The following is a 57,671-nucleotide window of genomic DNA, read 5'->3' on the forward strand; positions in this document are numbered from 1 at the left end:
GCATACGAGATTTGGCCTGTGCAACGGAAGAAACGTAAGTTAGAAGGTGCGGATTGCGAGAGTTGGGCTGTGCAACGGAAGAAACGTAAGTTAGTGGGGGCGGCTGGCGGCACTTTGGCTGAACGACGGAAGCATCGTATGTTAGAGATACGAGAGTCCCAGTAGGCCGCGAAAAAAAAAACGCCCCCGCCGTCCGAAGACGACGAGGGCGTTGCCGTTGGCTGTCCCTTATCCGGTTAAGAGTTAAAACCGTTAATTGACCTTGGCGATGCGGTTCTCGACTTTGGCCGAGATCGGACTGTCTCCGAATTTAGCTTTGAGATACTCGATCGTGGCGTCCAGGTCGACCGGACCGGCTTCGCGGTTCGTGCCCTTGGTCAGCACGGTGTAGCCGTCGCCGCCGGTGGCCATGAAGTCGTTCACGACGATCGTGTACGTCGCGGCGTCGTCCAGCTTCGTGCCGTCCGCCTTCTTGATCTCGACGATCCGCTCGCCCAGCGGCTTGCTGTCGTCGTAGCTGTACGTGAAGCCGGACACTTGGCCGATCTTGGTCGAAGCCGCTCCCCATTGCTGGTTGAGCAGCTCCTTCATCTGCGCGCCGGTCAGCGTCATCTTCACCAGCACGTTGCCGAACGGCTGGATGCTGAACATGCTGCCGTAGGTGACGCTGCCCTCCGGCAGGTCGTTGCGGATGCCGCCGGAGTTCATGAACGCGAAGTCCGTCTTCATCGCCTCGCGCATGCCGTCGGCGATCAGGTTGCCGAGCGCCGACTCGCCGGCGGCGTTCGCCGTGCGGGTGATGGCGGCGTCGGTCTTGCCGACCGGCTTGTTCATCGTCGGAGCGTTGAGCTCCTGGTAGTCCTTGATCATCTTCGCGATCTCGGCGTCCGGCGTAATGCCTTCTCGCTTCACGTCGACGATCTCCGCCTTGGAGGAGACGATGTCGCCCGTGGCGCGGTCGATCGTCAGGTCGGTGTCGGAGAAGGCGGTGCCGTACGAATAAGCCTCGGTGACGAGCTTGCCGTCGATCACCTTGTTCAAGCCGCCATGGTTATGCCCGGCGAAAATCACATCGACCTCGTCGTCCACTCCGTTCGCCAGATCGACGACTTCGCCCGTCGGGGCGTCGGCTTTGCCCTCGAACGGATCGTGGGCCAGAATGACGATCGCTTCGACTCCCTGCTCCTTCAGCTCCGCTACGGCCTTGTTCGCCGCCTCGACTTGGTTCGTGAAGGTGATGCCTTCGATGCTGGAAGCCCGGACGATCGTAGGCGTAATATTCGTGACGAGTCCGATAAAACCGATCTTGACGCCGCCGACTTCCTTGACGACGTAGGCGTCCAGCAGCGGCTTGCCGTCCTTGCCGAGCACGTTGGCGGCGACGTACGGGAAGCTCGCTCCCGCGAAGTCCTTGCCGCTGACCGGGTTCTTGCCGCCGTGGATGAGCCGGAGCGCTTCTTCGGCCCCGCGGTCGAATTCATGGTTGCCCAGCGTGCCGACGTCGAAGCCGAGCCGGTTCAGGAAGTCGATCGTCGGCTCGTCCTGAAGCAGGGCGGAGACCGGAGCGCTCGCACCGACGGCGTCGCCGGCGTGGACGAGCAGCGTGTTCGGGTTCGTCGCTTCCCGCTGCTTCAGGTAGGCGGCCAAGTAATCGGCGCCGCCGAGCGTGGAGACGACCTTGCCTTCGGCGTCCTTCACGTCCTTCTTGTAATCCAGCTGGCCGTGGAAGTCGTTGATCCCGAGCAGTTGAACCGAGACCGGCGTTATGAGCGTGAAAATGACCTGAGCCGCTTCCGCGCGAGTAGCCGTCGCTTGAGGGCTGAACTTGCCGCCGCTGCCGGCCATAAGGCCGCGTCCGGCGACCGCGTTCACGCTCGGCTTCGCCCAAGCGCTGATGGCGGCGGCGTCCGAGAACCCGGCGTCGCCGGCCGAGGCGATCGTGCCGCCTTTGAGCTGGATGGCATTGCCGAGCATGACGGCCATCTGCTCGCGGGTGATGGCGAGGTTCGGGGCGAACTCGTCCTTGCTCACGCCGCCGACGAGTCCCGCTTCGGAGGCGGCCGCCACTTCGTCCGCGTACCAGGCCGAAGCGGGAACGTCCGAGAACGTCGGCGCGCCCTTCGCGGTCAGGTTCAGCGCCTTGACGAGCAGGGTAGCGAACTGCGCGCGCGTCAGCTGAGCGCCCGGATCGAACGTCGTCGCGCTCGTGCCCGTGACGATGCCCTTGGCGCTCAAGCCGCCGATCGCCTCGTATGCCCAGTGGGAGGCGGGAACGTCCGCGAACGCGGTACCGGATGCCGGCGTCTCGGATCCCGCGCCGGGCTCGCTGCCGGAGCCTGTGCCCGGAGCCGTCGCCGTGCCGCTAAGGTCGATCGTGTAGATGCCGAAGCCCTTGTCGTCCGTTTTGCCGGTATAGCGGATATTCGGCGTCGCGGCCGCGTAGTCGGCCGCCTTCGGGGACGACGTAAACGTCACCTTCACGTCGCCGGACACCGGAGCGATCGACCAGTTGTTGTCGGCGGTCGGGTTGACCGAGCCTTGGGCGCGGATGTAATCCATCAGAATCTGGCGATTCTCGTCCGGGGAGTCGATGATGATCTTGCTGCTCTTGACGCCCGGGAAGTTGCCGCCGCCGCCCGCGCGGTAGTTGTTGGTGGCGACGATGAAATCCTGGTTCGGATCGATCGGCTTGCCGTTGTACTGCAGATTGACGATCCGGCTCGACGATTCGTCGTTTATCGTGCCGTCCGGCTTGTACTTGGCCGGCTTCGTCACGTCGACCTGGTACGTCACGCCGTCGATGACGTCGAAGTTGTAAACCGCGAAGGAAGGGTTGAGCAGTTCTTGCTCTTCCTTCTTGTTCGGGTCGATCTGATTAAACTTGCCCGCCGTCATCTCCAGCCATTCCTTGACGACGGAGCCTTTGACCAGCATCGCCTTCAGCGTATTGTCGTAGAGATAAAGGTCGCCCGCGCTCTTGATGGCGAGCGGGCCCGTCTTGATCTCGGTGAATTCCTCCGGTCCGTTGCGCCCGGCCTTGAACGGCGCGCCGACGGAGAGAACCGGGACGTTCTTGTATTCGGGCAGGTTGGCCTTCACGTACTCTTCCACGTATTTCTTCTGCGCGTTGGTGACGATCTGGACGGACGGGTCGTCCTGCACCAGCGCGAAGAAGCTGTGGATCGGCGCGGTCGTCGAGCCGATCGGGCTGTTCGCGTACGCGATCGTCGCCTCGTGATCGGCCTTCACCGCTTCGACGATCGCGGGATCCGCTTCGACGAGCGGTTTCTTGGCGGCCGCGTCGTAGATCGCCTTGGTGGAAGATTGGGAGCTTGCGACCTTCCACTTGCCGTCCTGCTTTTCCAAGGTCAGATCGATGATGCCGAGATTGTTGCCGCCATAGCCGGCTTGGACGGCGGGGACCCCGTTGATCGTGCCCTTCGCGTTGTCGACGCCCGGCAGCGGCTTGCCGTCCGCCCCCTTGAATAGAGCGTCGAGGGACTTCTCGTCCGCCGTCGGGAACACCTTGTGGGTGTGCGAGAAGGTAATCGCGTCGATCCCCGGCACTTTGCTAAGAGGGAGGACGGCGTCCTCGGCGTTGACATTCGGAGCCGCGTTGCCGTTGAATCCGGAGTGGGCCATTGCGATGACAAGATCCGCTCCCTTGGCCCTGATCTCGGGAATGAACTTCTCGGCCGTCGCGACAATGTCCTTCGCGATGACTTTGCCTTCCAGAGCGGACTTGTCCCACTGGGTAATCTGCGGGGGCACGAAGCCGATCACGCCGATCTTCAGCGTCTGCTCCTGGCCGGCTTCGTCGGTGAATTTTTTGTCGATGATCCTGTAGGGCTCGAAGCGGTTCACGTCGTTGTTCGGGTTGCCGTCCTTGTCGTCGATGTAGACGTTCGCGTTCACATAAGGGAAGTTCGCGCCCTTGACGGCCCGGTCCAGGAAGTCGAGCCCGTAGTTGAATTCGTGATTGCCGAGGGTGGCGGCGTCGTAGCCGATCAGGTTCATCGCTTTGTACACCGTGTGGACTTCGCCGTCCTTCAGCGGGGAGACGATCGCCTTGTACGTGCCGAGGGGAGTGCCCTGGATCAAGTCGCCGTTGTCGACCAGGAACGTGTTCTTCGCTTCCTGGCGGGCGGCCTTGATCAGGTTCGCCGTGCGGGCCAGGCCGACGGTGTCGGAGGGGGCGTCCTTGTAGTAATCGTAGGACAAGAGGTTGGTATGAACGTCCGTCGTCTCCAGAATTCTCAGCTTAAGCGTCGAACCGGCGTCCGCCGCGGCGGCCAGAGCGCCTTGAAGAGGCAGCGCCAGAAGGCTGGCCGTCAACGACGATACGATCAACTTGCCGAACTTGGAACGAGATCGGTGTCGCACGTATAACATCATCCTCCCAATATATGTATGATTACATTACTAATATAATAGGAAGATAGGTTCGTGACTATCACTCCTCGCATTTTTGTTAGAAGATAATCAGGAATGCCTATCTCGTTATGGCGAAATTACCCATAGGGAAACACAGATCGACAGCTTTCGTGTGAGACTATCTTACTCCCTGATTCGTAATGCCTACCTCATCGCATTCCTCTTAACCCCCGGCGATATCCGTGTTATCATAGTTGAAAGCTTATGTGAAGCACTCGGAATCTCCTATTTCTACTTATAAAAAGATCGGATGATCTCGTCAGATGATAGACAAATCGATCCTGTCCGAGCTCAAGCGGAATCTTCGCGAGCGCGGAGTGAACCCGGACCTGCTGCCCGGGTACAAGGACCGGTATACGCCGGAGCAATTGGAAGCGCGGCTCGAGACGTATAGGGAAGACTTGGAAGTCATTCGCTACTTCGTCGATAAATTTCTATCCTCCGTATCCGGGAGCCCGATTCTGATCGGGGTGTCGGACAACGAGGGCTACCTTCTTGCGTTCCAGGGCGACGCGGCGATCATGGGTACCGTGCGCCAGCTCGGATTCGAGGAGGGAATCCGGTTCGACGACGAGTACGATCTCAATGCCGTCACGCTCTGCCTTCGGTTCGGGGAGCCCGTGCAATTGATCGGAGAGGATCACTACCATACCGTGCTCCACCGGTTGGTATGCTGCACGGTTCCCTGGAGGGAGGCCAACGGTTCCATCGTCGGAACCCTCTCGTTCATGACCGATATCGAAGTGGCGCATCCGCACCTGCTCGCGATCCTGTCGACGGTGGCGGATTCCGTGGAGCGGGAGCTCAAGCTGCGGGACCAGAACGACCGGCTGCTGCTCGCGAACCAGCTCGCGGTCGGCATCGCCCACGAGATCCGCAATCCGCTGACGACGGTGAAGGGCATGCTCCAGATGTCCAGCGCGGACTCCAAGCCCCGCCACTTCGGGCTTATCCTGTCGGAGCTCGAGCGGATGAACCTGATCGTCGGCGAGCTGCTCCTTATGGGCAAGCCGCAGGCCGCCGTTCTGCGCGACGAGTCCTGCCAGACGATTCTGGAAGAGGTTCTGAGCGTCTTCGAGTTCCAGGCCGCCGCCGCGAACGTCGAGATTCGCCGGGAGTTCGTCCGGGACCTCGCGATCCGGTGCGACCGCAACCAGATCAAGCAGGTGTTCCTCAACCTGCTTCGGAACGCCTTGGAGGCTCTGCCGGACGGAGGCGTCATCGAAGTGAAGCTGGATGCCGCCGGACCCTTCCAGAGAATCCGGTTCAAGGACGACGGGGAAGGCATGTCGGAAGAGGTACTGGGGCGCATCGGGGAACCGTACCATACGACCCGGCCGAACGGGCACGGACTGGGAATGATGATCGTAAGCAAGCTGGTCTCTTCCCACCGCGGAAGAATGTCGATCTCCAGCAATCCGGGCCAGGGGACTTGCGTCGATGTGTACTTGCCGGCTTCGCGGGGGGAGCGATAAGACGCCCGGAATGGCGCCTGCCGATTGTGGACATACCAATGGAGGTGTAAACCACTTGCAGAGGAGTGTCCGCCCGGATATGGCGAACGTCAAACTAGCGATCATCTATTACAGCTCGACCGGAACGAACTATCAATTGGCCCAATGGGCCGCGGAAGGGGCCAAGGAAGCGGGCGCCGAGGTGAAGGTGGCCAAGGTGCAGGAGCTGGCTCCGCAAGCGGCGATCGACAGCAATCCGGCCTGGAAGGCTCACGCCGAGGCGACGAAGGACGTGCCGGTGGCGACTCCGGCCGACCTCGAGTGGGCGGACGCCCTGATCTTCAGCGTGCCGACCCGCTTCGGCAACATTCCCGGCCAGATGAAGCAATTCATCGACACGCTGGGCGGCTTGTGGGCGCAAGGCAAGCTCGCCGACAAGGTCGTCAGCGCGATGGCGAGCGCGAGCAACCCGCACGGCGGCCACGAAGCGACGGTTCTGGCGCTGCATACGACGTTCTGCCATTGGGGAGCGATTATCGCGGCTCCGGGGTACACCGATCCATCGGCGTTCACGTCGGGCGGCAACCCGTACGGAACGAGCGTCACCCAGAAGCAGGACGGCTCGATGCTCGAGGACGTGCAGACGGCGGTCAAGCATCAGGCGAAGCGCACCGTCACGGTTGCGGGCTGGGTCAAGGCCGGGCTGGGCGGCTGACACGTTTTTTTGGATCGAGAAGCGAAGGAACCGGGTCCCGTGGGCTCGGTTCTTTTTGTTGGGCGGAAGCGGCGTTTAGGAAAGTCGCTTCCGCATCGTGCGGAAATCCGGCAAATGGGAGAAAAGCAGCTCAGTGGCTGAGGCAAATTAGTGGAAAAGCCGGGAAAAGGACAAAAGTAGCTCAATGGCTGAGTCAAATTGGCGGGAAATCGAGGGAATGAGTAAAAGTAGCGCAGTGGCTAAGGCACATATCGAAAACCTCCTGCGGTCATCTGCACCTGTACGGGACGCTACTGTTCGACCTCGAGCGGGACCCCTAGCAGAAGGAGCCGATTCGGGATCCCGCGATCGAAGCGAGGATGATTGGGCTGCTCAAGAAAGTGTTGACGGACGACGACGCCCCTCTAGAGCGTTCAAGCGGCCTCTGAGGGAGGAGGTTTTTCAAGAATCGTTGAGTAAATTTCCGTCTTGATCATAGTACTTATAATCTCGAAATTCATAATCGCTTCTATCCGTTTCCGGTAAGCGAACCCAGGCAACGTTTGATTGATAAGGCGTAAACGGCTGCTCAAGCTGCTGTCCGTTTATATTTACCTGCATTTTGGCCACTTTGTTTTCGTTATTGGTAACGATCATAAACCTTTGAAAACCAGGAATGATGAAAATGCTGAACGATTCATTGTTCCTAACCTCTATATGTTTCCACAAGTAGTTCCCGTTTTTGTTTTTTTGAAATTGAATAAAACCCGGATTATGGTCGGACAGAAATCCTACCATTCTTTGATCGTCTAAATCTTCGATCTCCAAGATTTCGATCGACTTATCTTCGTATCCCTTGATGGAGTTAATTACAGTCGCAATGGACTCCTCATCGTTGCCGAATACTGGATCAGGTTGATTGAAATAATAAGCTAAAAAACCGATGAAGAGCAAAAAGGCAACGATAATCAGCACGACGAACGCCCGATTTCTCAACCATTTCCCTCCTTAGACGCACAATGTGGTATTTTTATCCATTATACCGCCAGTCGTTACAGGATGGAAAAGCCAAGTTCAAAGGCGCCCGCAATAAAACCCCGGCGCCTGCCGCCCGGGGCCGATGCTCGTTCCGCTTCGTTTTCGCCCTTCGTTCCGTTCTACATTCGCCGTCCTTCGTTCCGCCCTACGTTCGTTCCTACTGTCGTTCTCAGGCTTCTTAACGCCTTAGCGCTTTATTGCCGTAGCCCTTAGCGCGCCCGCTCTCCGATCCAATCCGCGATATCGTCGATCACCCGCTCATCGACGTTGGCCGGGCGGAGATAGCTCTGGATGCCGTCCTCAAGCTTGCCTTCCGTGAACAGGTGCGTCAGCTTCGGATACGAGCGGTACTCCACGTTCGCGCGTCCCGCGTAAACTTCCTTCCAGCCTTGCAGGCTCACAGCCGGCACCTGGAAGTCCTCTTCTCCCTGCAGCACGAGCATGTCGACGTCGCGCTTCTTCGCTTCCTCCGCCGGCTCGTAGCCGGCGATGTCGGCCCACCAGTACGCGTTGGGCGGCAATTGGAACGTCTGCGGCGGGTTCGCCGGATCGAAGCCCGGCTCCTTCACGAGCTTCAGCTGCTCGCGGTAGAAGGTCAGCTCCTCCGCCGAGATCATGCCTCCCAGCTCGGGATGATCGTACGACTCGATCTCCGAATAGCGCGGGTCGGCGCCGGCGAGCACGATCGCTCCGGCGAACCGCTTCTTCGCGTCGTCGCCCAGAATGCGCGGGATCATCCAGCCTCCCCGGCTGTGGCCGGCCGCGTAGACGCGCTTCGGATCGATGGCCGGGTTGCGCGCGAGCAGCTCCGCGGCCAGCAGAGCGTTGTCCGCGAACTCGTCGTCGATCGTATAACGGTCCGACAACTGCACGAAGTGTTCGCGAGTCGTCTTCGGCATGCGCAGGACGGCGATCCCTTGGCCGGCGAGTCCGACGGCCAGGTCGCGGAACGGCTTCTGCGCGTAGACGGTGCTGTCCGCATCCAGCTCGCCGTCGCCTTGAACGAGCACGACGGCCGGGAACGGTCCTTCGCCCGCGGGCAGCGTCAGAGTGCCTTGCACCGCATGATCCCCTTCGCCGACGACGAGGGGCTGCTCCTTATAGGCTTCGGGACGGTCGTACGCCGGAGAACGGTAGCCGTCCACCCGCACCGTCGCGTACAGGTCGTCCACCTGGCCGTCGCCGTTCAGGCGGATCTCGACGTCGAAGGGCGCCGCCGGCCCTTGGAACGAGATGGTGACGGTCGTATGCACGGCGTCTGCGGCGACCGTTCCCCACGTCCTCGGGAAGGCGGCCAGCTGCCCGATCCATTGCCGCATCCACGCAGGAATCGCCGACTCCCGGAATCGCGCGTCGGCGAACGAATAGGCCGATTCCATGTCCCCGTTCTGAAGCCGGGTCAGGAACGCGTTCGCCCGGGTGACCGCGTCCGCGGCAGAGAGCTCCGGCTTGCCGTCCGGCGACCACGAAGCCTCGATGCCCAGCGTCCGACGCAGCGCCTCCTGCGTGATATACACGGTACTTTCGCGAGAGGAGATGCCCTCATCCGTCAGGCGGTAACGGATCGTCTCGGCCCCCTTGTCCACTTCGATCGTCCGTTCCTTCGAGTCCCAGCGGACCGGCATTCCGATCCACTCGCCCAGCTTGCGCAGCAGAATCTCCTTCGCGACGGAGGCGGCCTGGGCGTCGCCGGCCGCCCGAACGGCGGGCGCGGCAACGGCCAGGGTGCCGGTCGCGGCGATCGCGGCGGCCAGAGATATCGCGAGCATGCGATTGATTTTCATAGAATAGCGTTCCCCTCTCGGCTTGATGGACCCTTCCATTCGAACGTCCGGATAGAATCATAGCGCGCCGAGTTTAAGGGCGAGGGGAGATGGCGGTTAAAATCGGTTTAAAAAAACGGAGTCGGAAGCGCCGTTCAGCGAGTCTTCCCCAGCGAGGCGTACCATTCGTTCACCTCGTCGGTCATCTTGTCGCCGCCCAGCTCGTGCCACCGGGCGACGACGCGGTCGAAGCCGGACAGCGGCTCCTGCCCGTAGACGATCTTGAGCATCGCGTCGTGGAGCAGCTCGTCGAGGGCGTCGCCGATTCGCTCCATCGTCGGCGTCGGCGCGCCGGTGAAGGCGTCCGTCTTGTAGACGGAGGGGTTGCTCTCGACGATCTTCCAGCCCTTCAGCTCCTGCGGCGTGCGCAGCAGCTTGTTCTTGACGTCGTACGGCGTCTGGCCGGACGCGCCGCGGTTGATGCGGGCGATCGACTCGCTGAGCAGGTTCGGGACCGAGGGCAGAGACAGGCTCAGCAGATACTTCTGGGGGTCCGCCAGACCGCCCGGCGCCTCGCTGTCCCGGAACGTCAGCTTGCCGTTCACGTTGGCGTAGTCGTAGCCCTCGGCGATGCCCCAGCGATACGGCGAGCCGGGAGGCGGATCGACGAAGTTGTCGTAGACGAAGTTCATATAGTCGAAGAAAATCTCGGGATTCGCCATCTCCGCGTTGATGGCGATCGCGCCGAATTCCGGGGGCGTGCCGCGCGTCCCGGACAGGCCGCTCGGGCCGACGGGGATCGGGTACGCGTCGAACCTGGCGTCCGGCACGTTCAAGGTCACGTCCCCGAGCGGCCAGCCGGCGGCCCACAGCGGCGCCACGATCATGCCGGCCTTGCCCTGCTTCCAGGCTTCCGTCGCCTGGACCTCGTCAAGAATCTCGGCATCCTTCGGCACGTAGCCGCGCTCCATCCAGCGCTTGAGCGTCTCCAGTCCCTGCCGGACGCTCGGCTGGACCGAGCCGTACGACAGCTTCCCGTCCGCGCCTTCGTTCCAGATGTCCGGCATCTCCCCGTAGGCTCCGAACACGAAGCCGGCATCCGACATCCAGGAGAAAAACGAGTTTTTGAGACTGACGCTAATCCCGTAGGTGTCGTCTATGCCGTTGCCGTCCGGGTCCCCACGGACGAAGGCGTCCATGACGGACTCCATTTCCTCGAGGGTGGACGGCGCCTTCAGGCCGAGCTTGTCGAGCCAGTCCTGACGGATGTACAGCACCTCGTTCGAATTCATCTTGCCGTCGAGGATCGGCACGGCCATCTTCTTGCCGTTGATCGTATACGGCTCCCATGCCTCGGGCGCCTGCGCCATGGCCGCCTTCCACTTCGGCGAGGCATACCGCTCGAAGAGGGGGCCGACGTCGCGGAAGGCGCCGGAGCGCAGCAGAGGATACAAATTTTGCCCGCCCTTGAACGAGACGATGTCGGGAAGCGGCTGACCGGTGGCGATCGAGGTGTTCAGCTTGTTGATGTAGACGTCCTCGTCCCCGGTCGTCGTCCACAGATAGTTCACCCGGATGCCGAGCTGGTCCTCGAACAGCCGGTTCAACACGTTGTTTTCCAGATCCTCGCCGTTCTTGAACTTGATGTCCGGGTACAGATGCCCGACGGTCGTCAGGACGGCGGGAGGTACGTATTTGCCCCCGACGAACGAGGGGGGCCGTCCCGCGGATTCGGGCTCCGCCTCCGGCCGGTCGGGGCTTCCCGTCTGATTCTCCCAATAGAGGAAGGAGAACGTCATGACGACGACGAACAGGACGATCGCGAGGCCGAACAGCCCCGTCTGCTTCAGCCATCTCCAGCCCCTCATGACCCCGTTCCCTCCCGTTCCCGGACGATTCGCCATCTCAGCGTGACCTTCAGTCCGCCCAGCTCCCCGTTCTTCAGCTCCATATGGGCGTCCGGGCCGAGCAGCGAGTTCAGTCGCTCGTACACATTGTGCAGGGCCCAGGCGGTGTTCTCGTCCGTGCCGTAGTAGATGGCGTTGCGGAGCGCGCCGAGCCGTCCGGGCTCGACGCCGCGGCCGTTGTCCGCCACGCTTAGCTCGCAGGAATCCCCGTCGGCGCGGCCCGCGATCCGAATGTCTCCGACCTTGCGCAGCGGCTCGATGCCGTGCAGGATGGCGTTCTCCGCGAGCGGCTGCAGCAGCAGCCGAGGCACCTGAAGATCGAGCAGCCGCTCCTCGACGTCGATGGAGAAGACGAAGCGGTCCATCTGCAGGCTCTGGATCGTCAGGTACAGCCGGACGAGCTCGAGCTCCTCCCGCAGCGTCGTGAACGTATTCTCGAACTTGATGGATTGGCGGAAGTAGCGGCTTAAGCTCATGGACATGTCAATGACGGCCTGCTTCTCGTCGAGCTCGGCCATGCTCTTGATGAACGCGAGCGAGTTGTACAGGAAGTGCGGCTGGATCTGGGAGTGGAGCTGCCGCAGCTTCGCCTCCTTGGAGCGGATTTGCTCCATGTACACCTTTTCGATCAACTCTTTAATCTCTCGGGACATCTCGTTGAAGCGGTCGAACAGGTAGACGAACTCGTCGTTGCTCTCCTGGCGCAGCGTAATCGTATATTGGCCGGACGTGATCTTCTTGACGCCCCAGATCAGCTTGCGGATCGGAATCTGCACGTCCCGGTAGAGAAGCAGGGCGAGCAGGATGCTGAACAGAAGCAAGAAGACGCTGGAAAAGTAGTAGAGTCGCTGATTGGCGTAGATCGGGTCCAGCACCTCGCCTATCGGGGTGTAGTCCGCGACGTACCAGTCTTTGAAGTTGCCCAGCGCGGAGAAGTTGACGAGGTAGTGCTCGCCGCCCAGCCGAATAAGCCGGTTGCCGCTTTTCTCCTCCCCGACTTGAAGCCGCCGGGTCAGCTCGCGGATGAACGGGAGCTTCTCCGCGTCGCCAGCCAGCACGTCTCCGGCCGCCGAGAACAGCACCGGACCGTTGTCGTTCGTCCCCTTGGCCCGGTCCAGGTAGTCGAGCACGTTCTTCGTATCGATCCGGGCTTTGACGACATAGGACACCTCGTTCGGGTCGAAGCGGAACGTGTACGGATGCGCCAGATAATACGTCAAGTACGCGCCGCCGTCCGTCCGTTCGTACTGCCAATACGGGCGGAAGTGCGTCTCCAGGTACAGATCGCTCGGCTTGTCCGACGAGGGCGAAGAGGACGAAGAGGACGAAGAGGACGGCGAGGAGAAGGCGGAGCTGTCCTCCGCATAGAGAACCGTGAATTCGGCGTTCCAATTGTTCAGCGCGTGCAGCAGGTTCAGCTTGTCCGACACCCGCAGCTTCAGCTTGTTCAGCTCGAAGTCCCCTTCCAGGAAGGAAGGGGTCGCGAGCAGCCTCAAGTCCTTGTCGAGCACGAGAAAATCGCTGAAGGACGATATTTTGGACAAATTGTTGTCGATGTCGCCGGCCAGGAAGGTGAGCTCGTTCAGCTTCACGCGCTGGATCTCCTGCTTGATGAGCCGCACGCTGGAGCGGTTCGTCAAGTAGTACAACAGCAGCGTGGAGACGAGCAGCAGGCAGATGACGAGCACAATTTTGGTGAAAATCGTAAGCTTCATGCGAGTGTCCCCGTTCGGTCAGGAGGATTGGTGGCGGAAGTCTTGGGGCGTCAGTCCGTAATGCTCCTTGAACAGCTTGATGAAGTATTGCGGCTTGTGGTAGCCGATCGCCGACGCGACGTCGCTGACCTTGAGCTCCGGCCGCTCGATCAGCATCTCCCTCGCGCGCTGCATGCGCGCCTTGTACAGATATTCGCTGATGTTCTCGCCCGTCTTGCTCTTGAACAGGGAAGACAGATACGCCGGATGCAGGCCGACGTGGTCCGCCGCCGTCTGCAGCGTGGCGTCCGCCAGCCGATCGGCGATGAACTGCCGGACCTTCCGAATAAGCGCCGCCTGCTCGTTGTTCCATTCGCTCTTGGTCATCTCCCGCAGCCGCTCGAGCGAGTGCGCGACCCAGTCCTGCAGCTGGCGCATATGGCGGAAGCGGCTCGCGTCGCCGGCCTTGTCCGGGTCCGCCGGGAGAATGTCGTGCAGGCTGAACCCGTTCTTGTGGGCGAAGAAGCTGAAGGCGCCCATCGCGTGATAATACAGCTCGAGCAGCGTCTCCCGCGACTCCATCCGCTTGTCCGTCACCTCCTGGAAGATGACGTCCCACTTGGCGGAGATCGCCTCCCACCGGCCGATCTCGAACAGCTGGATGAGCGAGGGCGACTCGTACAGGCTGTGGATGCGATAAGGCATCTCGGGCGCGGCGGCGTCCCGCAGGCGGATGAACAGATCCGTCTCGCCGCCGAGATGGCGGGCGAATACGGCCAGAGAGTCCCGGTACGTCCCGCGCAGGCCGCTCGCCATCGCCTGCCACGGGCTCACGACGATCGAGATGCCGAGTTTGAGAAAATGCCTTACGTGATGCTGGAGCCTGGAAGCCAGATGCTCGAGCGACTGCTGCCGGGCGCGCTCCGGGTCGGGCTCCTGCGCCAGCCAGGACTCCTCCCGCGGCTTGAGGACGAACACTTCATGCTCGTACGCGTCGCGGCCGTGCCAGACGTGGAACGAATCCGCGAACGTCTCCTCCGCGATGTTGACGACGGCCGAGGCGAGCAGCGACTGGTCCTGCCAGTTCAGCTCCTCCGCGGACGAATCGATGCGAAGGAGGCACATCGCCGTCCGGTCCCCCGGACGGAACGGAAGCTGGTAATAGGCCAGCTTCTCCTCGAGCTGCCCGGGCGGCAGCCTTCGCCCCTGCAGCAGATCCATCAGCAGCTTCTCGCGGAACAGCGGCATGTGCTCGCGCACCAAGCTCATCGCCTTCTGCTGCTTGCCCCGCTCGTCCCACTCGAGGCGGAGAGCTTCCGTCAGCCGGCGCACCATGCCGGCCAGCTCCTCATGGTCGACCGGCTTGAGCAGATAGCCGTCGACCTGCTGCCGGATCGCCTCCTGCGCGTAATCCCACTCGCCGTAGCCCGACAGCAGAATGCTCTTGAAGTGCTTGTCGAATTTCTTGATCTGCCCGATCAGCTCGAGGCCGGAGATGCCGGGCATGCGAATATCGGTGAGGAGGATATCGACGGGGTAGCTCTTGCAGAACTCGAGCGCCTCTTCGCCGGACAACGCCTTGTGGACCTTGCCGATGCCGAGCGCCTCCCAGGGCATATTGCGTTCGAGACTGTCCACGAGGTGCGAATGGTCGTCGACGATTAGCAGATCATACATGCAATATTCCCCCGATCCGTCTTCGACTCGTTGCAAGATCGGCGCATCCCCGCTTCGGGAGATGCGCCTTCGTTCTTCTCATTATCCGATGAATCCGGGGCTTGTCAATCGCTTGCCGCGTCCGCCAGAAGCGCGGCCTTGTATTCGCGCATGTCGACGACGGCGCCTTGGCTAAGCCGCGACGTCTCGGCGGCGAAGGCCATCAGGTGGCTCTCCAGCGAAGCCTGGGCGGAGGTGAGGGTGCCGCTGTAATTGCCCTCCCGAAGATCGGACAGGAACCGGCGCATGATTCCCTCGTCGCCGCCCTGATGTCCGACCGCGCCCGTGAACGTGCTTATGACGCTGCGCTCGCCGTTCGCGAATTCGAACAGATCGATCTCCTCCTTCAGGAGATCGCCGCGAATCTCTCCCTTGGTCCCCATAATCTGCACGATGCGGTTGATGTCGCGCGTGAACCCGCACATGCTGAACATCGCCGTCGCCCCGCCGGCGAACTCCATGTTCACGACCTGGTGATCGACGACGTTGTTGTCCGTCCGGTAGACGCAGCGCCCGTAGGGGCCGCGCCGAATGGCGTCCATCCGGTTCTCCTCCGTCGGCGGGGTGGCGATGAGCGCGGCGAAAGGATTGTCCTCGACCGGCTGCATGTAGAAGCGGGGCGCCGAGTAGGGGCAGGCCGCTTCGACGGCGCAGCCGTCCGTGCACCGCTCGGTCGAGCCGGCCGGAGCCTCGCCGGTCCGGAAGTGCTTCAGCGAGCCGAACGAGCTGATCCGCTCGCACTCGGCGTCGACCAGCCAGCGGATCAGGTCCATGTCGTGGCAGGACTTGGCGAGAATCATCGGGCTGGACAACCGGTCGTTGCGCCAGTTGCCCCGGACGAAGCTGTGCGCGTAGTGCAGGTAGCCGACGTTCTCGTTGTGCTGGATCGACACGACCTCCCCGATCGCGCCTTCGGCCAGCAAGCTCTTGAGCCGCTGCCAGAAGGGAGCGTAGCGGGAGACGTGGCAGATGGAGAGCAGCAGACCCGCCCGGACGGCCGCTTCCGCCATCCGCACGCATTCGAGCGGATCGTTCGACATCGGCTTCTCCAGCAGCACGTGGTATCCGCGCTCCAGCGCCGCCATCGTCGGCTCGAAGTGCATCCGGTCCTGGGTGCAGATCAGAACGGCGTCGCACAGCCGCGGCTGCCCGAGCAGCTTCTCCCAGGAGTCGTACAGCTGCGACTCGGCCAGGCCGAACTGCGCCGCGGCTTCGGCCCGCCGCGCCGCGTCCGGCTCGGCGACCGCGACGAGCTCGGCCTCTTCCGGATGGAGGCGCACGTAGGGCGCGTAGCTGAGCAGCCCGCGGGCGCCGGCGCCGATCAGGGCCAGCTTTATTTTTTTCATAGAGTTCGCTCCCTCTATCCGATTTTGCGATACCACGGAAGACGCGAGAGAGGGGCCTCGACTTCCCGCTCGACCGGGCCTTCCACGACGCTCCCGTCCTCGCCCTGCCAGCGGCCCTCGGGGAAGACGACGCGCCTCGACGTCTGCCCCTTGACGACGACCGGCGCGACGAGCAGCCCGGACCCGAGCAGGAATTGGTCCTGCACGAGCGCGTAGCCGCGATCCGGGTATTCGAACTCCAGGCTGCGCAGCATCGGCAGGCCGTCGGCCGCGGCTTGGCGGGCGAGCGCCAGCAGCTCGGGCCCCAGCTCGGAGCGGAGCCGCACGGCGTCCAGGCACCAGGCGAGCTCGTCGCCGCTCAGCACGCGCCAGGGGGCCATGGAGAACTGCATGACCGGGAACAGCGCGGCGCACTGGGCGTACCGGACGAACAGCTCGCTGTCGAAGCGGAAGTCGGGGGAGTTGATGTCGCCGTCCATGCCGCCGCCGATCATGTCGGGACAGTTGAACGCGTACCCGAGAAGTCCCTGCGCGATGGCGTTCGGAATGAGGCCGCCGAGCCCGCCGGCGTCCCACGCGTGCGTCTTGTCCCGCTGGCGCTGGATGAGCGCCTGCCCGCCGAGCTTCCAGCACATGCGGAGCTCGATCAGCGAATAGCCGACGCCGAGGGACGCGTAAGCCTCGCAGTCTTCAAGCAGGCGCAGCGGGCGCGACCAGGCGACGGGCCGCGTCGTGTCCGTCCCGCCCGGCAGGATCGGCTCGCCCGCGTCGAGCTTGAAGCCGTCGACGCCGTAGTCCGCCGTCAGCCGGTCCATCTGCCGCCTGAACCAGGCGGCGCCCTCCGCCTTCGTATAGTCGACGACGGCGCTGTAGCCGTTCCACCATTGGCGGAGCACCGGAGCGCCGTCCTCGCCCTTCATGAGAAGATCGCCGTCCCGCAGCTCCTTGAAGATCGTGCTGTCCGCGCTCACGTAGGGGCACATCCACAGCATGACCTTGAAGCCCATGCCGTGCAGCCGGTCGACCATCGCCTTGGGATCGGGGAACCGATGCTTGTCGAAGTCCCACATGCCGTAGTCCTTCATCCAGTTGTCGTCGACGATGAGGATGCCCGGCGGCAGCCCGTTCGCGAGGATCGACTCGGCGTAGCGGACGATCTTGTCCTGCGCAGGCTCGTAGAACATCTCGACCCACGTGCAGTATTGCGGCGCCGTGAAGGCGAGCGGGTCGGGGATGAGGCCGGACGGCGGGAAGTGAGTGCGGGCGGCATGGAGATAGGCGCCCTGCAGCGAGCCGTGCCCTTCCTCGACGACGACTTCGCCGGCGGCCTCGTAGACGGACAGCCCGTTCTCGTCCGCGCGGAAGGCGAACGGATCCTCGCTCCATATATACCGGCCTTTGTTCGAGAGCAGCAGCGGCGAGGCCTGGTTGTCGTCCGTCACGCGCAGGTCCCTCGTATGCGCCGTCCGGCCGAACGGCATGGCGGCGCCTTCGTTGATCGCGCCGCCCCACCAATATTCGCCGGGCAGCCGGGCGATCGAGATATCGGTCATGGCTGAATTCTCCTTGTCGATAGCGGGCCTGACCCTTGCGGAATTCGGGCCCGGAATCGGGTGATATGGGATCCGGTTTTATTATGCAGACAACGTCCGCGGCTTGGGAAGCGGATCTTAAGAATGAGGCTTCAATCTTAAAATCGGGGCATTTAAACCCGGATTTGCCGTGATTTATGATGAGAGCGTCAAGAGCTTGCGACGACCGAACGGCGGAAAAATCTCGCGAATTTTTCCGTGCTCCGCGCTCCGGTCGGCGGAATATGCCGGCGGAACGCTAGGACAGGGCTGTCACTTAATCAGGAACCATCAAGGGGGATATTCGAATGAACATGAGACAAAAATCGGCGGCGGCGGTCGCCGGCGCGCTGCTCGTCTCCTCGCTGGCGCTGGCCGGCTGCGGCAATTCGAACGACGGAGGCGAAGCTGCGGGCAGCCCGTCCGCCGGCGGCGCGTCTGCCGGGGGCGGCTCCCAGAAGAGCGTGACGATCTCCTACACGATCTGGGACAAGAACCAGCAGCCGGCGATGGAAGCGATCGCCGAAGCCTTCACCAAGCAGAACCCGAACATCAAGGTGAAGGTCGACGTCATCCCGTGGGGCGAATATTGGACGAAGATGTCCGCCGCCGCGCCGGCGGGCACGCTGCCCGACGTCTTCTGGATGCACGGCGGCCAGTTCATCAAGTACGCGACCGGCCAGTTCCTCGAGCCGATCACCGACAAGGTGCAGGCGGGCGAGATCGACCTGAACAACTACGCGTCCAACCTCGGCTCGATCTATACGCTGGACGGGCAGAACTACGGCATTCCGAAGGACTTCGACACGATCGGCCTGGCCTACAACAAGGAGCTGTTCGATCAGGCGGGCATCCCGTATCCGGACGATACGTGGGATTACGCCAAGCTGGCCGAAGTCGCGAAGAAGCTCAGCCAGCCGGACAAGGGCATCTACGGCTTCGGCGCCAAGATGGACACCCAGGCCGGCTACTGGAACGACATGCTGGCGAACGGCGGGCACATCATCAGCGCCGACATGACCAAATCCGGCTACGACGAGCCGGCCTCGATCGAGGCGCTTAAGGCCCGTTACCAGATGATTCTCGACAAGGCTTCGCCGACGCACCAGCAGATGACCGACACGGATACGGTCGAGATGTTCAAGTCGGGCAAGCTCGCGATGATCTTCGACGGCTCCTGGGACAACGGCAACCTGGCCAGCAGCGACATCATCAAGGGCAAGTACGATTGGGCACCTCTGCCGAAGGGCAAGGTCGCGCGCGGCAACATCATCAACGGCCTCGGCAACGTCATGTCCGCGAAGGGCAAGCACAAGGAGGAGTCGTGGCAGTTCCTGAAGTTCCTCGGCTCGAAGGAAGCGGCCGAGATCACGGCCCGCATGGGAGCGGCGATCCCGGCGTACAAGGACACGCAGGACGAATGGGTGAAGTCCAAGCCGGACCTGAACCTGCAGGTGTTCATCGACCAGGCGGCGGACGCGACGCCGTACCCGAGCGGCTCGAAGTCGTACCCGATCTGGTTCGCGAAGGAGTCCGAGATCATGTCCCAGGCATGGGGCGGCGCGATCTCGATCGAGGAAGGCGCCAAGCAAGTGGCGGAGATGATGAATCAGGCGATCGCGGACGAGAAGTAAGCGCCGCGCGCCAGGCCAAATCGTCGGAGGCGATCCCGAAGCCGGGTCGCCTTCGGCAGTTATGAGGTGAACGCAATGAATTCGAAGAGCCGATACGCATGGGCCTATCTGATGATCGCTCCGACCTTGATCGGGACGCTGGCGTTCTGGTTCTGGCCGGCCGTCTACTCGATTTATCTGGGCTTCCTGAAGTCCGAGAACTTCGGCCTCGTCAACCATTGGGTCGGCTGGGCCAACTACGAGCGATTGTTCAAGGACGACGAGTTCTGGCGCAATCTTCGCAATACGATGCAGTACGTCGTGCTGTTCGTGCCCGCGACGATCGTGCTGTCCACGCTGTTCGCCGTGCTGCTGAACGCCAAGATCAAGGGCCGCTCGGTCTATCGGGTCATCTATTATTTGCCGCAGGTCACCATGGCGGCCGCGGCCGCTATGGTGTGGGTCATTATCTTCGCGCAGGATTACGGGCTGCTGAATTCGGCGCTCGGCACCCATATCGCGTGGATCTCGGACAAGCGGTTCGCCATGTACGCCCTTGTCATCGTCGGCGTATGGGGCGCGATCGGCTTCAACATGCTGCTGATTCTCGCCGGGCTGCAAGGAATTCCTCGCCCTCTGTACGAGGCGGCCGAGATCGACGGAGCCGTCGGCTTCCGCCGGTTCCGGTCCATTACGCTGCCTCTGCTCACGCCTACGCTTTTTTTCACGTCTATCGTGCTCGTGATCGGCGCCACGCAAATTTTCGACAGCATCTACCTGATCATCGGCAAGACGAACGTCGCGCTGCCCGCCGTGCGTTCGCTCGTCTACGCTTATTACCAGAACGCGTTCATCTACTACGATCAGAACTACGGGGCGGTTATCGTCAACGTCCTGCTGGTCATCAACCTGATTCTGACGGGGATCCAGTTCCTGCTGCAAAAAAAATGGGTCGTATACGACTAAGTCGTATGCATTCCATTCGATAACCCCAACATCCGCCTTCGGAGAGGAGGTACGCCAATGGGCAGCTCTGCCATCGCCAAGCGCAGAAGCAACCTTGTCATTCATCTGATTCTGATCGCGGGCGCCGTCATCATGGTGCTCCCGTTCGTCTGGATGATCCTGACGTCGTTCAAGACGACGACGGAGGCGACCCAGATTCCGATTCAACTGTTCCCGTCCAAGCCGAGCCTGCGGGCGTATACGGACGCGATCAAGCAGTCGTCCTTCCTGCATTACTACGCGAACACGCTGACATCGGCGTTCATGAAGACGCTGTTCCCCGTCATCTTCAGCTCGATGGCGGCCTTCGCGTTCGCCCGCATCCGGTTCCCGGGGAGAGGCCTGTGCTTCTTCCTGATCATCTCGGTCATGATGGTCCCGAACCCGGTCTTCTACACTCCGCAATACTTGATGATGAGCAAGCTGGGACTCGTCAATTCGGTGACCGCGCTCTGGATCGCATCGCTCGTGAGTCCGTTCGCCACCTTCCTGCTGAGGCAATTTTTCCTCGGCATCTCCAAGGAGCTGGAGGAGGCGGCCGTGCTGGACGGGTGCAATCCGTTCCAGATCTTCCGCCACATCATGCTGCCGCTCGTCAAGTCGGCGCTGGTCGCGGTCGTCATCATCCAGCTGCAATGGTCGTGGAACGATCTGCAGTGGCCGCTTATCATCAACAGCTCGCCGGAGAAGCTGACGCTGTCGGCCGGCCTCGCGACGCTCGTCTCCATGTTCGGCACCGACTATCCGGTCCTGATGGCCGGCGCGTTCATGGCCGTCGTTCCGATGCTCGTCCTGTTCTTCGTCTTCCAGCGGCGGTTCATCGAGGGCGTCGCCTTCAGCGCCAGCAAAGGCTGAGCGGGCGGTCACGCGGGCTCGCGCCGGAGAGGGGGTGAGGAGCAGGGCGGCGAGCGGACTCGCCGATTGCGTTGGCAGTCAATCCCATGCGAACAGGAGTGAACGATGTGATGTCGAACGCAAGACTCGCAAGACCCGGATGGATTCTAGCCGTTGTTGTTCTGCTCGGCTCGATGCTGCTCATGAACTTCAAGCTGCCGACTGCCGCCGCCTCCGGCGAGTGGCAGGCCCAGACGTACGACCCGAACAAGCCGGGGCTGGAGCTGAACCCGCTGAAGGGCTTCCTGCCCTTCTCCAAGCAGCCCTCGGACACGGTCGATCCGAACGGCGGCTTCCCGCACAGCATGGAATGGTTCTACGTCTCGCTCCGCGACCTGATGACCGGCTGGAACACGTACAACTGGGCGCCGCTGGACGCCTATCTGAACGATATCGCGAGCCGGGGCAACCAGGCGGCCTTCCGCGTCTACGTCGACTATCCGGGACGCTCGACCGGCATTCCGCAATTCCTGCTCGACGGCGGGCTCCTGACCCGCGATTACGATCAGAACGGCAACCACGACACGGCGACGCACAGCCTGGCCCCCGACTGGAACGACGCCAATCTGAATCTGGCGCTGCGCCAGTTCGTCTCCGCGCTCGGCGCGCGCTACGACGGCGATCCCCGGATCGGCTTCGTGACGGCCGGATTGTACGGCTTCTGGGGAGAGTGGCATACGTGGCCCTACAATACCGACCCGACGAACTGGGAGATGAACCAGACGAACCGGGACGCGCTGCTGACCGCGTTCAAGGACGCGTTCCGCACGACCCATGTGCTGGCCCGTTACCCTTATTCCGCGAGCACGGCCTCATTGAAGAACGCCTTCGGCTACCACGACGATTCCTTCTCGTACGAGACGCTGTTCCAGCATGATTGGGACTTCTGGAATCTGGTCACGCAGAACGGCCTGCAGAACATCTGGCAGACCCATCCGATCGGCGGCGAGTTCTATCCGCCGCTCCAGCAGGATCCGACCTTCTGGCAGCACTGGCCGAACCAGAACGGGCAGAGCTTCCAGACCTCGGTCGAGACGACGCACGCTTCCTGGCTCATGTACGATCGGGTGTTCAAGTCTCCTCTGCCGGACGAGACCGCTTCGCGCAACGCGCTGCGGGCGCATAAGATGCTCGGCTACACGCTGTACAACTCCGCCGTGCAGCTGCCCGACTCCCCGAAGTCTTCGCTGCAGGTCAACGTCAAGCTGCAGAACAAGGGAGCGGCCCCGTTCTACTACAACTGGCCGGTCGAGTTCGGCGTGCTGAACGCCTCTAACGTCTGGGTCAAGTCGCTCGGCACCGCCGCCTGGAATCTGAAGAGCATTCAGCCCGGCGGCACGGATTACTCGTTCTCGTACAGCGCGAATCACAATCTGGCTCCCGGCGACTACAAGCTGGTCATGCGGGTCGTCAACCCGCTCGCCGGCGGCAAGACGCTGCGCTTCGCGAACACGCGGCAGGACGCGAACAAGGACGGCTGGCTGACGCTGACGGGCTTCCGCGTGTCGGCGAGCGCCACGACCTCCACGGTATTGCCCGATCCGCCCGTGACGCCGGGCACGCAGGCGCCGACGCCGCTCGTATTCGATAACTTCAATGACGCCTATCAGTACAGCACGCTTCGCAAGAACGACATGGGAGGCGGCTATTGGGGAGACGGCAGCTCCTCGGTCGACGGGACGAGCGTGACGCTTAACGGCGTCAGTTGGTGGGACGCCACGTTCAGCGCCGCCGAGACGAACGTCGATCTGTCCGCTTACACGTACCTCGTCTACGTCGTCAAGAGCAGCGCGGGAGGCTCCTCGTTCAACGTCACGATGTGGGACGCCGGCGGAGCCAAGGGGACGAAGACCGTTACCGCGACGACCGCCTACCAGACGATCCGCATTCCGCTGGCGGACTTCTCGGGCTTCGACAAGTCGACGGCCCGGAAGTTCAAGCACAGCGCGTTCACCGGCAGCTTCACGATCGACGAGATTCGGTTCGAATAGCGATCATTTCGGCCATCGAGGCAGGCGGGCTCGCGTCCCGCTTGCCTCTTTTTTTTCAGCTCAACGTCGGTCGGACAGCATCATCCGGAACCTTTCGTTCAGCATAAGAATCTCCGCTTTTTGGCTGATCGCATGGCCGCCGCGCATTCTTCGCTGCTCTCCGGCGACGATAATCGAACCGATTTGCTTGCGGCTAGGGTCCGTCCTTGCGTCATGAACGGTCCACGGCCATACCGCAATGGCGGCGCACAGGCAAGAAGCAAGACCTGAGACCGATAAGGAAGCCCTCTCCGGGTCGACCGGAGAACCGTCCCGCGGTTGGTTACGCCATGCCAGTCCCTTCCAGTAAAGTGAGAGTACAATCTCACCGGAAGGGAAGCGATCCGATGCCAGGCATGGTCGAACAGGGAACGAAGGGGAAAATTCGGTTATTCGAAGGAGAGAGGAGTCTCGTGCTCACGGGGCTGCTCGGGTTCCTGCTAGCGGCGGTTTGCGGACTGTGGACCTTGATCAACGGCGGGGAAGTCGCCCCCGGAGGGGACGTGTCGAAGGCGTTCTCCTTCAATGCGGCGCTCGGCATCTTCCTGCTGTCGACGGCGGCGATCCTGCCGTTCTCCGCGATGGGAGTCCGGAGCCGGGCCGTCTTCCGGCGGGTCTATATCGGTCTGGCTCTGTACTCGTACGGAGCGGAGACGATCCAGAACTTCCGCGGAGTGAACCCGAGGTTCGTCGTCGACGGCTCCGCGTTCGACAAGGCGGTCGGGAACGTGTTCGCGTTCGTCGCCTTGATGCTCGTCATCTTCTACGTGTACGTCGGCGTTCAGTTTTTCCGCTCGCGCGCTTACAAGCTGAATCCCGCGGTCGCGCTGAGCGTCCGTTACGCGATGCTCGCCATCGTCGTCTCGTTCGCGGCCGGCATCTGGATCTCCGCGAACCAAGGCCGGTACGTCGGCGCGCACGGCAACATCATCTGGCTGCACGGTCTCGGCTTCCACGCGCTGCAGGCGGTCCCGCTCGTCGCTTGGCTCGCGGGCCGCACCTCCATGAAGGAAGCGGCGCGCCGAACGCTCATCCACATCACGGGAGTCTCATACTTTCTCGGCCTTCTCGCGATCGGCTGGCAGACGATGAACGGGCATGCCGTTCTGGAATGGTCGGGGCTGCCGCTGGCCGCCGGCTTCTGCTTCCTGATCTCGCTGGCCGCCGGGGCGCTGGCGCTGCGCAAGGCCGTGCTCGAATTCCGGCCGGGAAGCCGGACCGGAAGCGAGTGGGCGTCCGGGATCTGATAGGCTTATGAGCCGAGAGCCGCCTTCCGGGCGGCTCTTTGGCGTTGAGAAGGTTAGAGAGAAAGCGCGGGCAAAAGTGACTCAGTGGTTGAGGTAAATTGGCGGGAATGTTGGAGATTGGACCAAAGTGACTCAGTGGCTGAGATACATCGGCGCGAAAGCAAAAAACGCGGAAGGGCAGGGGGCCGAACCCCTCCCCTACCGTTCGCTAAAGGTACCTCCTGCGAAATCGCTCCGGTTCTGTTACAATAAGAGAAGCAGATTAAACGGAGTGGACAAGATTTGAAAAAAGTGACCATGCAGCAAGTCGCCGACCGGGTGGGCGTCTCCAAGTTCGCCGTATCCCAAGCGCTGTCGGGCAAGCCCGGCGTCGCGGAAGAGACGAGGATGCGGATCGTCCAGGCGGCCAACGAGCTCGGCTATTTCCGGAAGGCGAAGCCGGGGAAGAAGTCGGCCTTCCCGCCGGACGCCAGAGGCGCGCCGGGTTCGGACAAGAACACGGTTATCATCCTGATGCCGAACGTGCGCTTCCAGAGCCGGGAGTCCCAGTTCTGGGGCAAGATCATCGACGGGGTGTCGGCCGCCTTGGCGGAGCGCGAAGTCGGCGTCATGATGGTGACCGAGAATTATTCGGAGCGCGCCATCAAGAGCATCAACCCGGACGGGGTGCTCGGCTTGATCGGAATCGGCTATATCGCGACCCAGCTGCTTCTCGAGATCCGGCACGCGGGCATTCCGTTCGTTCTCGTCGACCACGAGGACCCGCTCATTCCTTCGGATACCGTCTTCATGAACAATTACGATTGCATGCGGCAGATGGCGTCCGTCGTCGTCCAGGCGGGCCATCGCGATCTGCGCTTCGTCGGCAACCCCCGCTATTCGAGAAGCTTCCAGGACCGGTGGATCGGATTCAAGACGGCGCTGGAGGAAGCCGGGCTGCCCGTTCCCGTTCCGGAGAACGAACCGCTGATGCAGCTCGAGGAGGACGCCTACCAGGTCGTCTACAAGGTCATTACGGAGCTGGCCACCAGGAAGAAGCTTCCGTCGGCCTTCGTCTGCGCGAACGACTTCTTCGCTTATCTCGTCATGAAGGCGCTCGCCGACAGCGGGGTCGAGCTGCCCGGCGACGTGTCGGTTACCGGCTTCGATCATACGGACGAAGAGACGGATACGCGCTTGCCTTCGCTCTGCACGATCCACGTGCCGAACGCCTTCATGGGCCGAAGGGCGGTCGAGGCGCTGTTCACCCGGCTGCGAGACCCTGAGAGGCCATACGAGAAGACGTTGATCAACGGCAATCTGGTGTTGAGAGATTCGCTCGCGAATCGGGGGTGAGGAGGGGCGGAAGCGCCTGCTGGCGCTCCTCCTTACCTCCGCGAAGAGGAGGAATAAGGAGGGACAAGCTTAGGGAATCCTTTCCACTGGAGGGGAAGAGAGACAACGATGTGGCGGATTTGCGACAGGGATTGTAATCCCGAGTAATCCGATATATAATGTCGATCATCAATACAACTATGCATATAGACATCGGAAGGGTGGATCACCATGCGCAAGGGTTTTTACGGTTTTCTGACTTTAGCTCTACTATCGCTTCTAATCAGCGCCTGCTCCGGCGGCAATAATTCCAACTCCGAAGCCTCTCCCACGGGCTCCGCGTCGGCTACCGGTTCCGCTCCCGCGGCCGAAGGCCAGCCGAAGGACGGCGGCAGCCTCATCATCGGCGTCCAATCGGACCCGACTATCCTCAATCCGATCTACGCGGGAGACCGCGTCAGCCTGACGATCGACCAAGCGCTGTACGCGCCCCTGTTCCAAGTCAACAACGGCAAGAAGACGTTCTACCTGGCGGACAGCCTGGAGCCTTCGGCCGACAACCTCACCTATACGCTCAAGCTGAAGAGCGGACTCACCTGGCATGACGGCCAGCCGCTTACGGCGGACGACGTCGTCTTCACGTTCAACGCGATTCTGGACGAGAAGCAGAACAGCATGTTCCGCGAGAATCTGATCGTCGGCGGCAAGCCGATCCAGGCGGTCAAGGTCGACGACACGACGGTCGAGTTCAAGCTGCCGCAGGTGAACCCGTCGTTCGAAGCGACGCTCGTGCAGCTGACACCGATTCCGAAGCACGTGTTCGAGAACGAGGCCAACATTGAGAAAAGCACGAAGAACAACGCCCCGGTCGGCTCCGGCGCGTTCAAGTTCAAAGAGTATAAGACCGGCGAGTACGTAACGCTGGAACGCTTCGACAACTACTTCGCGGGCAAGCCGCACCTCGATTCGATCACGTACCGGATCGCCAAGGATACGAACTCGGCGAACCTCGCCCTGCAGAACGGCGAGATCAACGTCAAGTACCTCGACCCGCAGGACGTCTCGACGATCGAGAACACCGGCAAGTTCGACATCAAGCCTTACAGCGAAGGCCGCCTCGCGTACCTGCTGTTCAACGAGGACAGCGACACCGGCGCCCTCGCGAAGAAGGAAGTCCGTCAAGCGATCTCCTACGCGCTCAGCCGCGACGAGCTGATCCAGACGGTGTACGGCTCCAGCGATTACGCCGACCCGGCGAAGTCGTTCGTCACTCCGGACGGCCTGTTCCATACGAACGACGTAACGTCTTATGACAACGACGTGGAAAAAGCGAAGGAACTGCTGAAAGCCGCCGGCGTCAGCAACCTGAAGCTGCGCTTCATCGTCTCCAGCGGCAACAAGGCTCAAGAGGCCGCCTCCCTGTACATTCAGCAGAAGCTGAAGGCGGTCGGCATCGACGTCGAGCTGCAGAACATGGACGCTTCCGCTTACGGACAGAAGTTCACCGACACGAGCGCGAAGGATTACGAGCTGTCTTACGCGGGCTACATCATGGGCTACGACCCGGACGCTTACAGCATTCTGTTCAAGACGGGCGCTAACTCCAACTACGCTCGCTACTCGAATCCGGAAGTCGACCAGCTGTTCGCGCAAGGCGCCGGCGAAGCGGACGAAGCCAAGCGCGGCGAAGCTTACAAGAAGCTGCAGGAGATCATCGCGCAAGACGCGGTTATCTACCCGGTCGCGTACACGAAGACGATCGTGGCGATCGACAAGAAGTTCGGCGGCCTGGATGAAGCGGTGCTGAAGCCCGTCGTCATTTTCGAAGATCCGTCCAAGCTGTATCTGAAATAAGAGCCGTATCCAAAAAATAAGCTGGTTCGCCAGCTTATTTTTTGCCGTCGGCAGGTCTAGGAGAATCCACATGAGACAACTCATCGCGAGACGACTGCTCCAGACGATCCCCCTGCTGTTCTTCGTGTCGATCGTCTGCTTCGCCCTCATCAAGATGGCTCCGGGCGACCCGGTGCTCTCCTTCGTCACGCCGAACATGCACGCCGAAGACATCGAGCGCATCCGGCACAACCTGGGACTCGACAAGCCGGCTTACGTCCAGTACTTCCTCTGGCTGAAGGAGCTGGTGCAGGGCAATCTCGGCTATTCGCTCGTCAATCACCAGCCGGTGCTGGACCAGATCCTGGACCGGCTGCCCGCGACGGCCGGTCTCATGGGCAGCGCCATCGCCCTGGCCGTGCTGCTCGCCATTCCGCTCGGCCTCGTCGCGGGGGCGAACCGGAGCCGCTGGCCGGATAAGCTCATCAACTTCATCTCCTACATCGGCATCTCGGTGCCGCTGTTCTGGCTCGCCATTTTGCTCATCTACCTGTTCGCGATCGAGCTGCACTGGCTCCCCATCATGGGCATGCGGACGATCGGCGTGAACTCGGCGCTCGACGTCCTGAAGCACGGGATTCTGCCTTGCGCGGTGCTGGCGTTCAGCTTCCTGTCCGTCTACGTCCGTTATATCCGCTCCAGCACGATCGGGCAGCTCAAGGAAGATTACGTGCAGATCCAGTACGCCTTCGGCTCGTCCAAGCGGCTCGTGCTGTTCCGGCACGTGCTCAAGCACGTCTTGCTGCCGATCATCACGCTGCTGGGCATCTCGATGGCCGAGCTGGTCACGGGCGCGATCGTCACGGAGACGGTGTTCTCCTGGCCGGGCATCGGCTCCCTCGGCATGACGGCCGTCCGGGGGATGGATTATCCGCTCATCATGGGCATTACGCTGTTCTCCGCCGTGCTGCTGATCGTCGGCAATCTGCTCGCGGACATTCTGTACGGATTCGCGGATCCGCGAATCAACAAGGCGAGGTGACCCCATGAATCGAACCCGATGGCGCAATGTCGGCAATGAACTTCTGGCGAACAAGATGGGGATCGCCGCCGTGGCCGTCCTCTTGATTCTGACGTTGGGGGCGATCTTCGCCTTCCTGTCCCCGCACGATCCGAACGAGCTGGACGTGATGCGGAAGCTGAAGCCTCCGGGCGCGGACCATTGGTTCGGGACCGACGATTACGGCCGGGATTACTTCGCCCGGGCCCTGTACGGAGGCCGGGTATCGCTTATGGTCGGCTTCTCGGCCATGATTCTGGCGACGGCCCTCGGCACGCTCGTCGGCGTCGTCAGCGGCTACTTCGGCGGCTGGGTGGACAACCTGCTCATGCGGCTGCTCGAGATCATCATGTCCATCCCTTCGTTCCTCGTCATGCTGCTGCTCAGCGTCTTCCTGAAGCCGGGCGTCGGGAACGTCGTCGTCATCATCGGCCTTCTGATGTGGATGAACCTGGCCCGCATCGTCCGCGCCGAGACGCTCGCGATCAAGGAGCGGGAGTACGTGCTGTACGCGAAGGCTTCCGGCCAAGGCGCGTTCGGCATCATCGGCAAGCACATTCTGCCGAGCCTGCTGCCGGTCATCATCGTCGGAGCCACGAACAATATCGGTTCGGCGATTCTGATGGAGTCGTCGCTCAGCTTCCTCGGATTCGGGGTGCAGGCGCCGAACGCCACGTGGGGAAGCATGCTTAACAGCGCCCAAGGCTACATCGTGAACGCGCCTTACCTGGCGCTGTTCCCCGGCGCGCTCATTCTGCTGACCGTGCTCAGCTTCAACATTCTGGGCGACATTCTGCGCGTCGGCTTCGAGCCGAAGCTCGGCAAGAGATGAGCGCGCCGCGAGAGAGGAGGGAAGCCGTCATGACGGAACCGTTGCTGTCCGTCAAGGACTTGAAGGTATCGTTCTATACCCGCGCCGGGGAGAACCAGGCGGTCCGGGGAGTGAGTCTGCATATAGACGAAGGGGAGACGGTCGGCATCGTCGGCGAGTCGGGCAGCGGCAAAAGCGTCACGGCCAAGGCGATCATGGGCCTGATCTCGCCTCCGGGCCAGATCATCGGAGGCGAGATCGACTTCGCCGGGCAGAGCCTCGTCGGTCTCACCGAGCGGGAGTGGCGGCGGCTGCGCGGCAATCGGATCGCGATGGTGTTCCAGGATCCGATGACGTCGCTTAACCCCGTGAAGAAGATCGGCGACCAGATGACGGAGGTCATCCGCCGGCATCGCGGCCTCGCCAAGGAGGCGGCGCGGAAGGAAGCGATCGAGATGCTGCGCCGGGTCGGCATCACCCGGCCGGAGCAGCGCCTCGATCAGTATCCGCACGAGTTCAGCGGCGGGATGCGCCAGCGGGTCATGATCGCGATGGCGCTCTCCTGCCAGCCGGAGCTGCTCATCGCCGACGAGCCGACGACCGCGCTCGACGTGACGATCCAGGCGCAGATTCTCGATCTGCTGAAGCAGCTCAAGGCGAATTCGCGCATGTCGATCGTCCTCATCACGCACGACCTGGGCGTCGTCGCCCAGGTGTGCAGCCGGGTCGTCGTCATGTACGGCGGCATGGTGATGGAGGAGGGGACGGCGGAGGACATCTTCTACCGCCCCAAGCACCCGTATACGCAGGGGCTGCTTCGTTCCCTGCCGAAGCGGCAGGGAGGAACGAGAGAGAGGCTCGTCCCGATCGAAGGCACGCCTCCGGACCTGCTCGATCCGCCGCAGGGCTGCCCGTTCCGGGACCGCTGCCCGCACGCGATGCCGAAGTGCGCGGAGCTGCCGCCGCACTTCGAGGTCGGGCCCGGCCACCGGGCGCTCTGCTGGCTGAACGACGAAGGCGTGCAGGCGCAGCTGCGCCGCGAGCCGGAGCTGGAAGGGAGCGCTGCGCATGACAGGGAGTAACGCGAAGGATGTGCTCGTAGACGTCCAAGGATTGAAGAAGCACTTCGTCAAAGGACGCGACGTCTGGGGCCGCAGCAACGAGGTGCTGAAGGCGGTCGACGGCGTCAGCTTCCAGATCCGCCGGGGCGAGACGTTCGGGCTCGTCGGCGAATCGGGAAGCGGCAAGTCCACGGTCGGCCGCTGCCTCATCCGGCTGTACGACTATACGGACGGCACGGTGAGGTTCGACGGGCACGACCTGACGAAGCTCGGCGAGAAGCAGCTGAAGCCGTTCCGGCGGCGTATCCAGACGATTTTCCAGGATCCGTATTCGTCGCTCAACCCCGGCATGAACGTGCTCGAGCTGATCGGGGAGCCGATGAACATCCACGGCTTGTACGCGCGGGCGGACGAGCGGAAGGAAGCCGTCGCCGCTCTGCTGGAGAGAGTCGGGCTGAAGCGCGAGCATCTGTACCGGTACCCGCACGAGTTCAGCGGCGGCCAGCGCCAGCGCATCTCGATCGCCCGGGCGCTGTCCGTCCGGCCGGACTTCGTCGTCTGCGACGAGCCGATCTCGGCGCTCGACGTGTCCGTGCAGGCGCAGGTCGTCAACATGCTGGAGGACCTGCAGAACGAATTCGGGCTGACGTACCTGTTCATCGCCCACGACCTGTCGATGGTGCGCCACATCTCCGACCGGATCGGCGTTCTGTACGGCGGGCGGCTCGTGGAAGTGGCGGACAGCGACGAGCTGTACGAGAATCCGCTGCATCCGTACACGAAGGCGCTGTTGTCGTCGATCCCGGTGCCGGACCCGCGGGCGGTTCAGGAACGGGCGGAATGGAAGGCGGACGGCGGGGAAGACATTCCCGAGCTGCGCGAAGCGAGTCCCGGACACTTCGTCGCGCTGCCGTAACGGATCGAGGGAGGAGAGGTTGACATGGCGATATCGGAAAAGGTTAAGCTGTCCCAATGGGACGCGTTGATGGTGGAGGGGCTGCGGCGCCTCGGCTGGTCCGACGACGAGCTGATCGAGAGGGTTCGGAAGGGAACCGGCCTGCCGGCCGACGAGAGCGTCTTCCAGTTCAATTATGCGGAATTGGCCGCGTTCGCCGCGAAGGAGCCGGAGACGTTCGAAGCCGCGGTGCGGGACGGGTACCAGATCAAGTACAACACCGTTCGCGGCATTCGCAGCTGGATCGCGGTCGCGTTCGGGCTGGAGCCGGAGCTGGAGCTGGAGGCCGGCCGCGAAGCGGTGACGGCGGAGCTGACCGCGGCGCAGAAGGAGCGGCTCGCGGCGACGCTGTCGTTCGGCTGGGCGATCGCGGACGTGCCGGGCCGCCCCGGCGCCTATCGCATCGAGCCGATTCAGCGGTAAGGCAGAGCAAGGAGTCAGGCGGTTCCCGAATTCGAGCGCGGATGGCGCGTGATCGGGAGCCGTTTTTTTATTGCCGGGAGGCGGAAGAAGACTCTTCTTGCAGGGCGAGCGCACGGACTCGGCCGCCGGCCTGTCCGGAAGCTTCACGACGGCTGAAGCGCCGGCAGCAGCGCTCTCCCGGTCTCGCGTCTCGCGGCGGCGAGGACGATCTGCCGCTTGGCCCCCTCTTCCCGGATCGGGACGGCGACGAGGTCCGGATGGCGCAAGGACTCGGCGACGAGACGGGGGACAAGGGTCAAGCCGGAGCCCGCCGCTACGTATCCGAGCAGAAAATCGCCGAAGTTCGCCTCCACCTTGATCGTCGGCTCGAAGCCGTGCGCTCGGCATAAGCCGGCGAACAGGCGCCGAATGCCGCAGCCGGGAGGATGTAGAACAAGCGGCTGATCCCTTAGCTGCGCGACTCCGACGGACGCCTCGCGGGCGAGCAGATGTTCACGGTGCGCCACGAGGCAGAAAGGCTCCTCGAACAAAGAGGCGCTCCAAACCGCGGGGCGAGAAGGAGGGAGCGCGGCGGCGGAGGGCTCGCACAGAACGGCGTCGACCGCGCCGGCCTGAAGCAGCCCGCGCAGCTCGTCCGACGTCGGAGCGACGACCGGCTCGATCGCCAGGCCGAGCCCTTCGGCGCCCGGCATGCGCGGCGGCAAGTAGTGGGCGGCGAGGCTCGGCAGAGCGCCAAGCCGGATGCGGCGCGGCCCGTTCGCGTCCGCAAGCTCTTGGCGAATGGACTGCCACTCTTCGTATAGAGGCCGAACCCGCTCCCGCAGCCGCCTCCCGGCTTCCGTCAATTCGACCCCGCCCGGGGAGCGCCGGAACAGGAGCGTTCCGTAATAGGCTTCGAGACTGCGGAGCTGCTTGCTCAGCGCCGGATGCGTGAGGCTCAGCTTCTCGCTCGCGCGCGCGATGCTGCCGCACTCCGCGGTAACGAGGAAGCTATGGATGAATTCGATATGCACGGGGCGCGCCTCCCTTCGGCTGCAAGCTGGTTACGAACAATATAGCACAGGGAACCGGGACCGGGAACCAAGAGACGGCCGCCGCGCCGACCCGGGGGTGAAACCTCCGGTTGCAGGGGAGAAGCCAAGCCGATCTTCTTCGGGCGCCGGGTTCGCGGTACGATTTTTCGTATCTCGGATCAGGAGGTCTTGAATATGAAGGTAAGCGTCATCGGAACGGGAAGAATGGGCGGAGGATTGGTCCGGGTGCTGGCGCCGGTCGCACCGGGCCTGACGTGGGGCTCGCGCACGGTCGAGAAGGCAAGAAGCTGCGCGGAGGAGAGAGGGCTCGCGGACGTTCGTCCGGCCGGCATGGAAGAGGCGCTTGCGGCGGACGTCATCGTGCACGCGTTATGGTTCAAGGACGTCATCCCTTGGGCCGCGCAGTACGAGGAGAGCCTCGCCGGCAAAATTCTCGTCGACATCGCCAACCCTTTTACCGCCGACTTCACGGATTTTACGCTCGGATGGGGACAATCCGCCGCCGAACGGCTGCAAGCCGCCCTGCCCCGAACCCGGATCGTCGGAGCGTTCAAGAACACGTTCTGGAGAGTGCTCGAGCGGCCCGTTCACGAGGGGTTGACGAGCGACGTGTTCGTCACCTCGGACGACGAGGAGGCCAAGCGGACCGTCCTGCATCTGCTTCGGGGCCTTCCGTTCCGCGTCATGGACGGCGGGCTGCTCCGCAACAACCGGACGATCGAGAGAATGACGCTGTTCGAGCGCGAGCTGGCCATGCGCAACGGGCATTACCCTTACGTGTCCTGGCGATTGTTCGGCAGGGAGAACGATTCATCGGATAAATAGTTAACTTTAGAAAATAGTTTCCGGCTTCTCTCTTCCCTACAATATTCAAAGCGAATTCAGTCTGAATATTCGGAGGGATGGAACGTGAGAAGGAGGACAGCCAGCCTGCTGCTCTGTCTGACGCTTATGCTCGGAATGATTCCCCTGTTCCCGGCGAGGGGGCAGGCGGCGGGACCGGGCGCGATCGAACCGCAGCTGCTGGCCGGCTACTATCATAGCGTGGCGCTGGCGAGCGACGGCAAGGTCTGGAACTGGGGAGGCAACGAGTTCGGAGGCCTCGGCAACGGGTCGACGACGAACCGGTCGGCTCCGGTGGCTCCGACAGGCATGACCGATGTGAAAATGATCGCGGCCGGCGTCCGCAACACCTTCGCGGTGAAGAACGACGGCACTCTCTGGGCGTGGGGATCGAACGTCAACGGGCAGTTGGGAGACGGCACGACGACGGACCGGCTCAAGCCCGTGCTCATCGGCGGGATCGGCGGAGTCAAGTCCATCTCCGGCGGCATCGGCTATCATACGCTTGCCGTGAAGGAGGACGGAACGGTCTGGGCTTGGGGGCTCAACAGCAGCGGCGAACTCGGCGACGGGACGACAACGAATCGGGAGACGCCGATTCAAGTGCCCGGGCTGACGGGCGTGAAGGCCGTGTCCGCCGGAGGGTATCACAGCTTGGCCCTCAAGGAGGACGGAACGGTCTGGGCGTGGGGCAACGCCGACGAAGGCGAGATGGGCAACGGCACGGAGATCGATGCCCAATTGACGCCCGTTCAGGTGCAGGGGCTGACCGACGTCGTCGCGATCAGCGCCGGCAATTACCATAACTTCGCCATCAAGAAGGACGGTACGCTGTGGGGATGGGGAGACAACAACAATGGCCGGCTGGGCGACGGGACGGGCCAAAAGCGGAAAACCCCCGTGCCGATCACCGCGCTGGGCAACAACGTCGCGGCCGTGTCCGCCGGCGGCTTCCACAGCCTGGCCTTGACCAAGGACGGGACGGTCTGGGCTTGGGGCTTCAACGGCCAGAGCCAGCTGGGGATCGGCAATACGACGAGCCAGTCGCTGCCGCAGCAAGTTCCGGGACTGAGCGGCGTGACCCGGATCGCGGCGGGTGCCTTCCACAGCTTGGCGATGACGAGCGAAGGCATGGTTTGGGGCTGGGGCTACAACGGCTACGGGCAATTGGGCAACGGCAACTTCAACTCGAAGAGCTTGCCCTCGCTCGGCGCGGCGGTGTTGGATACGAGTCCTCCGACGGTCGCGAACGGAACCCTGACGGTGTCCTCCGTGGGAGAGACCGAAGTCTCCTTGAGCTGGGAGAAAGCGACGGACAACATGACGGCGCAGGGCGACCTGGAGTACCTCGTCTATCTGTCCAAGGAGGACAACATCGGCACGGTCGGGACGATCGAGAACGGCCGGCCGTTCGGCGACTACGAGCCGGACATCGACTCGGCGACGATTACCGGCCTGATCCCGGGAACGACGTATTATATCAACGTTCTCGTTGCGGATTATTTCGGGGAATCCAGCGTGTATACGGCGACGAAGGTCACGACGAAGGGGTATTATAAGGTTCTTTATTACGGCAACGGGAATACCGGAGGCAGCGCTCCTTCGGACCTGAAGGTCTACCGGGAAGGCGAGACGGCGACCGTCCTCGGCAACGACGGGGGACTCGCGAGAGACGGGTATACGTTCGTCGGCTGGAATACGATGGCCGACGGCAAGGGGACCCGGTATTCGGCGGGAGATCCGATGACGTTCGGAGCCGCCGACGCGAAGCTGTACGCCGACTGGTTGAAGAATCCGACGTTTTCGGTCATTTATCACGGCAACGGCAGCACGGGCGGCACGGTTCCGGCGGACCCTGCCGAGTACGAGAAGGACGAGACGGCGACGGTTCTCGGGAATGACGGAGGGCTGACGAAGCCCGGCCATACGTTCGCGGGCTGGAATACGGCCGCGGACGGCAGCGGGACAAGCTATGCGGCCGGGGACGCGATTCCGATCGGAACGGCCGACGTCGATCTATATGCCGTGTGGACGAAGAATCCGACGTTTTCGGTGATTTATCACGGCAACGGCAGCACGGGCGGTACGGTTCCGACGGATGGGAATGCGTACGAGAAGGACGCAACGGCGACCGTGATGGGCAACGAGGGCGGACTGGAAAAGGACGGCTTCGCGTTCGCGGGCTGGAACACGGCGGCGGATGGAAGCGGGACGAGTTACGCGGAAGGGGATACGTTCCAGATGGGGACGGCCGACGTCGAGCTGTACGCCGTGTGGACGGAGAATCCGCCGCCAACGGATCCACCTCCGACCGATCCGCCGCCAACCGATCCGCCGGCAGACCCGACGTACGGCGTGGTTTACCATGGCAATGGCCATACGGGCGGGACGGTACCGGTGGACGGAGCGTCTTACAAGTCGGGCGATACGGTAACTGTAAGGAGCCAAAATGGGTTAACGAAGGACGGCTTCGACTTCGCGGGCTGGAACACGGCGGCGGATGGAAGCGGGACGAGTTACGCGGAAGGGGATACGTTCCAGATGGGGACGGCCGACGTCGAGCTGTACGCCGTGTGGACGGAGAATCCGCCGCCGACCGATCCGCCGCCGACGGACCCTCCTCCAACGGACCCTCCTCCAACGGACCCTCCGCCAACCGATCCGCCGGCAGACCCGACGTACGGAGTGGTTTACCATGGCAACGGCAACACGGGCGGCACGGTTCCGGTCGATAAAGCATCGTACAAGTCGGGCGATACGGTAACCGTAAGAAGCCAGAACGGGTTAACGAAGGACGGCTTCGCGTTCGCGGGCTGGAGCACGGCGGCGGACGGAAGCGGGACGAATTACGCGGCAGGCGATACGTTCGAGATGGGAACGACCAACGTCGATCTGTACGCCGTGTGGACGGAGAATCCGCCGCCAACGGACCCTCCTCCAACGGACCCTCCGCCAACCGATCCGCCGGCAGACCCGACGTACACCGTGGTCTACCATGGCAACGGCAACACGGGCGGCATGGTTCCGGTCGATAAAGCGTCTTACAAGTCGGGCGATACGGTAACCGTAAGAAGCCAGAACGGGTTAACGAAGGACGGCTTCGCGTTCGCGGGCTGGAACATGGCGGCGGACGGAAGCGGGACGAGTTATGCAGCAGGCGATACGTTCCGGATGGGAACGTCCGACGCCCATCTCTTCGCGGTCTGGACGCTGAGAGAGCCGGACGACCGTTCGGCGGCTTTGACGAACTTGGTCTTGTCGGCCGGAACGTTGAGCCCCTCCTTCGATAAACAAACGGCTTCCTATTCGGCCAGGGTCGGAAGCGGAGTAAAGGCGATCCAACTCCTCCCGACCGCCTCCGACGCGGACTCGACGATTACGGCCAGCGTGTACGATACGCGGGGCCGGCTGCTGCAAGGGCCGCTGCGGATCGAGAGCGGGAAGGAATCCGAGGGCATCGGCCTGGCCGTCGGAGCGAACCTGATCCTGCTGACGGTCAACCTGAGGAACGCGGAGTCTATGACGTATACGCTCGCCGTGACGCGAAGCTCCCCGCCCGCCGAATCCGGCGGCTCGGCGGGACCGGCGGAGCCTCTGCCGGAGAGCCGAACCGGCCTGACGGTGCTGGTGGACGGCTTGCCGCGGGAGGAGATCGCCTACGCGGAGGAGACGACCGAAGAGGGGCGCACATCGCTCACGGTGAAGCTCGATAGCGGGCGCTTGAACGTTTATCTGGCCGAATCCGGTTCCGACGCTCGAGTCCTTATCCCCGTCTCGAAGGAGACGGACGAGGTGTCCGCCGAGCTGGACGGGGAGACTGTTCGAGCTCTGCTCGAGAAGCGGGCCGAAGTCGAGATTCGCACGCCCAGAGGCAGCTATACGCTGCCCGCGTCGGCCGTCGGGATCGACCGGTTGGCCGCCCGCTTCGGAGAGGAGACGAAGCCCGAAGACATCCGGGTTCGCGTGCTCATCCGCTCCGGCGACGCAGAGGCCTTGAACCGGCTGAAGGCTGCCGGCGAACGCGAAGGATTCGGCGTCGTCGCTTCTCCCGTCGAGTTCGAGGCAACGGCCTCGCACGGGGGGCAGACGATCGCGCTCGACCGGTACGGCGCGTTCGTGCGGCGGGAGATCCCGCTGCCGGAGGGCGCAACGGCCGGCCGATCGTTGACGGCCGTCGTTCTGGACGAGGACGGCAGCGTCCGCCATGCCCCGACGACGATCGAGACCCGCGACGGGAAGACGTACGCGGTCGTCCATAGTCTCGCCGACAGCACGTACGCTCTGGTGTCCTATTCGAAAGCTTTCGAGGATATGAACGGACACTGGGCCTCCGAGGCGGTGGCGAATCTGGCTTCGCGGCTGATCGTCGCCGGCGCGGACGCGAACCGGTTCCGTCCGGACGCAACCGTATCCCGCGCGGAATTCGCGGCGATCGTCGTTCGGGCTCTCGGCCTGTCCGACCGGGGCGACGCGTCCGCAACATTCCGCGACGTCGAGGGAAGCGCCTGGTATTCGGGCGCCGTCGCCCAAGCCGCGGAACTAGGGCTTCTCCAAGGCTACGAGGACGGCAGCTTCCGGCCGACGGACGCGCTGACCCGCGAGGGTGCCGTCGCCATTCTCGCGCGCGTCATGGAGCTCGCCGGGCTGGACGTCGCGGCAAGCGACGATGACGTGCAAGCCGCGCTCGGCTCGTTCCGCGACGGAAGCCGCGTCGGCGGCTGGGCGAAGCCGGCGATGGCCGCCGCGATCCGGCGGGGATTGGTCAACGGCTCGTCGGGGGAGCTCCATCCGCAAGGCCAACTGACGAGAGCCGAGACGGCCGTCATGGTCGAGAGGCTGCTGATCGAAGCGGGGCTGATCGACGGCCCTTCCGAATAGAACGAGAGAGAGCCGGCCGCGAGGCCGGCTCTCTTCGCGTCGGAATCCGACCCGGCGGACAGCGCCTCGGCGTCTTCATTCCGCAAGCCGGAGAGCGATCCGGGCTATGCTATAATGGGAAGACGACTTTCCACCATTTGGAGGCCTATGATGCTGACATTCGAAGAGAAGCTTGCGATCGCCGATTCCTTCCCCGAGCTGGAGCGCCGGCCGGTGTCCCTCGGACGGATCAATTACCATTACGAACAGAGCGCCTACGAGAAAAAAACGGTCGTGTACCACCTGCATCCGAACGGCAACGGATACGTCTACGCGGGGGAGCTGCCGGAGGGCTCCGGCTACGTCATGGACGACAAGGGCTACGTCAACATCCGCGACTTCTCCGCGGAGGAGATGAAGGCGCTCATCGCCCGGTCGATCCGGTCGCTGACCGGAGCGGGCGCAGCCCCGTCGACGGAAGCGGAGCCTTCCGCAGAGGAGACGTGGATCAACGCGAAGAAGCAGAAGCTCAGCCTGAAGTTCGAGGAAGAAGACGGCATGTGGTACCTATTCGCGGGCCTGAATCTGGAAGCGGCTTTCGAGACTTACGAGGAAGCGAAAGAGTACCTGGCCGACGAGGGCTTCGCCCGCGCCTGACGGCGCTCGCGAATGTCATTTATTACCGCGGCTTCGTTCGGGGATCGGTGCAACTTCGGTTCGGGTTCCGCCGTCGATATCGGTGAAGGTTGAACGATCAAGGGAGAGGATAGGACATGAGACAACAATGGATGAACGGGTCCGGCCAAGAAGAGACGCCGGCCTTGAACCGCAAGGGCAAACGGAACCTGCTGCTGCTCGCGCTGGCCGTGGCGATGGGGGCTTCTCCGGCGGCCGCCGGACTGTCGGCCGAGAAGGCATCGGCTGCCGCGCCCGCGTACAAGATCATCTCCCAGGCGTTCAAGATCGACGGACGGGCGTTGTCGATATCGGCTCTGAATACCGACAACACGACTTACGTGGCTCTGCGCGTGCTGAGCGAGAATCTCGGGCTCCAGACGAAGTGGGACAAGGCGAAGCAGACGGTGACGGTGACCGGGCACGGGCGCGTGCTGGTCATGAATCTGAAGACGGGCGAGACGCGGCTGAACGACCAGGCGATCTACGGATTGCCCGCGATCGTGCAGGACAATACGACCTATCTGCCGTTCCGCTTCTTGATGGAGCGGCTGGGGTACAGCATCGGCTACGACGCCGCGACCCGCGGCATCGAGGTCGTGAAGATCAAGGAGAACGACCTGAAGATCGGCACGGTTACGATCGCGCAGAGCGACGCCAAGAAGGCGTTGACGCTCGAGGTCAACTATCCGCAGATCTCCGGCCTCGCCGACGCGGCCGTGCAGAAGAAGATCAACGATTATCTGAAGTCGGAAGCCGAAGCCCACGCGAAGTACGGCAGGGAGACGCTCGAGGAGGCGGCCAAGGCGAACGCCGAATACGCCGCGGACAATCCGGGCGAGCGACTGCTGCCGGTCAGCTATCAAGGCTCGTATTACGTGACGTACAACGAGAACGGGAAGCTTAGCCTGTACGTCGACTATTACGAGTATACCGGCGGCGCCCACGGCGGAACGGTCCGCGTGCCCTACACGTTCGACCTCTCTACCGGCACTCTACTGACGCTGAAGGAAGCGGCCCGGAACAACGCCGATTACGTCAAGATCATTAACGCGGCGATCCGGGAAGGGATCAAGAAGCAGAACCTGGAGCCGCTTCTGAACCCGTTCGAGACGATCGAGCCCGACCGGCCGTTCTACTTGAACCATAACGGACTTGTCGTCTATTTCGAGCAATACGAATACACTCCGTACGCGGCGGGGATGCCGGAATTCGTCATTCCGCTGAAGTCGTTCGGCTGACGCCGGGGAAGAAGGAGCTCCCCTCTTGCGCATCGGCGGGCGATGGGATATTCTGTGAGTAAGATTCGATATTCGTGGCGAAGCATGCCCGAACGGCAACCGCGTCAAGCGCGGTTCTGTTCGGGCTTTTTGCCGTGCCGCGGAAGCAGGGGGGATTCGGAATGCATCCGAACGCGAAGCGATGGGTGGAGCGCCATTTGAGGGCGGAAGAGGCGGAACGGTTCCGGCGGGAGCTGGAGATTTTCCTGGGGGAGGTGTTGGGGCCGCTGCTCGGGCATAACTTCAGGGGACTTCAGGCGGGCTATCCGTATCTTCACATCCCGATCGACGGCGTTCTCTACCTGCGGTACGTCAAGCGCGGCCGGAAGCCGGCGGCGTTCCAGCTGATCGGCCGGGCGCTGACGGAAGGGACCGACGGCGAGCGGCGGTACCGGAAGGCGCTCGATCAATACAACACGCTGTCGCTCGACGGCTGGGCCGTTCTGGGATTTACAAGCGATAATCTGACGGACGATCTGCCGACGTGCCGGGAATTCGTCGGTCGAATGCTCGGTACGGACGCCGGGGGAGGGGAATAAGGAGCGCGAAGGGCTTCTTCAGAGAAGAGCCTCGGCGAATCCCGTCCGCCAAGTCGGGTACAGCGGCTCCCAGCCGAATTCCCGGCGAGCCTTCGCATTGGAAGCGCCGCGCTCCCACGGGGCGCCGTCCGGTCCGGCCGCCGGGGCGGGGGCGCCGAGGAGACGGGCGTACTCGGGGAGCCATTCGGCGCCCGCGGCCGGCTCGTCGTCGACGACGTTCACCGCTCCGGAAGGCCACTTCAGGGCGAGGACGGCGGCGCGGGCCGCGTCTTCCACGTGCAGGAAGGAGGTAACGCCGCCCGCGGCGGGAAGCTGCCCGAGCCGGACCTGCTCCGCCATGAAGCCGCCGCGCTCGTACCAGGTGCCGGGGCCGTAGAACATTCCGTACCGCAGGATGACGTGGTCCGGAATCTCGGCCGCCGCCCGCTCCATCGCGACGATGCCTTCGATCGTCGTGCTCCGCGGCGGCGGGGCGGAGACGTCGAGCGGCGTCTCTTCGCCGGCGGGGCCGGTTCCCGGCTCGTACGCCCAGGCGATGCTCTGCACGACGAACTTCCGGACGCCCGTCTCCAGCGCGGCGTCGACCAGGTTGCGGGTCCCCTCGATGCGGATGCGGGAGTTGTCCGCGAAGTTCCGGCTCGCCAGCGAGGTGAGCTGGTGAACGATCGCGTCCGGCCGGGCTGCGGCGACGGCGGCCCGGACGGCTTCGCGATCCAGCGCGTCGGCGACGACGCCTTGGGCTCCCATCTCGCGGATCGCGGGAAGGCTGGCGGCGCTGCGGGTCATCGCGATCACTTCGTGACCGGCCTTCGCAAGCCGGGGAACGAGCAAGCGGCCGACCGCGCCGGTCGCTCCGGCAAGAATTATTTTCATGGATGAATTCCTCCTTGTAGCGATTAGGATGCGACTTTCTTAAAGATAGACAATCGGCAAGTGCGGATTGTGACGGGTTCGGCGGGGAATTTCGACTCATTTTATAAAGTCATATTGACAATATTAATTCCGAGACGTATACTGAGTTCATCAAGGGGGTTGCCAAATGAAGCCAACGAAGACCTATCGCACGCCGGACGGATTGCCGGTAGACATCGCGATCTTCACGATTCGGTCCCGGACGAAGCCGGGCAACTACAAGACGCTGGCCGACCGCCGCCTGAACGTCCTGCTCGTCCGGCGAAGCCGCTCTTCCGAAGCTTACCCCGGGTATTGGGCGCTGCCGGGCGGATTCTCCGACGAGAACGAGACGCTGCTGGAAGCCGCCTACCGCGAGCTGAAGGAAGAGACGAACGTCGACCGCGAGGTGCGGATCGAGCAGATCAAGACGGTGTACTATCCGGGACGAGACCCGCGGGGCTGGATGCCCTCCGTCGTCTACGCCGCTCTCGTGAAGGAAGAGTACCTGCTGAACCTGGCCGCGGACACCGACGCCGACGAGGTCGCCCTGTTCGACATCGAAGAGGCGCTGGGCATGAAGCTGGCCTTCGATCACAACGATCTTCTGAAGGACGCCCTGGCGTTCGTCCGGGCGCAGATGATGACGACGACGATCGCGAAGGAGTTCCTGCCGGACGAGTTCACGATCCGGGAGCTGTACCAGGTGATCCGGACGGTCGTTCCCGGCTTCGAGGAGGACATCGCCAACTTCAAGCGGAACCTGCTCGCGACGAAGACCCGGCAGGGCTTGATCGAGGAGGCGAGGGGAGAGGACGGGAAGCCGATGACGACGGACCGCAACTCCAACCGGCCCGCGCAGCTGTACCGGTTCTCCGGCTACGAGCCGAGAATCTCGATTTACAATTCGGGGATGTTCTGATCGGGGCGGAACGCTTCGGCGCTCCGCTCGGACCGGAATCTCGTTCTCCGAGAACGTCCCGCATCGGCGCGGCCGCGCGGCCGCGAATGGTGCTGTAACCCCTTCCCACGCCTGTTTATATAGTCGATATGACAATTAAAATCCTTTTGAGGAGGAACCACCAATGCTGAACCGAATCCGTCAAAACCCGCTGCTGCTGACCGACAGCTACAACCTCTCGCACTATCGGCTGAAATGCAACATGGATTGGGAGGTCAGCCATCTGTACAACCGGAAGCAGGGGATGATCCTGTACGGCTTCCGCGAGATCGTAACCGGGTTGCTGTCGATCCGCATCACCGAAGAGCACGTGGCGGAGGCGGCGCGCTGCGCGGCCAGGCAGGGGCTGATTTTCCCCGAAGAGCTGTTCCTCCGCGTCGTGAACGAATTCGGCGGCTACGCGCCGATCGCGGTCGAATCGCTGCCCGAAGGAACCTGGTGCCCGGCGGGAACGCCGTTCGCGCAAGCGTATAACACGGCGGAAGGGTTCGGCGAGCTGGTCACCTGGTGGGAGGGCCTGTTCATGCACGCCTACTTCCCGAGCGGCTGCGCGACGGAGGCGTTCCATATGCGGCGGTATCTCGACCGGAAGCGGGCGGAGCAAGGGGCGGACGACGCGTTCCTGTGGCGGCTTCACAGCTTCGGGTTCCGCGGGCATCGCAGCCTGGAGGACGCTTATTGGGCGGGAACGGCCTGGAACCTGTCGCTGAGAGGGACGGACGACTTCCACACGACGCCCCATACGCCGGAGACGGCGGTCATCGGCAGCATCTCGGCGCTGGCGCACAAGGTGACCCAGCAGTTCGACGACGAGCTCGAATGCTTCCGCCACGCCATTCGCGCCACGGCCGAAGCGGGCGAGCGGATCGTCGCGCTGGTCATCGACACGTACGACGCGGACCGGGTGATCCGCGAATACTTGCCGGAGCTCGGACGATTGGCGCGGGAGCTGGGCGTGAAGATCGTCATGAGGCCGGACAGCGGCGACGTCATCGGCCAAGCGATCGCCATTCACGAGGTCGCGGCGGCGAACGGACTTCTGGACCAGGTGGGCGTCATTATCGGGGAAGGGATGGATTTCGAGCAGGTTCGGCGGTACGATGAGATTCTGGAGCGGAAGGGCATTCCGCTTGCTTTCGTCGCCTATGGGGTGGGAGCGGGCTTCTACGCCGGCATCAGCCGGGATTCGCTCGGATGGGCGATGAAGACGGCGTTCAGCAACGGGAAGGACCGGATGAAGTTCTCGATGGCGGAGCTGAAGCGGAGCATCCCGGGGCGGGTGAAGGTCGCGTTCGCCGGCGGCGAGCTGACCGTCGAAGCGGAAGGCGAGAGCGGCCGGGACGGCTTGTACGAGACGGTCTACCGGCATGACGGAGACGGAGAGCCGAGGATTCTGCCGGCCGGCCCGGAGCACTGGGAGGAGGTTCGGGACCGGATGGCCGTCCAGGAGGCGACGCAGCAGGCGATTCGGCTGTCGGCGGGAATCGAAGCCAAGATCCGGGAGCTGGCCGGGCGGTATTTGTAAGCTCCAGGAAGCGACGCGGATTGGGAAGAAGGAGAGAGAACCATGGAAGAAGTAACGATTAAGCAAGGAGAGAGGCCGTTCCGATTCGGCTTCGTCCTCGGAAGATTCCAGCAGCTGCATCTTGGCCATGAGAAGATGATCGATCTGGGGCTCCGGCTGTGCGATAACCTGCTTGTCCTCGTCGGCTCGGCCCAAGAGCGGGGGACGAAGCGCAATCCGTTCCCGGCGGAGCTGCGGATCGAGATGCTCCTGGAAGTGTTCGGGGAGCGGGCGATCGTCGAGCCCCTCCCCGACTACACGAACGAGAACGACCACTCCCATGCATGGGGGCGGTACTTGCTCGAAGCCGCCAGAGCCGCCGGGCGGGCGCGGGGGCTTCCGCCGCTCGACCTCATGCTGACCGGCGACGACGAGGAGCGAGAGCGCTGGTTCCCGCCGGAGGAGTTGGCCGCGCTGGCCAGGGTGGTGCTTCCGCGGTCGGCCGTGCCGATCCGGGCGACCGATCTTCGCCAAGCGATGCTGGCGGACGACCGTGCCGCTTGGGAGCGAGGAGTGAACGAGCGGCTGCATCGCTATTACGACGACCTGCGCGCGCAATTGCTTGCCGTCTATAGACAAGAACCGGAAGCGGGAGGGGCTCCCTCCGGAAAATAGGCTATCGAGAAGGAAGGGAGGACGGCGGGATCTCCGTTCCGAAGGCGTATTAAAGAAGGGGGAAATGCCCATAAATGGCATAGAAGGGGGGAGCGGACATGTTCCGACGCAAACGATCGCGGAACCAGAAAACGACAGAAATTGCGGCGAGCGATTCCGGCTCCTCCTCCCTTCCGCCGGATTTGGAGGACAAGCTCCAACGGACGAAGCAGGAGATCGGATTCAGCAACGACCTGGTCGTTCGCGAATTGGTCTTCGGAAGCGCCCGCGAACGGGCGGCCGCCGTCTATATCGATAATATGGTCGATAAGAAGATGGTCGGCGAGTTTGTCCTGCGATCGATCATGGGAGGTTCGGAGGGAGAGGAGCCGGACCCGCTCTCCATGGACTCGCTGAAGAACCGGCTCCTTCCCGTGGGGGAAGCAAGCGTCGTATCGGAGTGGAACGAAGTGCTGGCGGCGATCCTGAACGGGGACACGGCCCTCTTCGTGAACGGGCGGGCGGAAGCGATTATCGCCAGCACGCGCGGAGGGGAATACCGCTCCGTCGAGGAGCCGTCCTCGGAAGTCTTGATCCGCGGTCCCAAAGAGGGGTTCACCGAATCCATCGCGACCAATATCTCCCTCGTGCGGCGCCGCCTTAAGACCCCGAATCTATGGATGGATGCCGTGAAGATCGGGAAGGTCAGCCAGACGAGCGTCGCGATTCTGTATCTGAAGGGGATAGCCAGCGACAAGATCGTCGAAGAGATCAAGCGAAGACTGAAGCGGATCGAGACCGACGGCATTCTGGAATCCGGGAATATCGAAGAATTCATTCGGGATCACCCCTTCTCCCTGTTCCCGACGCTGCTCAATACGGAGCGCCCCGACAGCGTCGCCGCGAATTTGCTTGAAGGGCGTATCGCCATCCTGATCGATGGGACGCCGTTCGTCCTGGTGGCCCCGACCACCTTTTTTATGTTTTTTCAGTCCGCCGAGGACTACTATCAGAACTTCCAATTCGCCATCTTCATCCGCGCCTTGAGATACGTGGCTTTCGTTATCTCTCTGTTAGGCCCGTCCATCTATGTGGCAGCCATCTCGTTCCATCAGGAGATGATCCCTACTTCGTTGTTGATCAGTTTAGCGGCGCAGCGGGAGGGAGTCCCGTTCCCCGCCTTGATCGAAGCCTTCCTGATGGAGGCCAGCTTCGAGATCTTGCGCGAAGCCGGCGTCCGGATGCCTCGCGCGATCGGCCAAGCGGTGTCGATCGTCGGGGCGATCGTGTTGGGACAAGCGGCCGTGCAGGCGGGGATCGTCTCTTCCGCCATGGTCATCGTCGTCTCCTTGACGGGGATCGCCAGCTTCACGACCCCGGCGTTCAACATGGGATTATCCATTCGGCTCCTCCGATTTATCGTCATGATCTCCGCGGGGCTCTTCGGCTTCTTCGGAATCGCGCTCAGCGGAATCATCATTACCGCGCATCTGTGCAGCCTGCGTTCGTTGGGAGTTCCCTATATGGCCCCTTACGCGCCGTTTATTCCGGCCGACCAGAAGGACGCCATCTTCCGATTGCCGCTGTGGGCCCACCGGACGCGTCCCCGTCTGGTCAGTCCCACGAACAGGACGCGAATGGCGAACAACGAGCCGTCTCCTCCGGCAGATCCGGCGAGAAAGGACGAGCCGGATGAGAGCTAGCCTTGCCGTTCGGGCGATCCTGCTTATGGCGCTCATCCCGTTCCTGACGGGGTGCTGGAATAGCAGGGAGTTGAAGAGCCTGTCGATTATCGGAGCCATCGGAATCGATAAAATGCCGGATAGTCAACTGTACAGAGTATCGTTCCAAATCATCAACCCGAGCACGGTCGCCTCGGCCGGGGGCGGCACGGCGGCCAACCCGACGGCGATGCCGATCACCGTCTATACCGGCACCGGGAGAACGATCTTCGAAGCCATTCGCAAAACGTCGAAAATATCGCCGCGCCAGCTCTTCTTCTCACACATCCGGCTTCTGGTCATCGGCGAATCGTTGGCGAGAGAAGGAGTATCGAATCTGTTCGATTTCTTCGAGAGATCCCATGAGATCCGGCTGACGACCAAGCTGCTGGTCGCAAGAGGCGTCCAGGCGGAGAAGCTGCTTCAAGTGCTGACCCCTCTTGAGAAAATTCCCGCTAATGCGGCATACGGAAAGCTGGAATCGACCAAGAAGCTTTGGTCGGAGAGCCTTGACGTCGGAGTCGACGACGTGATCAATACGTTGATCAGCCCGAGCAAGCAGCTGCTCATCAGCGGCGCGAGGATCGTCGGACGGTCCGAAGAAGGGGGCAAGAAGTCCAATCTGGAGAACGCCAAGCTGCCGGCTGAAATCGAGATCAAGGGGATAGCCCTGTTCAAGGACGGCCGATTGGAGACTTGGCTGGACGATGACCTGGCGCGCGGTACGCTGTGGATCCGCGACGAGCTGAAGACGACCGTTATCCCGATTCCGTGCAAGCGGGAGGAGGGAATCGCGGCGATCGAAGTTACCCGTTCCAGCACGAGAGTCCGAGCGTCGATGGAAGACGGGGAGCCGGTCTTCCGCGTCTTCGTGCGAGAGGAGGGCAACGTCAACGAAGTGACCTGCGCCGTCGATCTGGGCAAGAAAGAAGAAATCCTGAGATACGAGGATGAATGGAAGGCCGAGACGGAGAGACAAATTCGGGAGGCCATTCGATTCGCGCAGAGTCAGTCCAGCGACATCCTCGGCTTCGGGGAGGTGTTGAACCGGTCTCATCCGAAGACGTGGAAGAAGCTCGAGGACCGATGGAGCTCGATATTCGCCAGATGCAAGACGGAAGTTCGGGCGGAAGCCTACATTCGTCGTTCGGGCATGCGATTAAAGCCGTACATCAAGGAATAGGGGGCCCGATGCCCGCGAGAGAGGTCGGAGCTTCATGCTTAACGAGAAAATAAACGCCAGACAACTGTTCGCCTTGATCATGCTGTTCGAATTCGGCACGGCTCTCGTTCTGCCGATCGGATTCGTCGCGCAGCGGGACGTCTGGCTCTCCATTCTGTTGGCCATGGTCGGCGGGGTTGGCTTGTATTGGATCTACGACTATTTATACCGCCAATATCCCGACTTGAATTTGAGCGGATATATCCGCCGGATTCTCGGCAATTACGCAGGGTGGCCCGTCAGCTTCCTGTATCTCGGGTTCTTCATCCATAACGACTCCAGGATTCTGAGGGAGACCGGAGAACTGCTCGTCACGTCCGCTTACGACATGACGCCGATCTTCGTCATCAACGCCTGCTTTATGCTTGTCGTTATTTTCGTCGTGAGCAAAGGAGTCGAGGTGCTGGCCCGGACGGGCGAGATTTATCTCTTACACGTTCTTATCCTCGGAGCAGCCGGGACGATCATGATTCTGGCCTCCGGGATTATTCGAATTCACAATCTGTTTCCCATGCTGGGGGACGGATGGAGGCCGGTTCTGGAGTCGGCTTATCGCAATATTCTCATGTTCCCGTTCGGGGAGACGATCAGCTTTGCCGCTATCCTCCCTTCGCTGAACAAGTCGTCTTCCGGGCGAAAGTCGGGGGTTCTGGCCCTTCTGTGCAGCGGAATCGTACTGAGCGGAACGCATGCGATGGAGGTCTCGGTTCTGGGGGCCGATATTTACGGCAGGTCCACGTTCCCTTTATTTTTGGCGGTCAGCAAAGTCAATATCATGGATTTTATTCAGCGTATGGACGGCTTGGTCATCTTGACGCTGATTATCAGCGCCTTCTTCAAATGCGCGATCACTTGCTACGCCGCGATCGTCGTCGCGGCCGATCTGTTCCGCGTGAAAAAGCCGGAGAAGCTCGCGCTCCCGGTGGGAATCATCATCCTGTTCAACTCGATGATGACCTCCAACAATTGGCCCGAATTCGGATTCAAGGGCAAAGAAGTGATCATGGGCCGATTGCTTCCGTTCTACGCCGTCGCCGTTCCCTTAGCCTTGCTGGTCGTTCATTGGATTCGCCGGGCGTTCGGTCCCAAGCGCTCCGCTTAAGCGCGGCCGCTCTTCGAGGGGGCTCCGTTCCTCGCGGTTATGGCGAAGAATGCGGCCAGTCCTATAAGCAGGATGGCCACGACCCCGTATTCCGGAAGGGTCATCAGCCGGAACGGATTCATCACCAATCTAAGCGAAGCGGTCAAGCGATTGCCGGCCATCCAATCGACCATAATCGTATAGAAGACGCTGTAAAGCAAGAGCAGCAGGGTCAAGAGCACGAGCTTCAAGGGCTGAATCCTCCTTCATGGGGCTTCCTTTAATATTCGCCAAGAATTCCGGGGCGAATTCATGGGAGGAGGGCAGCGGAATTGAATTTGACGCTTGATTCGGGCAAGATGAAGGGAGTGAAACATGATTTTGCTCGCACAAGGAGAGAAGAACGCATGGAGATGACGACGGAGCAGCGAATCGCCGAATGGATGGTGAACGAGATCAAGTTCAGAGGAATGCTGCGGCAGGAAGAGGCGATCGAGCACGTGCGCAGCCACTTCGGGGAAGAGTACGTGTTCGTGAACGAGAACGGCAACGCGTCCCTCTCGAAGGAAGTGAAGAAGGCGTTCCGCAAGCTGCATGGCGGCAGAGTGGCTTGGGACCGGGACGGTTTCTTCTGGGGATGGACCTGACTAGGAAAATCCCCCTTGCTAAAACTAATAACATTAGTTAAAATGGATCCATAAAACTAATGTAATTAGTTTATGGAGGGATCGGGAGATGGCAATCGCAGGCGGAATCGTTCTCGGGGCGTTGTTCTTGGTGGAATTGGCGGCGCTGGCCTCCTATTCGTATTGGGGATTCCGCTTCGGCTCGGCGAAGGGACTGCAATTCTTACTCGGGATCGGAGCGCCCGCGCTCGTCGCCATATTCTGGGGGATGTTCGTCGCGCCCAAGGCTTCGATCTCCGTCTCCGTTCCCGTGCGGGCGCTGCTTCAGGCCGTCGTCTTCGCCGGCGCCGCAGGGGCTTTGTACGCCGCAGGCCGGCCTGCATGGGCGGTCGCCTTCCTTCTTGTCGCCGCTGTCGTGATGTCGCTTGTATATTTGTTGAAGCTGTAGGCAAGACTAATTTTCGATGGATCATAAGGCCCACAGCAAAAGGGAGTTGCTTTACCCGGCTCGCTGTGTTAAGCTTGTCACATAAATTGAGACCTGAATTCACATAGTGTAAAGGGTTATCATTTTGTGCAGGTAGCCTTTTCCAATATGTGAATTTTTTATTTCTGCACCAGATACAGAATAAAAAGCTCATGTAAATTTTAATCTTGGAGGAATTCCAAATGGCTCAAGGAACAGTGAAATGGTTTAACGCAGAGAAAGGCTTCGGCTTCATCGAAGTCGAAGGCGGCAACGACGTATTCGTGCACTACAGCGCGATCACGGGCGACGGCTTCAAGACCCTCGACGAAGGCCAACACGTTGAATTCAACATCGTGCAAGGCAACCGCGGCCCGCAAGCCGAGAACGTCGTTAAGCTGTAAGCATCGCAGAACGAAGGGGCTGTCGCCCGGGTTTAGGCCCGGGGGGACGGCCCCTTGTTTATTGTAACCCGATAAAGTCGGGTTAGAGCGGTGGAAGGAGCGCGCCGGGAGCGTGTAACCCGACAAAGTCGGGTTAGAGCGGCTAAATGGGCACGCCGGAAGCGTGTAACCCGATAAAGTCGGGTTAGAGCGGCTGAAGGAGTGCGCCGGGAGCGTGTAACCCTGATAAAGTCGGGTTAGAGCGGTGGAAGGAGCGCTCCGGAAGCGTGTAACCCGATAAAGTCGGGTTACGAGGGGGCGGTGGGGCGCTCAGGGTTGGCCGCAATATGCCCCAAAAAAAGACCGCTGCGAGCGAAGTGACGCGAGATCGTCCAAGCGCATCGACGGCGGTCTTTTTTCGACGTTACTTGTTGGTGCTGTGCTGCTTGCCCGGCAAGACGTTCCCTTCGTTTCCGTGGCCGCTGTTTTTATTTTTTTGCGCTTTCTTCTGCGTGTCGCGAACCTTCCGGACGAACTCGCTCGTGCTGTCCATGGCGTACGCCCTCCTCCTTGCCTTGATGTCTGTTAAGATAACCGATCGAATGGAGACTATGCTTGTGTTCTCGATTTCTTCAATGGAAGAGAGCGGGTTCGTTCCAATCATTATATGTCATATGTATGTCATATATAGTTTAATTTCAGTGCTATCGCGTCAATAATCTACCATATCCTTTGTGTTTTTTCACAAATCCCACTCTTTGGATTCATTTTATGTAACTAAAAATAACATATTGCTTTCATGAATGTCCTTTGTTATAAATGAAATATAATAAAATATTTTATAAAATCCGTGAATGCGGAGGTGGGTTGCCTGGCGGTCAAATCGATCAGCAAGCAGCAGTTAGCCTATGATTTTATCTATGCGCAGATTATGGCGGGCGTGTATCTTCCAGGACAGCGCATAGTGGTGGAGCAGCTCGTTCAAGAACTGTCGCTCAGCCCGAGTCCGATCCGGGAAGCGATCCGCAAGCTGGAGGCAGACGGGTTGCTTCGGAACAAGCCTTATGCGGGCGTTGTCGTTACTTCGTTCAAGCTAAAGGAAGCGGTGGAGAGGATGCGGGTGCTGGCCGCGCTGGACGGCTATGCCACGGCGCTGAGCGGCCCGAGGCTGACATCTGCCGATTTGAACGAGCTGGATGAGCTGAACAGTGAACTCAAGGAATGCGCGAACGAGCAAATGTTCGTCCGGGCCGGGGCCATCGACCGGGCGTTCCACGACAAATTGAACGGCCGATGCGACAACGACTATCTGTTAAACAGCATCAAGGACATCACGGAGAAGCTGAATACGATCCGAGACTTGAACGTTATGTTCTATCCGATGCGCATCGTCGAGAGCGTCAAAGAGCATGAGACGCTTATCTCCTATATCAGGGAGGGGAGAAGCGCAATGGAGCTGGAAGCGTACATGCGCACCCATCGTCATAATGCGATCGAGGCTTACACACAAACGGTGGACAAGGTATAAGAATCGGGAAGGGCGGCGAGGCAGGGCGATGACAGCAGAGAGGACGAAGCCGAACATTCTGATTCGCTGCGAGATCGGAGAGCCGATGCTCCGCAGAATCGAAGAACGGGCGGGCAAGGTTTATGTGGAGCCTTGGCAACCCGATGGACCGGAACCGGCCCTGCGGGCGCCCCTGGAGGAGCTGGATATTGTGGTGACCCGAGGGCTCGCGGATGAGATTCGGTTCGCGGCGGAGGCGCCGCGGCTAAGGTGGATCCATTCCGTAACCGTAGGGGTCGAGAAGACGCTGACTCCGTGGGTGAAGGCGAATCCGATTGCGGTGACGAACGTACGGGGGCTGAACGCGGTGCCGATCGCGGAATACGTCATGGGAGCCCTGCTCGCCTGGAACAGGGGACTTTATGAATTCGCCAGGCAGCAGCGAGAGAAGGTCTGGAGGACCGTCGACGTTCGAGAAGTTTCGGGAAGCACGATCGGAATCATCGGCTACGGCAGCATCGGAAGGGAGATCGCTCTGCGCGCCCGCGCGTTCGGAATGAGCGTTCTAGCCTGCAGTCGAAGGGGAGGAGATGCTTCGGCGGAACCAGTGGACCGGTTTGTGGCTCCCGGGGACGTGGACGACCTGCTAAGCGCTTCGGATTGCGTTGTGGACTGCCTTCCGCAATCCCCGGAGACGTTCCGGTTCATGAATGCGGACCGGTTCCGGGCCATGAAGCGGTCGGCGCTGTTCATCAACGTGGGCAGGGGCGCCACGGTCGACGAGGAAGCTCTGCTTCGGTGCCTAAGGAGCGGAGCGATAGCGGGGGCAGTGCTGGATGTCTTCGATACGGAGCCTTTGCCGCGGGAACACGGCTTCTGGGAAGAAGAGCGCATTTTCGTCACGCCGCACAACGCTTTTGCCTCGCCGAAGCATTGGAGTCGCGTATTCGATCATTTTATTGACAACCTGGACCGATTCCTTCGGGGGGGACCGCTTCGGAACTCGGTGGATAAAGAGAAGGGTTATTGAAATATAAGTCTGAAATTTCAGAAAAAAAGAGGCGTCATTATTCGGAGGGAGAAAACCAAATGAAGAGAAGCAAGTTGACGGTCCTGCTCATCGGTTTATTAAGCTCTGCCCTTGCCCTTGCCGGCTGCTCCAGCGGCAACGATTCGGCTGGGACGACATCCGGGGGCACGGCGGATGCCGCCGGTTCTTCGACGGCAAGTCCCGTCGCGGCAACCGCGACGAAGGAGCTTAAGATCGCGCTGAACTCTACGCCTACGACGCTCGATACGCAGATGACGACCGACTGGGCGACGACGCACGTGGCTCGCAATATTTTCGAGACCCTCATCACGGTGGACGCGAACTACCAGATCCAACCGATGCTAGCGGAATCCTACCAGATAAGCCCGGACGGATTGACCTACACGTTCAAGCTTCGCCACGGGGTCAAATTCCACAACGGCAAGGAGATGAAGGCCGAAGACGTCGTCGCTTCGATGAATCGCTGGTTCGGGAAGTCGACGATCGCCAAGTCGACGTTCGCGGGCTCGACCTTCTCGCAAGTTGACGATTATACGGTTAAGCTCCAGTTGTCCAAGCTTTCCGGCGTTGCTCTTCAGGTCATGACCAACCCGAACCAGTTCGCGGCGATCATGCCGAAGGAAGCGATCGAAGCGGCGGACGACACGGGCGTCAAGGAATACATCGGAACGGGGCCGTTCAAGTTCGTCGAGTGGAAGCAGGACCAGTATATCCGTCTCTCCAAGTTCGACGAATATCAGCCGGTCGATAGCCAGGCAAGCGGACTGGCAGGCAAGAAGGAAGCGTTGGCCCAGGATTTGTATTTCTACTTCGCGAGCGACTCCCAGACTAGGGTAGCCGGTCTTCAAAGCGGCCAATACGACATCGCCCTCGAGATCCCTCGTGATGCCTACTTGGCCTTGAAGAACAATTCGGAAGTTAAGACGGTCGTCAGCCTGACCGGCTACAATCCGCTCATCATGAACAAGAAGAAAGGCGTATTTACGAACGAGAAGATCCGTCAGGCGGTAGCGGCCGCTCTGGATATGAAGGAGATCATGATGGCCGCTTACGGCGACCCGCAGTTCTTCCGGCTCGACCACGGGCTTATGCAGAAAGAGCAGACGGCATGGTACAGCGACGCGGGCAAGGAGAATTACAACCAGAACAACCCGGAGAAGGCGAAGCAGCTTCTTCAAGAGGGCGGTTACAAGGGCGAGACGATCCGCATTATGTCGAGCCGCGATTACGACGATCTCTACAACTCCAGCGTCGTCATCAAGTCCGAGCTCGAGAATATCGGCATGAAGGTGCAACTTGATACTTACGACTGGGGAACAGTCGTGACGAATCAATCGGACGAGAACGCGTGGGACCTGTTCGTGACCACCTTCTTGCCGAAGACAGACCCAACGCAAATTCTGTACCTCGACTCCCGCAACCAATGGGCGGGCTGGACGAACGATTCGAAGATCGACGCCGCTCTCGACGGCATTCGCGCTTCGACTTCCCAAGAGGAATCGAAGAAGCTGTTCGAGGACTTGCAGCGGGAGTTCTGGACAAGCGTGCCCGTCATCAAGATCGGCGACGTCTACGCGTTGACTGCCACGGCCAGCGATGTGGAAGGATTCCAATACTTCAACGGACCCGTCTTCTGGAACGTGAGCAAGTCAGATTAAGAGCAAAGGATTGAATGACAACATGGATTACGCGCTGCTTGGAGACAAGATTGTGCCAAAAAAAGAGATCTCGGTCTCCCTGGAAGACAGAGGTTATCAATTCGGGGACGGCGTGTACGAGGTGATTCGGGTCTACGGGGGGGTGATCTTCCACCTGGAAGCTCACTTGGGGCGGCTGGACGACAGTGCCAAGGCAATCTATATCGATCTTCCTTGTTCCTTGCGGAAGCTCGGGGAGCTGCTTGGAGAGCTGGTCAAGCGTAACGGCATCGTGGACGGCAAGTTGTATCTTCAACTCACGAGAGGAGTGCACCCTAGGGTGCACTTCATCCCCGAAGGCATCAAGCCGATTCTGACCGGCTACGCCGAGCATGTAGCCCGCCCGCTGACCAGTCTCCGGGAGGGGATCTCGGCCTTGACCGTCGAGGATAACCGGTGGCTCCGGGTAAACATCAAGTCGCTCAACCTGCTGCCGAACATTTTGGCGAAGCATCGGGCGAAGAGCCAAGGTGCGGACGAGGCGATCTTCGTACGGGACGGACTCGTGACGGAAGGGAGCGCCTCCAACGTCTACGGCATTCGGGACGGAGTCGTCTACACGCATCCGGCCAATCATTTGATCTTGAACGGCATTACGAGGCAAGCGATCGTTCGGTTGTCGGAGGAACTCGGCATTCCGTGGCGGGAAGTACCGATCTCGGCGGAAGAGCTGGCGAGGATGGACGAAGTGTTCGTCAGCAATACGATCCTGGAAATATGTCCGGTCGTCTCCGTGGATGGGCGAACGATCGGCGACGGGAAGATCGGCTCGGTGACCGCGAGCTTGCAGGCCGCCTTCGAGCGCGAGATCGAGAGCGCGGCGGGAGGCGGGACGCATGCATAGGCTGCAGGAAAGGGCTGAGGACATTACCCGGCGCTATGGCGGCGTATGGGGGATCACGGTAGAGGACTTGGATACCGGAGCGCGCTTCGAACTGAACGGGAACGAGCTCTTCAACGCCGCCAGTATCATTAAACTGCCGATCATGGCGGCCGCGTTCGCGGCCGCCCATGACCGTGAATTGAACCTCGGCGAACGCGTAGTGCTGGAAGCTGAAGACTTCGCCGGGGGCTCCGGCGTTCTGCAGCATCTGTCGCCCGGACTGTCGTTCGCCGTATACGATCTGATCGTGCTGATGATCATTCAAAGCGATAATGCCGCTACCAATAAAGTAATCGATCTCGTTGGGGCGGAGAGAATCGGACGGACGATGGAGGAGCTTGGTATGAATAGAAGCAAATTCCACCATAAGACCGGTCTGAACTACCCCCATCCTCCAGGACGCAATATCGTCACTTCTGCGGATACCGCCGCTCTTCTGAAGAGGCTGGCCGAAGGGAGCTACCTGACCCGGCATGCCTGCAAGCGGATGATTGACATTCTGAAGAAGCAGCAGATTCGCAACGGACTGCCGCATGAGCTTCCGGCGCCGGACGAGGGGCCCGTCGGCCGTCTCCCGGATTGGGAGCTGGCCCATAAGACGGGGTGGGTGAGCGGCATTCAGCACGATGCCGGCATTTTGTATGCCCGCGGCCGCTCCCTCGTCGTCACGGTGTTAACCCGCGACGCGGGCGAGGGTCGCCCTGCCCGGGCGCTGGCCGGCATCGCCGAGCTCGGACGGGCGGCGTACGAATACGCGGCAGGTCCAGGCTAAGCGGAATTCGAAAGCATCGGAAGGAGGAATCATCATGTTGGCATACACCGGCAAACGCCTCGTCTCGTTGGTGCCGATTTTGATCGTCGTGGCGGTAGTCGTTTTCTTCGTTATGCATCTGACGCCCGGCGATCCCGCGGCGGTGATGCTGGGAACGGAAGCATCCCAGGCCGATATCGCGCAGCTGCGCCATCAACTCGGCCTCGACGAGCCCGTGCTCGCGCAATTCGTCGATTGGCTCGGCGGCGTGGCGCGCGGAGACCTGGGCACCTCGATCTTCATGAAGATGCCGGTATCCCAGGCGATCGCGGAGCACGTCGGCCCGACGCTGTCGCTCAGCATCCTGGCGCAGCTCGTTGCCGCCGTTCTGGCGCTTCCCCTGGGCATCCTTGCCGCGAAAAAACGGGGGACGGCGACAGACCAGATGGTCATGGGCGTGTCGCTGCTCGGCATCTCGCTGCCGAGCTTCCTGCTCGGGCTATTCCTGATGCTCGTATTCGCCGTGGAGCTGCGCTGGTTCCCCGTCTCGGGCTACAAGCCGCTGGCAGACGGCTTCCTCGAGCATCTCCGGTACCTCGTTCTTCCGGCGTTGGCTCTGGGAAGCATGCAGGCGGCGTTGATCGCCCGGATGACCCGTGCCTCCATGCTCGAGGTGTTGAACCAGGGCTACATCGAGATCGCGAGGGCCAAGGGACTTAGGGAAATCTCCGTCGTGTTCAAGCATGCCTTGCGGAACGCCTTCATCCCGATCGTAACAGTCGTCGGACAATCGTTCGCCCTACTGATCGGGGGCGCCACCGTAACGGAAACGGTGTTCAATATTCCGGGGCTCGGGCAGTTGATCGTCAACGCCGTCGAACGGAGGGACTACGAGGTCATCCAGGGAGTGGTGCTCGTCATCGCGGCGCTGTATGTAGTCTTGAACCTGATCGTAGACCTGTTGTACGGGCTTATCGATCCCCGCATCCGGCACAAGAGATAACGATGGATTCAGAAGGAGGAAGCGGCGATGAGCGTCGTCATGCACAACCATACGGCTTCGGATCGCGCGGCGGCGCTGAACGAAGCCCGTCTTCAATATAGAAGGGAGCAACGCCGGATTGCATGGAGAAGCTTCGTTCGGCACCGGCTGGCATTCGCGGGTTCGATCATCGTGTTCGC

Annotated in this window: 47 protein-coding genes (1 of these 47 running past the window's edge); 35 read left to right on the plus strand and 12 right to left on the minus strand. The window is 61.6% G+C overall.

The genetic code is table 11. The features are described 5' to 3' along the window. Positions 1–252: 252 nt before the first annotated feature. Complete coding sequence (locus H7B90_RS19820; RefSeq protein WP_311772768.1) at positions 253–4,383, minus strand: bifunctional 2',3'-cyclic-nucleotide 2'-phosphodiesterase/3'-nucleotidase; 4,131 nt, start codon at positions 4,381–4,383, stop codon at positions 253–255. A gap of 314 nt (positions 4,384–4,697) precedes the next feature. On the opposite strand from H7B90_RS19820, the gene H7B90_RS19825 reads away from it, so the two are divergent. Continuing rightward, a complete protein-coding gene (locus tag H7B90_RS19825; RefSeq protein WP_185137632.1) occupies positions 4,698–5,909 on the plus strand; it encodes an ATP-binding protein in 1,212 nt (403 codons plus the stop codon). A 79-nt stretch (positions 5,910–5,988) separates the two neighbouring features. Further along, positions 5,989–6,603, plus strand: a complete 615-nt coding sequence (wrbA, locus tag H7B90_RS19830; protein WP_185137633.1) for an NAD(P)H:quinone oxidoreductase — start codon at positions 5,989–5,991, stop codon at positions 6,601–6,603. A 441-nt stretch (positions 6,604–7,044) separates the two neighbouring features. Here wrbA and H7B90_RS19835 read toward each other — a convergent pair whose 3' ends face one another. The 7 genes from H7B90_RS19835 to H7B90_RS19865 all read right to left on the minus strand — a co-directional run bounded on the left by H7B90_RS19835 (position 7,045) and on the right by H7B90_RS19865 (position 17,599). Beyond that, a complete protein-coding gene (locus H7B90_RS19835) occupies positions 7,045–7,578 on the minus strand; it encodes a hypothetical protein (protein ID WP_185137634.1) in 534 nt (177 codons plus the stop codon). Between the two features lie 251 nt (positions 7,579–7,829). After that, positions 7,830–9,404 carry an alpha/beta hydrolase family protein gene (locus H7B90_RS19840; protein ID WP_185137635.1) on the minus strand — a complete coding sequence of 525 codons (1,575 nt, stop codon included), beginning with the start codon at positions 9,402–9,404 and terminating at the stop codon, positions 7,830–7,832. A 134-nt stretch (positions 9,405–9,538) separates the two neighbouring features. Further along, positions 9,539–11,251 (minus strand): extracellular solute-binding protein, encoded by a 1,713-nt coding sequence (locus H7B90_RS19845; RefSeq protein ID WP_185137636.1) that lies wholly within the window; start codon positions 11,249–11,251, stop codon positions 9,539–9,541. Continuing rightward, positions 11,248–13,005 carry a sensor histidine kinase gene (locus H7B90_RS19850; RefSeq protein WP_185137637.1) on the minus strand — a complete coding sequence of 586 codons (1,758 nt, stop codon included), beginning with the start codon at positions 13,003–13,005 and terminating at the stop codon, positions 11,248–11,250. The genes H7B90_RS19845 and H7B90_RS19850 overlap by 4 nt, the downstream gene beginning before the upstream one ends. 18 nt (positions 13,006–13,023) lie before the next feature. Further along, complete coding sequence (locus tag H7B90_RS19855) at positions 13,024–14,661, minus strand: response regulator (RefSeq protein ID WP_185137638.1); 1,638 nt, start codon at positions 14,659–14,661, stop codon at positions 13,024–13,026. Positions 14,662–14,765: 104 nt separating this feature from the next. Continuing rightward, on the minus strand, positions 14,766–16,046 hold the full coding sequence (locus H7B90_RS19860) for a Gfo/Idh/MocA family protein (RefSeq protein ID WP_185137639.1): 1,281 nt from the start codon (positions 16,044–16,046) through the stop codon (positions 14,766–14,768). Positions 16,047–16,060: 14 nt separating this feature from the next. Then, positions 16,061–17,599 carry a glycoside hydrolase family 31 protein gene (locus H7B90_RS19865; RefSeq protein ID WP_185137640.1) on the minus strand — a complete coding sequence of 513 codons (1,539 nt, stop codon included), beginning with the start codon at positions 17,597–17,599 and terminating at the stop codon, positions 16,061–16,063. 326 nt (positions 17,600–17,925) lie between these two features. Between H7B90_RS19865 and H7B90_RS19870 the strand changes: the two genes are divergently transcribed. The 12 genes from H7B90_RS19870 (at position 17,926) to H7B90_RS19925 (ending at position 31,863) form a co-directional block, all read left to right on the plus strand. Next, a complete protein-coding gene (locus H7B90_RS19870) occupies positions 17,926–19,251 on the plus strand; it encodes an ABC transporter substrate-binding protein (protein WP_185137641.1) in 1,326 nt (441 codons plus the stop codon). Positions 19,252–19,326: 75 nt separating this feature from the next. After that, a complete protein-coding gene (locus tag H7B90_RS19875; protein ID WP_185137642.1) occupies positions 19,327–20,196 on the plus strand; it encodes a carbohydrate ABC transporter permease in 870 nt (289 codons plus the stop codon). A 57-nt stretch (positions 20,197–20,253) separates the two neighbouring features. Next, the gene (locus H7B90_RS19880; RefSeq protein ID WP_185137643.1) at positions 20,254–21,090 is read left to right on the plus strand and encodes a carbohydrate ABC transporter permease; all 837 of its coding nucleotides are present in this window, start codon (positions 20,254–20,256) and stop codon (positions 21,088–21,090) included. Positions 21,091–21,200: 110 nt separating this feature from the next. Further along, positions 21,201–23,120: a DUF4832 domain-containing protein gene (locus H7B90_RS19885; RefSeq protein ID WP_185137644.1), complete on the plus strand. Its 1,920-nt coding sequence runs from the start codon at positions 21,201–21,203 to the stop codon at positions 23,118–23,120. A gap of 386 nt (positions 23,121–23,506) precedes the next feature. Further along, positions 23,507–24,406 (plus strand): hypothetical protein, encoded by a 900-nt coding sequence (locus H7B90_RS19890; protein WP_185137645.1) that lies wholly within the window; start codon positions 23,507–23,509, stop codon positions 24,404–24,406. 291 nt (positions 24,407–24,697) lie between these two features. Beyond that, on the plus strand, positions 24,698–25,741 hold the full coding sequence (locus H7B90_RS19895) for a LacI family DNA-binding transcriptional regulator (RefSeq protein WP_311772770.1): 1,044 nt from the start codon (positions 24,698–24,700) through the stop codon (positions 25,739–25,741). Positions 25,742–25,951: 210 nt separating this feature from the next. Next, positions 25,952–27,574 (plus strand): ABC transporter substrate-binding protein, encoded by a 1,623-nt coding sequence (locus H7B90_RS19900; RefSeq protein ID WP_185137646.1) that lies wholly within the window; start codon positions 25,952–25,954, stop codon positions 27,572–27,574. A 70-nt stretch (positions 27,575–27,644) separates the two neighbouring features. Continuing rightward, positions 27,645–28,595, plus strand: a complete 951-nt coding sequence (locus tag H7B90_RS19905) for an ABC transporter permease (protein ID WP_185137647.1) — start codon at positions 27,645–27,647, stop codon at positions 28,593–28,595. Between the two features lie 4 nt (positions 28,596–28,599). Continuing rightward, on the plus strand, positions 28,600–29,445 hold the full coding sequence (locus H7B90_RS19910) for an ABC transporter permease (RefSeq protein ID WP_185137648.1): 846 nt from the start codon (positions 28,600–28,602) through the stop codon (positions 29,443–29,445). Positions 29,446–29,474: 29 nt separating this feature from the next. Beyond that, on the plus strand, positions 29,475–30,506 hold the full coding sequence (locus H7B90_RS19915) for an ABC transporter ATP-binding protein (protein ID WP_185137649.1): 1,032 nt from the start codon (positions 29,475–29,477) through the stop codon (positions 30,504–30,506). Then, entirely contained in the window at positions 30,493–31,401 is a 909-nt protein-coding gene (locus tag H7B90_RS19920) for an ABC transporter ATP-binding protein (protein ID WP_185137650.1), read from the plus strand. The genes H7B90_RS19915 and H7B90_RS19920 overlap by 14 nt, the downstream gene beginning before the upstream one ends. A 24-nt stretch (positions 31,402–31,425) precedes the next feature. Then, positions 31,426–31,863, plus strand: coding sequence for a hypothetical protein (locus H7B90_RS19925; protein ID WP_185137651.1), 438 nt, complete (start codon positions 31,426–31,428; stop codon positions 31,861–31,863). 143 nt (positions 31,864–32,006) lie between these two features. On the opposite strand, the gene H7B90_RS19930 is transcribed toward H7B90_RS19925, so the two are convergent. Further along, entirely contained in the window at positions 32,007–32,876 is an 870-nt protein-coding gene (locus tag H7B90_RS19930) for a LysR family transcriptional regulator (RefSeq protein ID WP_185137652.1), read from the minus strand. Positions 32,877–33,071: 195 nt separating this feature from the next. On the opposite strand from H7B90_RS19930, the gene H7B90_RS19935 reads away from it, so the two are divergent. The 5 genes from H7B90_RS19935 to H7B90_RS19955 all read left to right on the plus strand — a co-directional run bounded on the left by H7B90_RS19935 (position 33,072) and on the right by H7B90_RS19955 (position 41,091). Continuing rightward, the gene (locus H7B90_RS19935) at positions 33,072–33,722 is read left to right on the plus strand and encodes an NADPH-dependent F420 reductase (RefSeq protein WP_185137653.1); all 651 of its coding nucleotides are present in this window, start codon (positions 33,072–33,074) and stop codon (positions 33,720–33,722) included. Between the two features lie 84 nt (positions 33,723–33,806). Beyond that, positions 33,807–38,618: an RCC1 domain-containing protein gene (locus H7B90_RS19940; protein ID WP_185137654.1), complete on the plus strand. Its 4,812-nt coding sequence runs from the start codon at positions 33,807–33,809 to the stop codon at positions 38,616–38,618. A gap of 150 nt (positions 38,619–38,768) precedes the next feature. After that, positions 38,769–39,254 (plus strand): hypothetical protein, encoded by a 486-nt coding sequence (locus H7B90_RS19945; RefSeq protein ID WP_185137655.1) that lies wholly within the window; start codon positions 38,769–38,771, stop codon positions 39,252–39,254. A gap of 116 nt (positions 39,255–39,370) precedes the next feature. Then, positions 39,371–40,513: a stalk domain-containing protein gene (locus H7B90_RS19950; protein ID WP_246578791.1), complete on the plus strand. Its 1,143-nt coding sequence runs from the start codon at positions 39,371–39,373 to the stop codon at positions 40,511–40,513. Positions 40,514–40,674: 161 nt separating this feature from the next. Further along, positions 40,675–41,091, plus strand: coding sequence for a hypothetical protein (locus H7B90_RS19955; RefSeq protein ID WP_185137656.1), 417 nt, complete (start codon positions 40,675–40,677; stop codon positions 41,089–41,091). Positions 41,092–41,109: 18 nt separating this feature from the next. Here H7B90_RS19955 and H7B90_RS19960 read toward each other — a convergent pair whose 3' ends face one another. Then, on the minus strand, positions 41,110–41,964 hold the full coding sequence (locus H7B90_RS19960; protein WP_185137657.1) for an NAD-dependent epimerase/dehydratase family protein: 855 nt from the start codon (positions 41,962–41,964) through the stop codon (positions 41,110–41,112). 166 nt (positions 41,965–42,130) lie between these two features. Between H7B90_RS19960 and H7B90_RS19965 the strand changes: the two genes are divergently transcribed. The 6 genes from H7B90_RS19965 to H7B90_RS19990 all read left to right on the plus strand — a co-directional run bounded on the left by H7B90_RS19965 (position 42,131) and on the right by H7B90_RS19990 (position 49,146). After that, a complete protein-coding gene (locus H7B90_RS19965; protein WP_185137658.1) occupies positions 42,131–42,904 on the plus strand; it encodes an NUDIX hydrolase in 774 nt (257 codons plus the stop codon). Positions 42,905–43,067: 163 nt separating this feature from the next. Then, entirely contained in the window at positions 43,068–44,468 is a 1,401-nt protein-coding gene (locus H7B90_RS19970; protein WP_185137659.1) for a nicotinamide phosphoribosyltransferase domain-containing protein, read from the plus strand. Between the two features lie 42 nt (positions 44,469–44,510). Next, a complete protein-coding gene (locus H7B90_RS19975; RefSeq protein ID WP_185137660.1) occupies positions 44,511–45,122 on the plus strand; it encodes an adenylyltransferase/cytidyltransferase family protein in 612 nt (203 codons plus the stop codon). A gap of 98 nt (positions 45,123–45,220) precedes the next feature. Next, positions 45,221–46,804 (plus strand): spore germination protein, encoded by a 1,584-nt coding sequence (locus H7B90_RS19980; RefSeq protein ID WP_185137661.1) that lies wholly within the window; start codon positions 45,221–45,223, stop codon positions 46,802–46,804. Further along, positions 46,794–48,005, plus strand: a complete 1,212-nt coding sequence (locus tag H7B90_RS19985; RefSeq protein WP_185137662.1) for a Ger(x)C family spore germination protein — start codon at positions 46,794–46,796, stop codon at positions 48,003–48,005. Before H7B90_RS19980 ends, H7B90_RS19985 begins: the two co-directional genes overlap by 11 nt. 34 nt (positions 48,006–48,039) lie before the next feature. Next, positions 48,040–49,146, plus strand: coding sequence for a GerAB/ArcD/ProY family transporter (locus tag H7B90_RS19990; protein WP_185137663.1), 1,107 nt, complete (start codon positions 48,040–48,042; stop codon positions 49,144–49,146). Here the strand turns inward: H7B90_RS19990 and H7B90_RS19995 are convergent. After that, on the minus strand, positions 49,143–49,367 hold the full coding sequence (locus H7B90_RS19995) for a YczF family membrane protein (RefSeq protein ID WP_505661182.1): 225 nt from the start codon (positions 49,365–49,367) through the stop codon (positions 49,143–49,145). The genes H7B90_RS19990 and H7B90_RS19995 overlap by 4 nt on opposite strands. 165 nt (positions 49,368–49,532) lie before the next feature. Between H7B90_RS19995 and H7B90_RS20000 the strand changes: the two genes are divergently transcribed. The 3 genes from H7B90_RS20000 to H7B90_RS20010 all read left to right on the plus strand — a co-directional run bounded on the left by H7B90_RS20000 (position 49,533) and on the right by H7B90_RS20010 (position 50,621). Further along, positions 49,533–49,772, plus strand: a complete 240-nt coding sequence (locus H7B90_RS20000; RefSeq protein ID WP_185137665.1) for a DUF6953 family protein — start codon at positions 49,533–49,535, stop codon at positions 49,770–49,772. Positions 49,773–49,860: 88 nt separating this feature from the next. After that, positions 49,861–50,199, plus strand: coding sequence for a YrdB family protein (locus H7B90_RS20005; RefSeq protein ID WP_185137666.1), 339 nt, complete (start codon positions 49,861–49,863; stop codon positions 50,197–50,199). A gap of 221 nt (positions 50,200–50,420) precedes the next feature. Continuing rightward, positions 50,421–50,621, plus strand: coding sequence for a cold-shock protein (locus tag H7B90_RS20010; protein ID WP_185137667.1), 201 nt, complete (start codon positions 50,421–50,423; stop codon positions 50,619–50,621). Positions 50,622–51,024: 403 nt separating this feature from the next. On the opposite strand, the gene H7B90_RS20015 is transcribed toward H7B90_RS20010, so the two are convergent. Next, positions 51,025–51,153, minus strand: coding sequence for a DUF4023 family protein (locus H7B90_RS20015; RefSeq protein WP_185137668.1), 129 nt, complete (start codon positions 51,151–51,153; stop codon positions 51,025–51,027). Positions 51,154–51,462: 309 nt separating this feature from the next. Here H7B90_RS20015 and H7B90_RS20020 point away from each other — a divergent pair, with 309 nt between their 5' ends. The 7 genes in view from H7B90_RS20020 to H7B90_RS20050 are tightly spaced (at most 59 nt apart) and all read left to right on the plus strand, a layout consistent with a single transcriptional unit that may run on beyond the window. Next, entirely contained in the window at positions 51,463–52,128 is a 666-nt protein-coding gene (locus H7B90_RS20020; protein WP_185137669.1) for a GntR family transcriptional regulator, read from the plus strand. Between the two features lie 28 nt (positions 52,129–52,156). Continuing rightward, the gene (locus H7B90_RS20025; protein WP_185137670.1) at positions 52,157–53,137 is read left to right on the plus strand and encodes a D-2-hydroxyacid dehydrogenase; all 981 of its coding nucleotides are present in this window, start codon (positions 52,157–52,159) and stop codon (positions 53,135–53,137) included. A gap of 59 nt (positions 53,138–53,196) precedes the next feature. Then, positions 53,197–54,816 carry an ABC transporter substrate-binding protein gene (locus H7B90_RS20030; RefSeq protein WP_185137671.1) on the plus strand — a complete coding sequence of 540 codons (1,620 nt, stop codon included), beginning with the start codon at positions 53,197–53,199 and terminating at the stop codon, positions 54,814–54,816. 22 nt (positions 54,817–54,838) lie between these two features. Continuing rightward, complete coding sequence (dat, locus tag H7B90_RS20035; RefSeq protein WP_185137685.1) at positions 54,839–55,699, plus strand: D-amino-acid transaminase; 861 nt, start codon at positions 54,839–54,841, stop codon at positions 55,697–55,699. Then, positions 55,692–56,510: a serine hydrolase gene (locus H7B90_RS20040; RefSeq protein WP_185137672.1), complete on the plus strand. Its 819-nt coding sequence runs from the start codon at positions 55,692–55,694 to the stop codon at positions 56,508–56,510. The genes dat and H7B90_RS20040 overlap by 8 nt, the downstream gene beginning before the upstream one ends. 34 nt (positions 56,511–56,544) lie before the next feature. Beyond that, positions 56,545–57,492, plus strand: coding sequence for an ABC transporter permease (locus tag H7B90_RS20045; protein ID WP_185137673.1), 948 nt, complete (start codon positions 56,545–56,547; stop codon positions 57,490–57,492). 27 nt (positions 57,493–57,519) lie between these two features. Next, on the plus strand, positions 57,520–57,671 hold the start of the coding sequence (locus tag H7B90_RS20050; RefSeq protein WP_246578789.1) for an ABC transporter permease. 763 nt of this gene lie beyond the right edge of the window; only the first 152 of its 915 coding nucleotides appear in the window; it begins with the start codon at positions 57,520–57,522; its stop codon lies off the right edge, out of view.

It is taken from the genome of Cohnella xylanilytica (assembly GCF_014212175.1).
Taxonomy (GTDB): Bacteria; Bacillota; Bacilli; order Paenibacillales; family Paenibacillaceae; genus Cohnella; species Cohnella xylanilytica.

What these genes read in the sequence shown, in the direction of transcription:
- H7B90_RS19825 (WP_185137632.1), top strand. Translation starts at nt 4,698, where the DNA reads ATGATAGACAAATCGATCCTGTCCGAGCTCAAGCGGAATCTTCGCGAG.
- wrbA (WP_185137633.1), top strand. Translation starts at nt 5,989, where the DNA reads ATGGCGAACGTCAAACTAGCGATCATCTATTACAGCTCGACCGGAACG.
- H7B90_RS19840 (WP_185137635.1), bottom strand. Translation starts at nt 9,404, where the DNA reads ATGAAAATCAATCGCATGCTCGCGATATCTCTGGCCGCCGCGATCGCC.
- H7B90_RS19845 (WP_185137636.1), bottom strand. Translation starts at nt 11,251, where the DNA reads ATGAGGGGCTGGAGATGGCTGAAGCAGACGGGGCTGTTCGGCCTCGCG.
- H7B90_RS19850 (WP_185137637.1), bottom strand. Translation starts at nt 13,005, where the DNA reads ATGAAGCTTACGATTTTCACCAAAATTGTGCTCGTCATCTGCCTGCTG.
- H7B90_RS19855 (WP_185137638.1), bottom strand. Translation starts at nt 14,661, where the DNA reads ATGTATGATCTGCTAATCGTCGACGACCATTCGCACCTCGTGGACAGT.
- H7B90_RS19860 (WP_185137639.1), bottom strand. Translation starts at nt 16,046, where the DNA reads ATGAAAAAAATAAAGCTGGCCCTGATCGGCGCCGGCGCCCGCGGGCTG.
- H7B90_RS19865 (WP_185137640.1), bottom strand. Translation starts at nt 17,599, where the DNA reads ATGACCGATATCTCGATCGCCCGGCTGCCCGGCGAATATTGGTGGGGC.
- H7B90_RS19870 (WP_185137641.1), top strand. Translation starts at nt 17,926, where the DNA reads ATGAACATGAGACAAAAATCGGCGGCGGCGGTCGCCGGCGCGCTGCTC.
- H7B90_RS19875 (WP_185137642.1), top strand. Translation starts at nt 19,327, where the DNA reads ATGAATTCGAAGAGCCGATACGCATGGGCCTATCTGATGATCGCTCCG.
- H7B90_RS19880 (WP_185137643.1), top strand. Translation starts at nt 20,254, where the DNA reads ATGGGCAGCTCTGCCATCGCCAAGCGCAGAAGCAACCTTGTCATTCAT.
- H7B90_RS19885 (WP_185137644.1), top strand. Translation starts at nt 21,201, where the DNA reads ATGTCGAACGCAAGACTCGCAAGACCCGGATGGATTCTAGCCGTTGTT.
- H7B90_RS19890 (WP_185137645.1), top strand. Translation starts at nt 23,507, where the DNA reads ATGCCAGGCATGGTCGAACAGGGAACGAAGGGGAAAATTCGGTTATTC.
- H7B90_RS19900 (WP_185137646.1), top strand. Translation starts at nt 25,952, where the DNA reads ATGCGCAAGGGTTTTTACGGTTTTCTGACTTTAGCTCTACTATCGCTT.
- H7B90_RS19905 (WP_185137647.1), top strand. Translation starts at nt 27,645, where the DNA reads ATGAGACAACTCATCGCGAGACGACTGCTCCAGACGATCCCCCTGCTG.
- H7B90_RS19910 (WP_185137648.1), top strand. Translation starts at nt 28,600, where the DNA reads ATGAATCGAACCCGATGGCGCAATGTCGGCAATGAACTTCTGGCGAAC.
- H7B90_RS19915 (WP_185137649.1), top strand. Translation starts at nt 29,475, where the DNA reads ATGACGGAACCGTTGCTGTCCGTCAAGGACTTGAAGGTATCGTTCTAT.
- H7B90_RS19920 (WP_185137650.1), top strand. Translation starts at nt 30,493, where the DNA reads ATGACAGGGAGTAACGCGAAGGATGTGCTCGTAGACGTCCAAGGATTG.
- H7B90_RS19925 (WP_185137651.1), top strand. Translation starts at nt 31,426, where the DNA reads ATGGCGATATCGGAAAAGGTTAAGCTGTCCCAATGGGACGCGTTGATG.
- H7B90_RS19935 (WP_185137653.1), top strand. Translation starts at nt 33,072, where the DNA reads ATGAAGGTAAGCGTCATCGGAACGGGAAGAATGGGCGGAGGATTGGTC.
- H7B90_RS19945 (WP_185137655.1), top strand. Translation starts at nt 38,769, where the DNA reads ATGCTGACATTCGAAGAGAAGCTTGCGATCGCCGATTCCTTCCCCGAG.
- H7B90_RS19950 (WP_246578791.1), top strand. Translation starts at nt 39,371, where the DNA reads ATGAGACAACAATGGATGAACGGGTCCGGCCAAGAAGAGACGCCGGCC.
- H7B90_RS19955 (WP_185137656.1), top strand. Translation starts at nt 40,675, where the DNA reads ATGCATCCGAACGCGAAGCGATGGGTGGAGCGCCATTTGAGGGCGGAA.
- H7B90_RS19960 (WP_185137657.1), bottom strand. Translation starts at nt 41,964, where the DNA reads ATGAAAATAATTCTTGCCGGAGCGACCGGCGCGGTCGGCCGCTTGCTC.
- H7B90_RS19965 (WP_185137658.1), top strand. Translation starts at nt 42,131, where the DNA reads ATGAAGCCAACGAAGACCTATCGCACGCCGGACGGATTGCCGGTAGAC.
- H7B90_RS19970 (WP_185137659.1), top strand. Translation starts at nt 43,068, where the DNA reads ATGCTGAACCGAATCCGTCAAAACCCGCTGCTGCTGACCGACAGCTAC.
- H7B90_RS19975 (WP_185137660.1), top strand. Translation starts at nt 44,511, where the DNA reads ATGGAAGAAGTAACGATTAAGCAAGGAGAGAGGCCGTTCCGATTCGGC.
- H7B90_RS19980 (WP_185137661.1), top strand. Translation starts at nt 45,221, where the DNA reads ATGTTCCGACGCAAACGATCGCGGAACCAGAAAACGACAGAAATTGCG.
- H7B90_RS19985 (WP_185137662.1), top strand. Translation starts at nt 46,794, where the DNA reads ATGAGAGCTAGCCTTGCCGTTCGGGCGATCCTGCTTATGGCGCTCATC.
- H7B90_RS19990 (WP_185137663.1), top strand. Translation starts at nt 48,040, where the DNA reads ATGCTTAACGAGAAAATAAACGCCAGACAACTGTTCGCCTTGATCATG.
- H7B90_RS20000 (WP_185137665.1), top strand. Translation starts at nt 49,533, where the DNA reads ATGGAGATGACGACGGAGCAGCGAATCGCCGAATGGATGGTGAACGAG.
- H7B90_RS20005 (WP_185137666.1), top strand. Translation starts at nt 49,861, where the DNA reads ATGGCAATCGCAGGCGGAATCGTTCTCGGGGCGTTGTTCTTGGTGGAA.
- H7B90_RS20010 (WP_185137667.1), top strand. Translation starts at nt 50,421, where the DNA reads ATGGCTCAAGGAACAGTGAAATGGTTTAACGCAGAGAAAGGCTTCGGC.
- H7B90_RS20015 (WP_185137668.1), bottom strand. Translation starts at nt 51,153, where the DNA reads ATGGACAGCACGAGCGAGTTCGTCCGGAAGGTTCGCGACACGCAGAAG.
- H7B90_RS20025 (WP_185137670.1), top strand. Translation starts at nt 52,157, where the DNA reads ATGACAGCAGAGAGGACGAAGCCGAACATTCTGATTCGCTGCGAGATC.
- H7B90_RS20030 (WP_185137671.1), top strand. Translation starts at nt 53,197, where the DNA reads ATGAAGAGAAGCAAGTTGACGGTCCTGCTCATCGGTTTATTAAGCTCT.
- dat (WP_185137685.1), top strand. Translation starts at nt 54,839, where the DNA reads ATGGATTACGCGCTGCTTGGAGACAAGATTGTGCCAAAAAAAGAGATC.
- H7B90_RS20040 (WP_185137672.1), top strand. Translation starts at nt 55,692, where the DNA reads ATGCATAGGCTGCAGGAAAGGGCTGAGGACATTACCCGGCGCTATGGC.
- H7B90_RS20045 (WP_185137673.1), top strand. Translation starts at nt 56,545, where the DNA reads ATGTTGGCATACACCGGCAAACGCCTCGTCTCGTTGGTGCCGATTTTG.